The sequence below is a fragment of the Kineosporia sp. NBRC 101677 genome, from assembly GCF_030269265.1.
Classification (GTDB): domain Bacteria; phylum Actinomycetota; class Actinomycetes; order Actinomycetales; family Kineosporiaceae; genus Kineosporia; species Kineosporia rhizophila.
Window position 1 is genome coordinate 115,344 of sequence record NZ_BSTA01000012.1, and the last position, 55,237, is coordinate 170,580.

54 protein-coding genes and 1 pseudogene (2 of these 55 only partly in view) are annotated in these 55,237 nt (G+C 69.7%); 31 read left to right on the plus strand and 24 right to left on the minus strand.

The features are described from left to right. Nucleotides 1-32, plus strand: the 3' end of a protein-coding gene (gene metK / locus QSK18_RS29060; RefSeq protein WP_285625662.1) for a methionine adenosyltransferase. The gene continues 1,159 nt to the left of window position 1, outside the view; the window shows 32 of its 1,191 coding nt (coding positions 1,160-1,191); its start codon lies beyond the left edge, outside the window; it ends in the stop codon at nucleotides 30-32. A 13-nt stretch (nucleotides 33-45) separates the two neighbouring features. On the opposite strand, the gene QSK18_RS29065 is transcribed toward metK, so the two are convergent. From QSK18_RS29065 to QSK18_RS29080, 4 genes are all read right to left on the minus strand, one after another. Then, nucleotides 46-609 (minus strand): hypothetical protein, encoded by a 564-nt coding sequence (locus QSK18_RS29065; protein WP_285625665.1) that lies wholly within the window; start codon nucleotides 607-609, stop codon nucleotides 46-48. Further along, nucleotides 606-1,175 carry an RNA polymerase sigma factor gene (locus QSK18_RS29070; protein WP_232812210.1) on the minus strand — a complete coding sequence of 190 codons (570 nt, stop codon included), beginning with the start codon at nucleotides 1,173-1,175 and terminating at the stop codon, nucleotides 606-608. The genes QSK18_RS29065 and QSK18_RS29070 overlap by 4 nt, the downstream gene beginning before the upstream one ends. Nucleotides 1,176-1,388: 213 nt before the next feature. Further along, nucleotides 1,389-1,592 (minus strand): cold-shock protein, encoded by a 204-nt coding sequence (locus tag QSK18_RS29075; protein WP_232812209.1) that lies wholly within the window; start codon nucleotides 1,590-1,592, stop codon nucleotides 1,389-1,391. A 214-nt stretch (nucleotides 1,593-1,806) separates the two neighbouring features. Further along, a complete protein-coding gene (locus QSK18_RS29080) occupies nucleotides 1,807-1,971 on the minus strand; it encodes a hypothetical protein (protein ID WP_232812208.1) in 165 nt (54 codons plus the stop codon). Nucleotides 1,972-2,258: 287 nt separating this feature from the next. On the opposite strand from QSK18_RS29080, the gene QSK18_RS29085 reads away from it, so the two are divergent. After that, nucleotides 2,259-2,543: a hypothetical protein gene (locus QSK18_RS29085; protein WP_285625670.1), complete on the plus strand. Its 285-nt coding sequence runs from the start codon at nucleotides 2,259-2,261 to the stop codon at nucleotides 2,541-2,543. A gap of 23 nt (nucleotides 2,544-2,566) precedes the next feature. Here the strand turns inward: QSK18_RS29085 and QSK18_RS29090 are convergent, their stop codons facing one another. Next, nucleotides 2,567-2,701 carry a hypothetical protein gene (locus QSK18_RS29090; protein WP_269810442.1) on the minus strand — a complete coding sequence of 45 codons (135 nt, stop codon included), beginning with the start codon at nucleotides 2,699-2,701 and terminating at the stop codon, nucleotides 2,567-2,569. A gap of 379 nt (nucleotides 2,702-3,080) precedes the next feature. Here QSK18_RS29090 and QSK18_RS29095 point away from each other — a divergent pair, with 379 nt between their 5' ends. From QSK18_RS29095 to QSK18_RS29110, 5 genes and pseudogenes are all read left to right on the plus strand, one after another. Further along, on the plus strand, nucleotides 3,081-4,007 hold the full coding sequence (locus QSK18_RS29095) for a helix-turn-helix transcriptional regulator (RefSeq protein WP_285625674.1): 927 nt from the start codon (nucleotides 3,081-3,083) through the stop codon (nucleotides 4,005-4,007). A gap of 94 nt (nucleotides 4,008-4,101) precedes the next feature. Continuing rightward, a pseudogene (locus QSK18_RS36090) lies at nucleotides 4,102-4,273 on the plus strand (carboxymuconolactone decarboxylase family protein); the annotation flags it as partial. Between the two features lie 125 nt (nucleotides 4,274-4,398). After that, a complete protein-coding gene (locus tag QSK18_RS29100; RefSeq protein WP_285625677.1) occupies nucleotides 4,399-5,418 on the plus strand; it encodes an aldo/keto reductase in 1,020 nt (339 codons plus the stop codon). Nucleotides 5,419-5,441: 23 nt separating this feature from the next. Then, nucleotides 5,442-5,771, plus strand: a complete 330-nt coding sequence (locus QSK18_RS29105; RefSeq protein ID WP_285625680.1) for a rhodanese-like domain-containing protein — start codon at nucleotides 5,442-5,444, stop codon at nucleotides 5,769-5,771. A 76-nt stretch (nucleotides 5,772-5,847) separates the two neighbouring features. After that, complete coding sequence (locus QSK18_RS29110; RefSeq protein WP_285625685.1) at nucleotides 5,848-6,561, plus strand: Mut7-C RNAse domain-containing protein; 714 nt, start codon at nucleotides 5,848-5,850, stop codon at nucleotides 6,559-6,561. 1 nt (nucleotide 6,562) lies between these two features. Here the strand turns inward: QSK18_RS29110 and QSK18_RS29115 are convergent, their stop codons facing one another. From QSK18_RS29115 to QSK18_RS29165, 11 genes are all read right to left on the minus strand, one after another. After that, nucleotides 6,563-6,757, minus strand: a complete 195-nt coding sequence (locus QSK18_RS29115; protein ID WP_232812201.1) for a hypothetical protein — start codon at nucleotides 6,755-6,757, stop codon at nucleotides 6,563-6,565. Between the two features lie 53 nt (nucleotides 6,758-6,810). Next, nucleotides 6,811-7,068 carry a DUF7660 family protein gene (locus QSK18_RS29120; protein ID WP_232812200.1) on the minus strand — a complete coding sequence of 86 codons (258 nt, stop codon included), beginning with the start codon at nucleotides 7,066-7,068 and terminating at the stop codon, nucleotides 6,811-6,813. Continuing rightward, nucleotides 7,065-8,036 carry a helix-turn-helix transcriptional regulator gene (locus tag QSK18_RS29125; RefSeq protein WP_285625689.1) on the minus strand — a complete coding sequence of 324 codons (972 nt, stop codon included), beginning with the start codon at nucleotides 8,034-8,036 and terminating at the stop codon, nucleotides 7,065-7,067. The genes QSK18_RS29120 and QSK18_RS29125 overlap by 4 nt, the downstream gene beginning before the upstream one ends. 35 nt (nucleotides 8,037-8,071) lie before the next feature. Continuing rightward, the gene (locus QSK18_RS29130; protein WP_232812198.1) at nucleotides 8,072-8,512 is read right to left on the minus strand and encodes a nitroreductase family deazaflavin-dependent oxidoreductase; all 441 of its coding nucleotides are present in this window, start codon (nucleotides 8,510-8,512) and stop codon (nucleotides 8,072-8,074) included. A 46-nt stretch (nucleotides 8,513-8,558) separates the two neighbouring features. Next, entirely contained in the window at nucleotides 8,559-9,326 is a 768-nt protein-coding gene (locus tag QSK18_RS29135) for an alpha/beta hydrolase family protein (RefSeq protein WP_232812197.1), read from the minus strand. 65 nt (nucleotides 9,327-9,391) lie between these two features. Next, nucleotides 9,392-10,144, minus strand: a complete 753-nt coding sequence (locus QSK18_RS29140) for an SDR family NAD(P)-dependent oxidoreductase (RefSeq protein WP_232812196.1) — start codon at nucleotides 10,142-10,144, stop codon at nucleotides 9,392-9,394. 29 nt (nucleotides 10,145-10,173) lie between these two features. Continuing rightward, complete coding sequence (locus QSK18_RS29145) at nucleotides 10,174-12,882, minus strand: family 78 glycoside hydrolase catalytic domain (RefSeq protein ID WP_232812195.1); 2,709 nt, start codon at nucleotides 12,880-12,882, stop codon at nucleotides 10,174-10,176. A gap of 44 nt (nucleotides 12,883-12,926) precedes the next feature. Further along, nucleotides 12,927-13,841 (minus strand): carbohydrate ABC transporter permease, encoded by a 915-nt coding sequence (locus QSK18_RS29150; RefSeq protein ID WP_285625698.1) that lies wholly within the window; start codon nucleotides 13,839-13,841, stop codon nucleotides 12,927-12,929. 1 nt (nucleotide 13,842) lies between these two features. Further along, nucleotides 13,843-14,727, minus strand: coding sequence for a carbohydrate ABC transporter permease (locus tag QSK18_RS29155; RefSeq protein ID WP_285625701.1), 885 nt, complete (start codon nucleotides 14,725-14,727; stop codon nucleotides 13,843-13,845). 109 nt (nucleotides 14,728-14,836) lie between these two features. Continuing rightward, entirely contained in the window at nucleotides 14,837-16,171 is a 1,335-nt protein-coding gene (locus QSK18_RS29160) for an ABC transporter substrate-binding protein (protein ID WP_285625704.1), read from the minus strand. Between the two features lie 105 nt (nucleotides 16,172-16,276). Beyond that, on the minus strand, nucleotides 16,277-17,320 hold the full coding sequence (locus tag QSK18_RS29165; protein ID WP_232812191.1) for a LacI family DNA-binding transcriptional regulator: 1,044 nt from the start codon (nucleotides 17,318-17,320) through the stop codon (nucleotides 16,277-16,279). 68 nt (nucleotides 17,321-17,388) lie between these two features. Here QSK18_RS29165 and QSK18_RS29170 point away from each other — a divergent pair, with 68 nt between their 5' ends. The 3 genes from QSK18_RS29170 to QSK18_RS29180 are packed head-to-tail and all read left to right on the plus strand — an operon-like array spanning nucleotide 17,389 to nucleotide 20,414. Next, on the plus strand, nucleotides 17,389-18,183 hold the full coding sequence (locus QSK18_RS29170) for an IclR family transcriptional regulator (protein WP_285625708.1): 795 nt from the start codon (nucleotides 17,389-17,391) through the stop codon (nucleotides 18,181-18,183). Between the two features lie 7 nt (nucleotides 18,184-18,190). Next, nucleotides 18,191-19,168, plus strand: a complete 978-nt coding sequence (locus QSK18_RS29175) for a PDR/VanB family oxidoreductase (RefSeq protein ID WP_285625711.1) — start codon at nucleotides 18,191-18,193, stop codon at nucleotides 19,166-19,168. Nucleotides 19,169-19,208: 40 nt separating this feature from the next. Continuing rightward, on the plus strand, nucleotides 19,209-20,414 hold the full coding sequence (locus tag QSK18_RS29180) for a cytochrome P450 (protein WP_285625714.1): 1,206 nt from the start codon (nucleotides 19,209-19,211) through the stop codon (nucleotides 20,412-20,414). Between the two features lie 2 nt (nucleotides 20,415-20,416). Here the strand turns inward: QSK18_RS29180 and QSK18_RS29185 are convergent, their stop codons facing one another. Further along, entirely contained in the window at nucleotides 20,417-21,334 is a 918-nt protein-coding gene (locus QSK18_RS29185; RefSeq protein WP_285625717.1) for a LysR family transcriptional regulator, read from the minus strand. 125 nt (nucleotides 21,335-21,459) lie between these two features. Here QSK18_RS29185 and QSK18_RS29190 point away from each other — a divergent pair, with 125 nt between their 5' ends. From QSK18_RS29190 to QSK18_RS29220, 7 genes are read left to right on the plus strand one after another with little or no spacing between them, the layout of a single operon-like run. Then, a complete protein-coding gene (locus QSK18_RS29190) occupies nucleotides 21,460-22,461 on the plus strand; it encodes a cyclase family protein (protein WP_285625720.1) in 1,002 nt (333 codons plus the stop codon). Nucleotides 22,462-22,510: 49 nt separating this feature from the next. Beyond that, on the plus strand, nucleotides 22,511-23,641 hold the full coding sequence (locus QSK18_RS29195; protein ID WP_232812185.1) for an FAD-dependent oxidoreductase: 1,131 nt from the start codon (nucleotides 22,511-22,513) through the stop codon (nucleotides 23,639-23,641). 28 nt (nucleotides 23,642-23,669) lie between these two features. Continuing rightward, complete coding sequence (locus QSK18_RS29200) at nucleotides 23,670-24,611, plus strand: VOC family protein (RefSeq protein WP_232812184.1); 942 nt, start codon at nucleotides 23,670-23,672, stop codon at nucleotides 24,609-24,611. Nucleotides 24,612-24,623: 12 nt separating this feature from the next. Beyond that, entirely contained in the window at nucleotides 24,624-25,592 is a 969-nt protein-coding gene (locus QSK18_RS29205; protein ID WP_285625724.1) for a fumarylacetoacetate hydrolase family protein, read from the plus strand. A 31-nt stretch (nucleotides 25,593-25,623) separates the two neighbouring features. Beyond that, nucleotides 25,624-26,769: an alpha/beta hydrolase family protein gene (locus tag QSK18_RS29210; protein ID WP_285625727.1), complete on the plus strand. Its 1,146-nt coding sequence runs from the start codon at nucleotides 25,624-25,626 to the stop codon at nucleotides 26,767-26,769. 5 nt (nucleotides 26,770-26,774) lie between these two features. Next, entirely contained in the window at nucleotides 26,775-27,539 is a 765-nt protein-coding gene (locus tag QSK18_RS29215; protein ID WP_285625731.1) for a CoA transferase subunit A, read from the plus strand. After that, the gene (locus tag QSK18_RS29220) at nucleotides 27,539-28,165 is read left to right on the plus strand and encodes a 3-oxoacid CoA-transferase subunit B (RefSeq protein ID WP_285625734.1); all 627 of its coding nucleotides are present in this window, start codon (nucleotides 27,539-27,541) and stop codon (nucleotides 28,163-28,165) included. Before QSK18_RS29215 ends, QSK18_RS29220 begins: the two co-directional genes overlap by 1 nt. Nucleotides 28,166-28,204: 39 nt before the next feature. Here the strand turns inward: QSK18_RS29220 and QSK18_RS29225 are convergent, their stop codons facing one another. Then, nucleotides 28,205-30,106: a pectate lyase-like domain-containing protein gene (locus QSK18_RS29225; protein ID WP_285625737.1), complete on the minus strand. Its 1,902-nt coding sequence runs from the start codon at nucleotides 30,104-30,106 to the stop codon at nucleotides 28,205-28,207. Between the two features lie 547 nt (nucleotides 30,107-30,653). Between QSK18_RS29225 and QSK18_RS29230 the strand changes: the two genes are divergently transcribed. Beyond that, entirely contained in the window at nucleotides 30,654-32,576 is a 1,923-nt protein-coding gene (locus tag QSK18_RS29230; protein ID WP_285625740.1) for a PAS domain-containing sensor histidine kinase, read from the plus strand. After that, on the plus strand, nucleotides 32,569-33,006 hold the full coding sequence (locus QSK18_RS29235; RefSeq protein ID WP_232812177.1) for a response regulator: 438 nt from the start codon (nucleotides 32,569-32,571) through the stop codon (nucleotides 33,004-33,006). Before QSK18_RS29230 ends, QSK18_RS29235 begins: the two co-directional genes overlap by 8 nt. 152 nt (nucleotides 33,007-33,158) lie before the next feature. On the opposite strand, the gene QSK18_RS29240 is transcribed toward QSK18_RS29235, so the two are convergent. Continuing rightward, entirely contained in the window at nucleotides 33,159-34,541 is a 1,383-nt protein-coding gene (locus tag QSK18_RS29240; RefSeq protein ID WP_285625742.1) for a cellulase family glycosylhydrolase, read from the minus strand. A gap of 192 nt (nucleotides 34,542-34,733) precedes the next feature. Continuing rightward, nucleotides 34,734-35,327 carry a TetR family transcriptional regulator gene (locus tag QSK18_RS29245; protein ID WP_285625745.1) on the minus strand — a complete coding sequence of 198 codons (594 nt, stop codon included), beginning with the start codon at nucleotides 35,325-35,327 and terminating at the stop codon, nucleotides 34,734-34,736. A gap of 66 nt (nucleotides 35,328-35,393) precedes the next feature. Between QSK18_RS29245 and QSK18_RS29250 the strand changes: the two genes are divergently transcribed. Then, entirely contained in the window at nucleotides 35,394-36,287 is an 894-nt protein-coding gene (locus QSK18_RS29250) for a zinc-binding dehydrogenase (protein ID WP_285625748.1), read from the plus strand. Nucleotides 36,288-36,339: 52 nt separating this feature from the next. Continuing rightward, the gene (locus tag QSK18_RS29255; RefSeq protein ID WP_232812173.1) at nucleotides 36,340-36,885 is read left to right on the plus strand and encodes a GNAT family N-acetyltransferase; all 546 of its coding nucleotides are present in this window, start codon (nucleotides 36,340-36,342) and stop codon (nucleotides 36,883-36,885) included. On the opposite strand, the gene QSK18_RS29260 is transcribed toward QSK18_RS29255, so the two are convergent. Both QSK18_RS29260 and QSK18_RS29265 read right to left on the minus strand, forming a co-directional pair. Next, nucleotides 36,867-37,496, minus strand: a complete 630-nt coding sequence (locus QSK18_RS29260; protein ID WP_232812172.1) for a dihydrofolate reductase family protein — start codon at nucleotides 37,494-37,496, stop codon at nucleotides 36,867-36,869. The genes QSK18_RS29255 and QSK18_RS29260 overlap by 19 nt on opposite strands. Before the next feature lie 83 nt (nucleotides 37,497-37,579). After that, the gene (locus QSK18_RS29265; RefSeq protein ID WP_232812171.1) at nucleotides 37,580-38,002 is read right to left on the minus strand and encodes an organic hydroperoxide resistance protein; all 423 of its coding nucleotides are present in this window, start codon (nucleotides 38,000-38,002) and stop codon (nucleotides 37,580-37,582) included. Nucleotides 38,003-38,114: 112 nt separating this feature from the next. On the opposite strand from QSK18_RS29265, the gene QSK18_RS29270 reads away from it, so the two are divergent. The 4 genes from QSK18_RS29270 (at nucleotide 38,115) to QSK18_RS29285 (ending at nucleotide 43,772) form a co-directional block, all read left to right on the plus strand. Then, nucleotides 38,115-38,678 carry a TetR/AcrR family transcriptional regulator gene (locus QSK18_RS29270; protein ID WP_285625755.1) on the plus strand — a complete coding sequence of 188 codons (564 nt, stop codon included), beginning with the start codon at nucleotides 38,115-38,117 and terminating at the stop codon, nucleotides 38,676-38,678. Nucleotides 38,679-38,725: 47 nt separating this feature from the next. Next, nucleotides 38,726-39,136: a VOC family protein gene (locus QSK18_RS29275; protein WP_269810462.1), complete on the plus strand. Its 411-nt coding sequence runs from the start codon at nucleotides 38,726-38,728 to the stop codon at nucleotides 39,134-39,136. 128 nt (nucleotides 39,137-39,264) lie between these two features. Continuing rightward, complete coding sequence (locus tag QSK18_RS29280; RefSeq protein ID WP_285625760.1) at nucleotides 39,265-42,798, plus strand: bifunctional diguanylate cyclase/phosphodiesterase; 3,534 nt, start codon at nucleotides 39,265-39,267, stop codon at nucleotides 42,796-42,798. After that, nucleotides 42,795-43,772, plus strand: a complete 978-nt coding sequence (locus QSK18_RS29285; RefSeq protein ID WP_285625762.1) for a LacI family DNA-binding transcriptional regulator — start codon at nucleotides 42,795-42,797, stop codon at nucleotides 43,770-43,772. The genes QSK18_RS29280 and QSK18_RS29285 overlap by 4 nt, the downstream gene beginning before the upstream one ends. Here QSK18_RS29285 and QSK18_RS29290 read toward each other — a convergent pair. Next, a complete protein-coding gene (locus QSK18_RS29290; protein WP_285625764.1) occupies nucleotides 43,769-44,821 on the minus strand; it encodes a family 43 glycosylhydrolase in 1,053 nt (350 codons plus the stop codon). The two genes, QSK18_RS29285 and QSK18_RS29290, sit on opposite strands and share 4 nt — an antisense overlap. A 217-nt stretch (nucleotides 44,822-45,038) precedes the next feature. Between QSK18_RS29290 and QSK18_RS29295 the strand changes: the two genes are divergently transcribed. The 6 genes from QSK18_RS29295 to QSK18_RS29320 all read left to right on the plus strand — a co-directional run bounded on the left by QSK18_RS29295 (nucleotide 45,039) and on the right by QSK18_RS29320 (nucleotide 55,137). After that, the gene (locus tag QSK18_RS29295; protein ID WP_285625767.1) at nucleotides 45,039-46,343 is read left to right on the plus strand and encodes an ABC transporter substrate-binding protein; all 1,305 of its coding nucleotides are present in this window, start codon (nucleotides 45,039-45,041) and stop codon (nucleotides 46,341-46,343) included. A 13-nt stretch (nucleotides 46,344-46,356) separates the two neighbouring features. Continuing rightward, nucleotides 46,357-47,238 (plus strand): carbohydrate ABC transporter permease, encoded by an 882-nt coding sequence (locus QSK18_RS29300; RefSeq protein WP_285625771.1) that lies wholly within the window; start codon nucleotides 46,357-46,359, stop codon nucleotides 47,236-47,238. Between the two features lie 5 nt (nucleotides 47,239-47,243). Then, a complete protein-coding gene (locus QSK18_RS29305; RefSeq protein ID WP_285625774.1) occupies nucleotides 47,244-48,146 on the plus strand; it encodes a carbohydrate ABC transporter permease in 903 nt (300 codons plus the stop codon). After that, a complete protein-coding gene (locus tag QSK18_RS29310; RefSeq protein WP_285625777.1) occupies nucleotides 48,143-50,767 on the plus strand; it encodes a family 78 glycoside hydrolase catalytic domain in 2,625 nt (874 codons plus the stop codon). Before QSK18_RS29305 ends, QSK18_RS29310 begins: the two co-directional genes overlap by 4 nt. Nucleotides 50,768-50,811: 44 nt before the next feature. Next, the gene (locus QSK18_RS29315) at nucleotides 50,812-51,867 is read left to right on the plus strand and encodes a LacI family DNA-binding transcriptional regulator (RefSeq protein WP_285625781.1); all 1,056 of its coding nucleotides are present in this window, start codon (nucleotides 50,812-50,814) and stop codon (nucleotides 51,865-51,867) included. Between the two features lie 246 nt (nucleotides 51,868-52,113). Continuing rightward, nucleotides 52,114-55,137, plus strand: a complete 3,024-nt coding sequence (locus tag QSK18_RS29320; RefSeq protein WP_285625784.1) for a pectate lyase-like domain-containing protein — start codon at nucleotides 52,114-52,116, stop codon at nucleotides 55,135-55,137. Nucleotides 55,138-55,188: 51 nt separating this feature from the next. Here the strand turns inward: QSK18_RS29320 and QSK18_RS29325 are convergent, their stop codons facing one another. Continuing rightward, on the minus strand, nucleotides 55,189-55,237 hold the final stretch of the coding sequence (locus tag QSK18_RS29325) for a hypothetical protein (protein WP_285625787.1). It continues 701 nt past the right edge of the window; only the last 49 of its 750 coding nucleotides appear in the window; the start codon falls outside the window, past its right edge; the stop codon is at nucleotides 55,189-55,191.

Sequence of the window (55,237 nt, forward strand, 5' to 3'; positions counted from 1 at the left end):
GCGTCGACGCCCTGCGCTCAGCTGTCGGCTGAACCCGGTCGTAGGTCACCTGGCCTCGACCACGGTGCACTCAGCAACGGGTCCTTGGGCAACGGCGAAGTCGACGGTGGCTCGCAGGCCGTGCTCCATCGGCGTGACGGCGGCCGAAAGCACGAAGGTGTTTCCCTCGCCCACCGCCCCGGCCGGAATGGTCACCTCGAACAGATCCGCACGCACCTCGAGCGTCAGGCCGGGGGTACGCACTTCGGTGTACCGGCCAGGACGGCAGGCGCGGTCGGTGGGCAGATAGGTGATGTCGGCCGGGATGCCCCGCTCGCGTAGCGCCGCCTCCAGAGCGTCGGCCCCCTCCAGCCGATTCACCTTCACCTTCACCTCGGCACCGTTCCCGCCGGAAACGGCGTAGGCCGGAGTCGGGCGGGCCACGACGACGGCAGAGGCAACGGCCACTGCCGCGGCCGCCGCGGCGGCTGGTAGCAGCCAGCGCCGCGGCTCGCGGCGGCGAGCGGGAAGAGCCGGATCAATGGACGTCGGTCCGCTCGCCACTGTCTTCAGTTCGGCCAGGAGTCGTTCCTCGAAGGCGTCAAGTTCTGTGCTCGGTCGCTCGTTCACGGGGTCACCTCGGGTCGCGGGAAGGGTGCGCTCTCGCGCAGCTGACGGCGGGCGCGGTGGTAGCGCACGCGGGCCGTACCGGCGCTGATCTGCAGCACGGCGGCGGCGTCGGTCACGGTGAGGCCGTCGACGGCCACCAGCTCGACCACCGACCGCAGCGGAACCGGCAGGTCAGCGATGTGGGCGAGCAACGCCCGGGCCTCCGACTCGGCGGCGACGCGCTGCACGATGCGCTCGGTGGAGTCCTCGTCCAGCCAGCGTCGTCCACCGGCCTGACGGGCCGCGGCCGCGTAGCGGGCGCCGGCCTGGCGGTGCTCGGCGACGGCGTTGCGGGCTATCCCGGTCAGCCAGGCTCGGGGTGGACCGAGCTGCGCCTGGTAGGTGGCGGCCGACCTGACCACCCGCAGGAAGATGTCCGCGGTCACGTCCGCGATGTCACCGGCGTCGTCCAGACGGCGGGCGACATAGTTGCGCACGAAGGGCAGATGCTCGCGGTAGAAGGCCTCGAGCTGCTCAGGGTGCGTGGTGGCGGCCCGTACTTCGCGCCCCTGAGTCCTGGTCGTCATGTTCCTGCTTCCCGCAGGCAGGCGACGACGTTACATCGGGTACTTCGGGCCCTCCGGCCACTGGATGCAGAAGTGCCGGACCGGCGCAGCCTTGACTCACGCGTGCGTGAGTGGATCGGTTGCGCCGGCCCGGCGAAAGCAGGCTCGGCCGACACGAGGGCTCATCACCCGTGTCGATGTCGTATCAGCGCCGGACTGCCTCGGTGCTCGGGATCAGACGGGCTGGATGTTCTCCGCCTGCGGGCCCTTCTGGCCCTGCGTGACCTCGAAGCTCACCTTCTGGCCTTCCTGGAGCTCACGGTAGCCCTGGGCCACGATGTTCGAGTAGTGGGCGAAGACGTCGGGGCCCCCACCGTCCTGCTCGATGAAGCCGAAGCCCTTCTCAGAGTTGAACCACTTGACTGTTCCGGTTGCCATAATTCCTCCGGCGAAGCTGTTGACCATCCGCCGCGCGGCGCGGAGGGTGGTGCCGACTGCCCCCGCTCGCAGACTTCCGCAACGCAAGGACAACCGACACGGCTAACGCTACACACCTGAGCGGGCTGTGTGAGACGCACGGGCACCGGGCGGGGTGCCTGAGTTGCGGGAGCGGCCGTCCGGGGGCTCTGGGACGACGCCGGGTCCGGGCGCCTCAGCCGACGCGCGCACCGATGAAGGCGGCCACGACAAGGGTGGGCAGGCTCCCCGCGACCAGGGCCGCGAGCACCACTCCGGCCACGGCCACCTCGTCCACGAGGGCGAGCCAGGACGGGCCGGCGGACGGGGGTGCGGAGGGGGCGGCCGACGTCTGGATCATGGTCGTGAGCCTAGGAGCGCCCGGTGCGGCAGCGCTGTCGTCCAACGGATGACGAGCCGGGATCAGCCTTTGGTCGCATCGCCCGGAACGAGGGGATTCCGGACCCGCTGCAACCGTTTCAGGTGCAATGCATGCAGAAGTGATGGCTGCCTCTGCTTGCCGGTCCTATGCCTGGAGACACGCCAAAAGCTGGGTTTTGCAGGGGTTTTCCCTCTCCGAACCGCGGCCCGGACCTGTTTTCCTGGATGGCACGTGTGGGGCAGGAGACACCAGGTGAGGGGTTGGGCGTGGCGCACTACCGGGTTTGGCAGATCATCAGTCTGGGCTTCCTCTGCATCGGCGTCTCCGAGCTGGTGCTGCGAGGGCTGCTGCAGGGTTCGCGGGCGGGTGTGGTGATCGGCGTGGTCAGCCTGATCGCCTCGGCCAGTGGATTCTGGGAGGGCTACGTACAGTGGCGCCGGGCCGAGCAGCGGCTGGCCGAGATCCGGCGCGCGGGCGCCGCCCAGGACCAGCAGTCGCTGCGGCACCAGCAGTACGAGCAGCAGCAGGAACAGCCGGGGCTGCGCCGCTGACCGCCCGGCCGGTGTCAGGAGCATCACCCCAGGGAGAGCTCGACGCTCCAGGCCTGCTTCACCAGGTCCGCCTGGGAGAAGGTCACCGCGCCACGGTGGCTGACCTCCACCTGGTAGAAGTCCGAGGCCGGCACGTCGGCGACGGTGAAGGGCAGCACGCACTGCACGGTCGAGCCGTAGTCGGTGCCCGAGTAGGCGTCGCCGCCGGTGCCGGTCTGCAGCGAACTGGTGGCAATGATGGTGTCGCTGCTGCAGTCGTCCCGGTGTCCCCGTCGCGCAGGGCGAAGACGGTGCCGCCGATGATGACTCTCCTCAGGTCGGCGGGGACACCAGCCACGGTCGGTCGCCCGGGTGGGGCTTGAACCTCCCGGCCCCCTCGGGGCCCGATCGGCCGTGGGCGGATCACCCTGTGTGCCGACCGCCGCCGAGGCCCCTCTACGCCTGCTCCGAGTGGCCGCCCGCCGTCCGGTCCAAAGGGGGCTTCGGAGTACTGGCAGACCCTCCCAGGCCGCGGGCTGTCGGCCTACCGTGAGCCTCATGGACCGGACCGACCACCGTCAGCAGGTACGCGACTTCCTCAGCACCCGCCGGGCCCGCCTCACCCCCGACCAGGCCGGGCTGCCCGCCTACGGTGGCAACCGCCGGGTGAAGGGTCTGCGGCGCGAAGAGGTCGCCATGCTCGCCGGGGTCTCGGTCGACTACTACGTGCGGATGGAGCGCGGCGACCTGGCCGGCGCCTCCGAGAGCGTCCTGGATTCTCTGGCCAACGCCCTGCAGTTGGACGAGGCCGAACGCGAGCACCTGCTGGCCCTGGCCCGGGCGGCGGGCCCGGCCGGTACCCGGCGGCGGCGCCCCACGCCCACGGCGGTGCGCGCACCGATCCAGCAGGTGCTCGACGCGGTCACCCAGGCTCCGGCCTGGGTGCGCAACGGCCGTCACGACATCGTGGCCATGAACCTGCTGGCCCGCGCTCTGTACTCGCCCGTGCTCACGTCACCCGAGGCGGGCGTGCGGGGCAGGCGGGCCGCGAACACCACTCGCTTCGTGTACCTCGACCCGGGCGCGCGCGACTTCTTCGTCGACTACGACCGCATCGCCCAGGACGCCGCTGCCATGCTGCGCCTGGAGGCCGGGCACAACCCGCACGACGAGGACCTCATCGCGCTGGTGGGGGAGTTGTCCACCCGCAGCGAGCTGTTCCGTCAGCAGTGGGCCGCCCACAACGTGAAATACCACCGCAGTGGCCGCAAACGCCTGAAGCACCCGGTGGTGGGGCAGCTCGACCTGGACTTCGAGGCGATGGAGATGCCCTCGGAACCGGGGCTGCGGCTGAACATCTACACCGCCGCCGCCGGCACCCCGACCGCGGACGGGCTGAAGCTGCTGGCCAGCTGGGCCGCCAGCCAGGAGCAGGAGGCCCAGGAGAGTCAGGCCGCCGGCGACACCGGCCGGGCGGCTCGCTGAGGGGAGCACTGCTGGTACCTGGAACGACGGATACTCCCACCCGGCCCGGACCCGCGCTTTCCTGAGGGCAGGCCCGAGTTGGAGGAGAAGCATGACCGAGCAGCTCGTGGGGCACCTGCGGATCGCCCAGCAGAACGGCCTGACCGAGGCCGAACTCGTAGAAGGCCATCACACACCTGGCCTTCTACGCCGGCTGGCCCCGGGCGATGTCCGCGATCGCCGTGGCCAAGCGCGTTTTCGCCGAGGACCGCAGCGCCCGGCGGTGACCATCTGGGGTGTGCGTGTGGAGCCCTCACCCACACAACCCTGCGCGTCGTGCCCAGAGGCTCACCGACGTCCTTAAATTGACTGGCCCACAAGCGATCTGAAGACACGTACGAGAGGTAACACCATGCAGAACCGAGTACTGGGACGCACCGGAGTCTCCGTAAGCCCGCTGGCTCTCGGAGCAATGATGTTCGGCCCTTGGGGCAACCCCGACGTCGAGGAGTCGGTGCGGATCATCCACCGGGCCCTGGACGCGGGCATCAACTTCGTCGACACCGCAGACGTGTACTCCGGCGGGGTCAGCGAGGAGATCGTGGGTAAGGCCCTGATCGGGCGGCGTGACGACGTGGTGCTGGCCACCAAGTTCTTCATGCCCATGGACGAGAACGACCCCAACGCCCGCGGTGCCTCCCGCCGCTGGATCATCCGGGAGGTCGAGAACTCGCTGCGGCGGCTCAACACCGACTACATCGACCTCTACCAGGTGCACCGGCCCAGCCCCGACACCGACGTGGAGGAGACCCTGGGCGCGCTGACCGACCTGGTGCGGGCGGGCAAGGTCCGCTACATCGGCTCCTCGTCCTACTCCGGCTCGCAGATCGTCGAGGCGCAGTGGGCTGCCCGCGAGCGTCGCCTGGAGCGTTTCGTCACCGAGCAGCCGCCGTACTCCCTGCTGGTGCGCGGCATCGAGGAGGACGTGCTGCCCACTGTCCAGCGCTACGGCATGGGCACGCTGACCTACTCGCCGCTGGCCGGGGGCTGGCTGTCCGGCCGCTGGCGCAAGGACGACGCCGGCCGCCCCACCTCCTCGGCCCGCCCGCAGGCCCGGTTCGACATGTCCAGCCCGGCCAACCAGCGCAAGCTCGACGTCGTCGAGGAACTGGCCCAGCTGGCCGAGTCGGCCGGCCTGTCGCTGATCGACCTGGCCATCGCCTTCGTGATCAACCACCCGGGAGTGACGTCGGCGATCATCGGCCCGCGCACCCTGGAGCAGCTGGAGTCGCAGCTGGGCGGGGCTGAGGTCACGCTCTCGGCGGACGTTCTCGACCGGATCGACCAGATCGTGGCCCCGGGTGTGACGCTCAACCCCGAAGACAACAGCTACGGCGCCGCCGAGCTCTTGCCCTCGGCCCGTCGGCGATAGCGGTTGCAGCTAGACTTAAACTCATGAGCTTCCGGCACTATCTTCATCGCCCACCCTCGGTGACCGCGGCCGAGGCCATCGAGCTGGTCGGGCAGGGGGCGCTCGTGGTCGATGTCCGCCGGGACTTCGAGTGGCGGCGGGTGCACATCCCCGGTTCGGTGCACCTGCCGCTGGAACAGCTGCCCCGGCGGATCTCCGAACTGCCCGAAGAGCGGCTCATCATCGCGTTCTGCACGGGTGGCCTGAGATCTGCGGGGGCGGCGAACCTGCTGGTGGAGAACGGGTTCGAGGCGGTGAACATGAGCCGCGGGCTGGTGGAGTGGCGGGCTGCGGGCGGTGCGCTGACCTCGTGAACGGGCTGTCGAAAAGCGGTCGAACGGATCCCGCCGGATCCCTAGGCTGACGCCCGGGACCAACGAGGAGTGAGTCATGGCGGCGGAGTCCGGCACGGTAGAGATCAGCATCCCCGACGAGCTGCGCTTCATGCTGCCGGTGCGGCAGCGGACGGGGGTAGTGAGAGTTCCGGTCGACGGGGTGAACTCGCTGCTGCACGTCATCGAATCGCTCGGGGTGTCACGCACGGAGTTCGGCCGGCTCGAGGTGAACGGGCGTGAGGTGAGCAGCGACCATCGTCCGACGCCGGGGGAGCAGGTGGTGGTGCACGCCCGCACACGGCCGCAGCCGGTGCCCGCCCATCGCTATCTGCTCGACGTGCACCTGGGCACCCTGGCCCGGCGCATGCGCACGCTCGGGCTGGACACCTCGTACAGCAACGACGCGGACGACCCGGAACTGGTCGAGCAGGCCATTGTGGAGAACCGGGTGCTGCTGACCCGGGACCGGGGACTGTTGCGGCGTAAAGCCCTGCCGGACGGGGCATTCGTGCGGGGCCAGGATCCCGATGCGCAGTTGGCGGACATCCTCGACCGGTTCCGGCCGCCGCTGGCCCCCTGGACCCGGTGCCCCTCGTGCAACGGGCTGCTGCAGGGCGTCCCGGTCGAGAAGGTCGAGCACCTCATCGAGCCGGGCACCCGGCGTTCCTACAGCGAGTTCTTCCAGTGCAACGACTGCGGCCGCCCGTACTGGCACGGCGCCCATGCGGAAGGGCTGGAGCAGATCGTGGCGTCGGTGCAGGCGGACTGATTCAGCGGCCGGGCTCTTCGGAGGCTTCCTGCGCCTTCTGGATGCCGCCGGCCGGGTCGTCGGGGTCGGTACGGACGGTTGCGGTGCCGCGGCCCTCGGCCGGGTCGAGGTCGGGCTGATGGTCGCGGTCGGCCAGCCCCGAGTCCACGGAACCTTCGATACCGGCCGGGTCGGTGCCTTCGGGTTGTTCGCTCATGGCGTCCATCTCACCGCAGGCGCCGGATTCGGCAACACTGGCCGGCCCCCACGCTATTCGTACCCGGTCGCGGCGACCAGGAGTTCGGCGAGGTGGGCCCAGGTCGGGGCGTCCGGTGACACCCGGTCCTCGGCCACCGCGGCCAGGGCCTCGAGGAACCCCTCCAGGGTGGGGTTCTCCCACTCCTGTTCTCCGCTGCCGACCAGGTCGTCGTGCATCTGCCGCACCACGCGCGCCAGGTCGGCCATCGATCGGACGGCGGAGGTCTGTTCGGGCGAAACGGCGGCGGAGCGCCCGGTTTCCGGGATCATTGACGAAGGCTACTTCCCGCGCGGGCGCAGCGGTCGGCGAGCTCAGTGAACGCCTCGGCCAGTTCGGCCGGCCCGACGACCTCGATCTCTGCGTCGTAGCGGGCGATCGCGGCGGCGAGGGCGGGCCAGGACCAGGCGCCGAGGGTGAGCCGGCAGCGGTCGGGGCCGGCTTCCTGCACGATGCCGTCGGCCATGTAGGGGGCGATGTCGGCGGTGGGCCGGTCGAGGATCACGGTGCCCTGGCAGGGCCAGTTGCCCGAGGAGTCGCCGGAGCCGCGGAAGGTGCTGAGCACGTGTCGGGCGACGTCACCGCCGGGCACCTCGCGGGGGGCGAAGCGGGGGCCGTTGGGGGTGCGCAGCGAGATCCGGTCGACGCGGAAGGTGCGCCAGTCCTTACGCTCCAGGTCCCAGGCGACCAGGTACCAGCGTCCCTTCCAGGTGATCACGTGGTGCGGCTCGGCCTGCCGAACCGTTCCAGCGGTGCCGTAGTCGAAGCGCAGCACCTCGTGGGCCCGCACGGCGGCGCTGATGGCCAACAGGGTTCGGCTGTCGAGGTGCGAGTCGGGCTGAGAGGCCGGCGGCTCGACCGCGGAAACCTCCACGGCGGCGATGCGGTTACGCAGCCGCGCGGGCATGACCTGCCGGATGGTGCTCAGCGCCCGCCCCGCAGCCTCGGCCAGGTTGTTGCTCGCGGTGGTGGCGGCGACCTGCAGGGCCAGGGTCAGGGCGACGGCCTGCTCGTCGTCGAACAGCAGGGGCGGTAGTTCGGTGCCGGCGCTGAGCCGGTAGCCGCCGTCGGGGCCCTTGACCGCTTCGATCGGGTAGCCGAGCTCACGCAGTCGGTCGACGTCCCGCCGCACCGTGCGCAGGCTGATGTCGAGACGGTCGGCCAGCAGCATGCCGGGCCAGTCGCGGCGGGCCTGGAGCAGCGACAGAAGGGCCAGCAGGCGGGCGGAGGTCTTCGGCACGCCACCATTCTGCCCCCGGTAGGTGCCACATCCTGTCACCTACCGGGGTGAACCTCGGGTTCCAGCACGAACACCGGGATCGGCCGGGCGGTGTGGGCCTGGTACTCGGCGTAGCGGGGCAGCACGGCCACGGCCCGCTGCCACCACTGGGCCTTCTCTTCGCCCGCCAGCTCCCGGGCCAGGTAGGTGCCGGTCCGGGTGCCGTCCTGCAGGTGCACCACCGGGTTGGCCCTGATGTTGAAGTACCAGGCCGGGTTGCGGTCCAGTCCGTCGTTCGAGGCCACCACCGCGTACCGGCCCTCGTGCTCGACCCGGATCACGATCTGGTAGCGCAGCTTGCCGGTCCGGGCGCCGCGCACGGTGAGCAGCACGGAAGGGGCCGGCCCGCTCAGCCCGGCGGTGGTGCCGGTGGCCAGGACCTGTTCGGTCTGCTCACGCACCCAGGGATCGGGGCTGAATTCGACGGGTTCGCTCATGACCCGGACCAGCGCCCGACCGAACCGGAATAGTCCCCCGAGGAGGTCAGGCCGGTGCCTTGCCCAGGTACGGGTCGGCCCAGGCGCTGATGATGCGGGCGGCGCGGTCGGCCTGACCCTGACCGGTCAGGAAGTGGTTGGAGCCTTCCAGGGAGACGAAACTGCGCGGATGACGGGCGATCCGGAAGATCTCGCTGGCGTTCTCGATCCCCACGGTGTTGTCGGTGGGGGAGTGCATGACCAGCAGCGGCATCCGCAGCTCGCTGATCCGGTCGCGCAGGTCGGCGCCGCGTACGTCCTCCACGAAGGAGCGCTTGAGGGTCAGCGCCTTGCCTCCGATGAACCACTCGGCCGAGCCCTCGGCCAGTACCCGCTCGACCACCGCGTCGTAGTGGCGCTCCACCCGGCTCGGATCCACCGGCGCACCGACCGTGGCCACCGCCTGTACCCCCGGCACCTCGCGCGCCGCCGCGATGACTGTCGCGCCACCCCAGGAATGACCGACCAGGAGTTCGACCGGCGTACCCCGCTCGGCCATGAACTTCGCAGCCTGGACGGTGTCGGCGATCTTGACCGTGAAGGACCCGTCGCCCCAGTCGCCCTCGGAGTCGCCCAGCCCGAGGTTGTCGTAGCGCAGCATGCCGATTCCCTCGCGGGCGAGGCGGCGGCAGATGCGGGCTGCGGCGGGGGAGTCCTTGCCCAGGGTGAACCCGTGGGCGAACACGCCCCACCCCCGCGCCGGTGTCTCGGGGATCTCGAGGACGCCCGCCAGGAGGGGGCCCACCGAACTGGGGAAGGTCACTTTCTCGATCACAGTGGCCTGGTTTACCACCCCCGCACGGCAAAGAACGACTTCCCCGGAACAACCCGCCGAAGCCCCTACCCCTGGGAGAGGGCGTGGGCGATCGACTTGACGCCCCCGTGCGCGCTCATCCCGCCGTCGACCGGGATCTCGGCCCCCGTCACGAATCCAGAATGTGGGCCCAACAGAAAATTGATGACGTCGGCCACGTCGTCGGCGGTCCCCACCCGTCCCAGCGGGGTCTCGTTGAGGTTGGCCGCGCGGAATCCGGGGGAGGCGGACTCGGTCATCGGGGTCTCGATGTAGCCGGGGTGGACGATGTTGACCCGGATCCGTCGTGGCCCCAGTTCCAGCGCCGCGGTCTTGACCAGGCCCCGCAGCGCCCACTTGCTGGTGGTGTAGGCCAGCGGCACGTGAGCCGTGAGGGCGGCGACCGAGCCCACCACCACGATCGACGCCCCGGCCGGCATCAACGGGGCCAGGGACTGTACGGCCAGCAGGGTTCCCCCGACGTTGACCGCATGCACGGCGGTCAGGTCGCCCGGATGGACCGTGCCCAGCCGCGAACGCCGGGTGATCCCGGCGTTCGCGACCAGACCGTGCACGGTGCCGGGCGAGGCCTGCAGCCGGGCGGCGAGGTTCTTCCAGGCCGTCTCGTCGGTGACGTCCAGCCGCTTGTACTGGGCGCCGCCCAGATCTTCCGCGGGGCGGGCGGTCAGGTCCAGCGCGAGCACCCGGGCTCCTTCGGCAGCGAGCTTCCGGGCGACTCCGGCGCCGATGCCGCGGGCGCCCCCGGTGACCACGATCGTCCTTTGTTGGTCCTGACTCATCCCATTCCCTCGCTTTGGCAATGAACGCCCTAGAAACGCGGACGGGGTGGCAGCGGCCCGACGGGGTCGAGTTCCGCCGCCGGGTGCGGCGCGCTGAACGTGTGGCGGCCCGATCCCACACTCACGGATTCCTGTCCCGGCAACTGCACGTTGGCCGAGCAGTTCGGCGGGACCACCACGGTGACGTCGAGCAAGTGGCCCGAACGCTGCCAGGCAACTTCGGCCGTACCGTAAGGCGTCTCGTGCCGGGCGGAAGCATGTGTCAGCCCGCCGCCGGGACGGGGGCGTACGTCCAGGATCCGGTAGCCGGGGGCGGCGGGGGCCAGACCGGCCAGGACGCGGTGCATCCAGTCGGCGACCGCCCCGAGCGCGTAGTGGTTGAACGACGTCATCTCGCCGGGGTTGACCGTGCCGTCGGGGAGCATGCTGTCCCAGCGTTCCCAGATGGTCGTGGCGCCCATGGTGATCGGGTACAGCCAGGAGGGGCAGCCCTGTTCCAGCAGCAGCCGGTAGGCCGTCTCCAGGTCGCCGACGTCGCTGAGGGCGTCGAGAACCTCCGGGGTACCGGCGAATCCGGTACCGATACGGTGCTCCGCCTCACGGGCCAGATGCCGCAACTGACGCCCGGCCCGCTCCCGCTGATGCACGGTCTCCAATAGGTTGAACCGCAGGGCCAGGGTGTGCGCGGTCTGGGAGTCCGAGGCGCACCGGCCGGAGGGGGTCAGGAACTCGCGCCGGAATCCGGCGGCGACCCGGTCGGCCTCGCCGGCGTACCGCTTCGCCTCTTCCGCTTCGCCGAGCAGTTCGGCCTGCCTCGACAGCAGTCGGGCCGAGTGGGCGAGGTAGGCGGTGGCCACCAGGTACGGGTCGGTGCGCGCCTCGTGGGGGCGGTCCGGGGGAGCGGCCGGGTCCAGCCAGTCACCGAGCTGCGGGCCGGCTGAGATCACGTCGTTCTCGTCGAGCAGCCGCAGGCACCCCTCTACCCAGTCCCGCGCCGCCCGGTAGCCGGCCCGCACCGGAGCCAGGTCGCCGCTGCGCTCATGCAGCACCATCGGCACGACGGTGGTCACATCGCCCCAGACGGCATTGTGGAACTGTGGGAAGGACGTGGGGATGTGCGGCACGTACAACGGCACCAGGCCGTCCGAGCCGGTCTCGGCCGAAACGTCCTGCAGCCACTCGGCGATGCTGGGGGTGGAGTCGAACAGGAAGCTCGCGGTGGGGGCGAAGACCTGCAGATCCCCAGTCCAGCCCAGCCTTTCGTCGCGCTGCGGGCAGTCGGTGGGCACCGACACGAAATTGCCCCGCATGCTCCACACCACGTTCTCGTGCAGCCGGTCGAGCATCTCGTGCGACGAGGAGAACCACCCCGTGCGCTCCATGTCGTCGTGGCACACCACCGCGGCCACATCACCCGCGGTGAGTTCCCCGGGCCAGCCGCTGATCTCGGCGTAGCGGAAACCGTGCAGCGTGAAACGCGGCTCCCACGACTGGCGTCCGCCCTCACGCAGCACATACCGGTCGTGCGAGACGGCCGTGCGCAGAGTGCGTGGGTAGAACTGCCCGTTCTGCAGCACCTCCGCGTGGCGCAGGTCGACCACCGTGCCGGCCGGCCCGTCCACGTCGATCCGTAACCGTCCGGCCAGATTCTGCCCGAAGTCGAGCAGATACGTCCCGTCCGGCCGACGTTCGACCGAGACCGGTGCGATGTGCTCGATCCTGCGCACAGCAGGCCGGATCGGGGCCGTGAGTTCACCGGTCCCCGTCTGCTCGAAAGTCAGCGCTTCGGTGGGTTTCCATGCTTCGGAGTCAAGGGCGCCAACAACGGACGGGGTGGTCCAGTCGCGTTGTTCGGTGCGGGCGTCGTGGTGCTCACCGTCGTACAGGGAGGTGCGGGTGATCGGGCTGCTGGCCCACTGCCACGACTCGTCGGTGACGACCACCTCGCGGCGGCCGTCCGCATAGGAGAGTTCCAGTTGCAGCAGCAGGGCACTGCGGTCGCCGTAGCGGTCCGGCAGCCGGTTCCAGGCCAGTTCGCCCCGGTACCAGCCGCTGGCCAGGTGGGCACCCACGACGTTGTCCCCGGCCCGGAGCAGATCGGTGACGTCGTGGGTCTGGTAGAGCAGCCGGTGTTGGTAGCTGGTCCATCCCGGGGCCAGGACGTCCTCGCCCACCCGGGCGCCGTTCAGCTCCAGTTCGTACACACCGCAGGCGGTCACGTACACCCGGGCCGACACCAGGTCGTCCCGGACGGTGAATGGGCGACGGAGCAGAACCGGAGGACGGTCGTCGCCCCGCAGTTCGTCGGTCACCGGGGGAGCCACGAAGGTTGCGCTCCAGTCGGCGGGTTCCAGCAGGCCGGTCTCCAGCACCGTGGCCGGGCTCCAGTCGCTGGGCTCGTCGTCCGTGTTCGACCAGACCCGCACCCGCACCTGTACCCGCTCGCGCGAGGTCAGGGCCGGGCCCGGCCAGGCGACCAGGACGCTCTGGTCCGACTCGACCCGTCCACTGTTCCAGAGCGGTTGCCCGGCCGGGTCCAGGGCCTCGATCTCGTAGGCGGCCTGCCACCAGCCGGTCTGCTCGGTGCGCACCTGCCAGGACAGCCGGGGCCGGGCCTGGCCGATACCCACCGGGGTGCGGTGGTGCTCGATGCGCGGGGGCTGCACGAGGACGGGTGGGGCGTTGCGGCCCAGGGTGAGACCGGTCTCGGCCGGGGCGCTCACGTCGGACGCTGACATGGTTCTCCTCGCTGGTGATGCCTCAGGTGGTACGCGCCAGCTGCTCAGCCCTTGACCGCGCCCGCGGCCAGGCCCTTCATGACCCGCTGGTTCAGGAACAGGTAGAGCACCAGGGTGCCCAGGACGTTGATCGAGATGGCGGCGAAGAGCGGCCCCCACTGCACGGTTCCGTACTGTCCCTGGAAGCTGAGCAGGCCCGCCTGGATCGTGCGCAGGCCGTCGCTGTTGGTGAAGGTCAGCGAGATCAGCAGGTCGTTCCAGAGGAAGAAGAACTGCACCAGGGCCACCGTGAACACGGCGTTGCGGACCATCGGGAAGCCGATCGAGAAGAACGAGCGGATGATCCCGGCGCCGTCCAGGGTGGAGGCCTCGAAGACCTCCCGGGGCACGGCCCGGAAGTAGGTGGCCATCATGAACACGGTCAGGGGCAGGCCGGTGGCGGTGTAGGTGATGATCAGCGGCCACAGGGTGCCGGTCAGCCCGGCCTGGAAGTAGATGGTGAACAGCGGCAGCAGGATCATCTGGCTGGGCACCATGATCCCGGCCAGGAAGGTGAGCAGGAGGGTGTTGCGGCCCCTGAAGACCATCACTTCGAGGGCGAAACCGGCGGCGACACCGAGCAGGATGATCAGGAACAGCGAGGGGACGACCGACAGCAGGCTGTTGCGCACGTAGGTGCCCATGTGCCCGGTGGTCCAGGCCTCCGCGTAGTTGTTCCACTCCAGCCCCTCGGGCAGGGCCCAAGCGGGGTTGTTCTGGAACTCGTCCTGGGTCTTGAACGACCCCAGGAACAGCCACAGCAGGGGGTAGATCTCGAAGACCAGCAGGATGAGGACACCCAGTCGCAGCGGCAGCCGGCGCAGGAAGGTGTTCAGTCGCAGGGGTTCTCGGCGGACCGGGCGGCGGGGGCCGGCGGACGCGTGGCGGACGGCGGGCGAAGGCGGCGTGTGGATGGACATGTCAGGCCTCCGTCTGGTCGCGCCGGGAGGAGCGGAAGATGAACAGCGTCACGATCAGGCACATCACGGTCAGCAGCGAGGCGATGGCGGCGCCGTAGCCGTAGTCGCCGTAGGTGAAGGCCGTCTGGAACATGTAGATGGTCAGCGGCGTGGTCTCGCTGCCGGGCCCGCCGTTCGTCAGGGCCAGGATGGAGTCGAAGACCTTCAGCGTGCCGTTGATGCTGAAGATGATCGAGGAGATCAGCACCGGCAGCGAGAGCGGCAGCACGATGTGGCGCACCAGCCGCCCGGTACCTGCGCCGTCCAGCCGGGCCGACTCGACGATGTCGTCCGGGATGTCGACCAGCCCGGCGTACAGCAGCACCGCGTAGAAGCCCATCGAACGCCAGATGTCCATCGCGATGATCACCCAGAAGGCGGTGCTGCCACTGCCGAACCAGTCGACCGACTCGATGCCCAGGCCGTTCAAGCCGGCGTTCACCAGGCCGTTCTGCGGGGCGATCTCGAACATCTTCTGGAACAGCTGGGCCACCGCCACGGTGGGCAGCACCACCGGGAAGAAGACCAGGGTGCGCACCAGGCCGGAGTAGCGGCGCAGGCCGAAGACGTAGACCAGGGCCAGCAGATACCCGAAGAACACCTGTCCGACGGTCACGGTGACCGCGTACTTGAGGGTGAACCACAGGGCGCTGCGGATGTCCCGGTCCTCGAGCAGGTGCTGGAAGTTGCCCAGGCCGTTGGGCCGGTAGCCCTCCAGCACGTTGCCGGTGAAGAAGGTGTAGCCCAGCGACCAGAAGATCGGCACCAGCATCACGGCGGTGTAGACCAGCAGGGCCGGGCCGAGCAGGATGGCGATCGCCTTGCGGTCGCCCAGTACGCGGTTCATCGATGGCCTTCGAGCGTCGGTGGTTGAAGGTGGCCCGAAAGTGCTTCCGGGGCGTGGGATGCCGGCGGCGGGCGCTGGAGGGTGCGCCCACCGCCGGGCGGGATCCGGCTCAGGAGTCCAGGTCCTCCTGGACCTTGGCCATGAAGTCGGCCGGGCTCAGGTCGCCGGTCACCAGCGGAGCAGCGTTGGTCTGCGACGTGGTGGTGGCCTTGCTGTCGAAGAGCGCCTCGAACCACAGGACGGTGGTGTCGGTGTCGGCGATCCGCTGCTTGATCTCCTTGGTCAGCGGCTTGACGCCGGGTAGGTCGCCGGAGGTCTTGAAACCGGAGATCGTCTGCTGGTTCTTCAGCAGTTCGGTGCCGTAGTTCTCGGCGATGCAGGTCAGCCAGGAGCCGACCTTGCCGTCGGGACCGTCGTACTGCTTGGCGCTGATCGCCATCGGCAGGCCGACGTTGGCGGTGAGCTGCGCGCTGGAGCCCTGGCCGCCGCTCACCTCCGGGAACGGCATGAAACCGACGTTGTCCTCGCCGATCTGGTTGCGCTCGGGGTTGTTGAAGTCGGCCAGGGCCCAGGAGCCCATGTAGAACATGCCGGCCTTGCCGGTGAGGAACTGGTTGAAGGCGGTGTCGTAGTCGATCGAGCCGACGCCCTTGCCGAAGTAGTCCTTGGCGCCCAGGTCGGCGATCGCCTGGGCGGCGCGGACGTAGGCGGGGTCGGTGAGCTTGGCCGCGCCGTCGCTGACCTTCTGCAGGGCGTCGGGACCGAGATCGCGCTGCAGGTAGTTGCTGATCAGGCGGGTGAGCGGCCAGCCCTGCTCGCCGGAGGCGGCGAACGGGGTGATGCCGGCGGCCTTCAGCTTCTCGGCCGCGGCCAGGAGTTCGTCCCAGGTGGCCGGCACCTGGATGCCGTTGGCCTGGAACAGTTCCTTGTTGTACCAGATGCCCTCGATGTTGTACTCGTACGGGAGCACGCTGAACTTGCCGCCGTAGAGGGACTTGATCGTGGAGAGGGCGGCCGGCTCGATCTCGTCGTTGACGCCCAGGTCGGCCAGCGCCCGGTCGAGGTCCAGCACGTTCTTCGACCGCTCGAGCGAGACGGTCAGGGACGGGGCGTTGCCGGCCGCGTACTGCACGGGCAGGGCGTCCTGACCGGCCAGCAGTTGCAGTTTCTGGTCGAGCTGGGTCTGCGGGACGGTCTCCACCTTCAGCGGCAGTGCGGCCTGCGCGTCGGCGCACGCGCCGGTGGCCAGCTTCTCGAGTTCCCCCTTGATGGTGGTGTTCTCGACGTTGGTCAGGTAGCTGAACTCCTTCGGGGCCTCGGCGTCGCCGCCGCTGCCCGTGCTGCTGCCGCTGGAGCAGGCCGTCATGACGAGCGCCATCGCACCGGCGCCGACCAGGGTCGGCCACGCCGACCGATCGTGCCGACGAACCCTGGATGTGAACACGAGTCCTCCTTGAGCCGTGCCTTGAAACGTTTAAAAAGCGGGACGAGCAAGGAGGATGCCAAGGAGCTCAGCGCTTTGTCGAGACCAAAACCGTTGTTGTTACCATCAACTCGGCTGATGCGGGGTATCAACGGAACTGTTGCGCACCACCAGGGACGGCTTCAGGGTGAGGGTGCGGTGCCGATGCTGGGGCCGGCCGGTCAGCTCGGCGAGCAGCAGACCGGCGGCCGCGGCGCCCATGGCCGGGCCGGGCTGGCGTACCGTGCTCAGCGGGATCGGGCCGTCGCTGGCGAAGTGGTTGTCGTCGTAGCCGGTCACGGCCACCTCCCCGGGCACCGTCAGGCCGTGCACCGCGGTGAGGTCCTGCACGCAGGCCATGGCCAGGGTGTCGGCCGCGGTGACCACCCCGTCGAAACGGCGGCGGGCCGGCATCCGGGCGATCTGGGCGGCGATCCGCCGGCCCTCGGAAGCGTTCAAGCTCTGGGTGGGCAGGTGCACCAGTGCCAGCCCGGCCTCGTCGGCGGCCCGCTGCGCGCCGCGCATCCGGGCCTCGACCGCTCCCAGAGTGAGCGGTCCGCCCACGAACGCCAGGCGCGTGCGTCCCTGCTCGATCAGGTGCCGGGCGGCCAGGTGACCGCCGAGCTCGTCGTCGGCCACCACCCCGCAGTAGCCCCGCGCCGCGTAGTTGACCAGCACCACCGGCCGGCCCGCGGTCCGGGCCGAGGAGACGTGCTCGAGCGAGGCGTCCAGCGGGGCGAGCAGGATCCCCGAGACCCGGGCCTCGTTGAACAGGTTCAGGTAGTGGTCCTGACGCTGCAGGTCCACGTCGGCGTTGGCGATCATCAGCGACAGGCCGTGCTCCTGGGTGGTTCCCTCGGCGCCCCGGGCGATGTCCACGAAGAACGAGTTGCCCAGGTCGACCAGCACCAGGCCGACGGTGTTGACCACGCCCAGCTTCAGCGACCGGGCGGTGGAGTTGCGCACGAACCCCAGCTCCCCGATCGCCTCCTGCACCCGGAGGCGGGTGGACTCGGTGACCAGCTGGGGCCGGTTCAGGGTGTTGGACACGGTGGCCACGCTCACCCCGGCCCGGCGGGCCACGTCGTTCATCGTCGGCGGCCGGTCGTCCGTGCTGCGTGCCCGCGTCATTCGTCGGAGCGTAGGCCACCCGGTCTGGTGTCATTGAACGGCAGCGACTCGAACGAAGGAGCAGGACCATGGCTCGGTCGGCGTCCGGGGACTCGATCGTCGACCGGGTGGTGCGCCTGCTCGAGGCCTTCGGCCCGGAGCGTCCGGTGCTCACCGTCTCCGAGCTGGCCGCTCGGGCCGGCCTGCCCCTGTCCACCGCCTCCCGCTTGGTCGAGCAGCTCACCGAGCACGGCCTGCTCTCGCGCGACCCGGACCGCCGGGTGCGCGTGGGCCTGCGGATGTGGGAGCTGGCGGCCCGCGCCTCACCGGCCCTGGACCTGCGCGAGGCGGCCATGCCGTTTCTCGAGGACCTGCACGCCGTGGTGCGCCAGCACGCCCAGCTCGGGGTCCTCGACGGGCCGGACGTGCTCTTCGTGGAGCGGCTGTCCGCCCCCGGCGCGGTGATCAACGTGACCAAGATCGCCGGCCGGCTGCCTCTGCACGCCTCGTCGGCCGGGCTCGTCCTGCTCGCCCACGCCGGCCCCGACGTCCAAGAAGAGATTCTCCACCGGCCGCTGCGCGCCTTCACGGCCCGGACCATCACCGAGCCGCAGCGCCTGCGCCGCGTGCTGGCGCAGATCCGGCAGGAAGACTTCGTGCACTGCCGCGGGCACATCCACCCCGACGCAGCCGCACTCGCGGTGCCGGTCCGGTCTGCGAGTGGACAGGTGGTGGCAGCCCTGTCGGTGGTGGTGCCGGACGATGAGCGGGCGCTGAGCCGCGTCCCGGTGCTGCGGGCCATGGCCAGGGGCATCCGGCAGGCCCTGAGCGCCGGCCCATTGAATGGGAGCGGCGTTGTGGACCCGGGCCCGCCGTCCGCATGATCCCGGCATGCTCACCGTCGCGCATGAACTCATCGGCGTCTCCGCGTCCACCACGGCCCTACGGGTGGTCGGCAAACGCACTGTCGCGCAGGACGTCTGCGAACTGGCTCTGGCTGCCCCGGACGGTGGCCGCCTGCCGGAGTGGACGCCCGGAGCCCACCTGGACCTGCAGTTGCCCGGCGGCTTCACCCGCCAGTACTCGCTGTGCGGAGACCGCTGGGACCCGGCCACCTACCGGGTCGCCGTCCTGAACGAACCGGGCGGGCGAGGCGGTTCGGCCGTCGTGCACCAGCGCCTGCAGGTCGGCGATCTGGTGGGCGTGGGCGGGCCCCGTAACAACTTCCCGCTGGTCCCGGCCAGGCACTACCTGTTCGTGGCCGGTGGCATCGGCATCACGCCGATCCTGGCGATGATCCGGCACGCCGAACTGCTTGGCACCCCGTGGACGCTGCTCTACGGCGGCCGCACCCGCACCAGCATGGCCTTCCTGGATGAACTGCAGGTCTACGGCGAGCGGGTGCTGATCAGGCCGCAGGACGAGTACGGCCTGCTGAACCTCACCGACGCGCTGGCCGCCCAGCCTTCCGGTGGCAAGGTGTACTGCTGCGGGCCGGCGCCCCTGCTGCAGGCCGTCGAGCAGGCCGCCGCACACTTGCCGCGGGGCTGCCTGCGCACCGAAAGGTTCACCCCCAAGGCCTACGACGCACCGGTGCGCCACACCCCCTTCCAGATCGAACTGGCCCGCAGCGCGGTCACCGTCACCGTCGATCCGGCCACCAGTGTGCTGGAGGCCATGTCCCGGGCCGGGGTGCCGGTGCTCTCCTCGTGCCGGCAGGGCACCTGCGGGACCTGCGAGACCCCGGTGTTGGAGGGCGTGCCCGATCACCGCGACTCCCTGCTCGGCGAGGCCGAGCGCGCCGCCAACCGCAGCATGTTCGTCTGCGTCTCCCGCTCCTGCGGGGATCGCCTGGTCCTGGACGCCTGACCGGTAGACCTTTTCAACTTCAAGACGATCGGAGCCACCGATGACGCTCGCTCCCGCAGACCGTTCCTGCCCGACTCTGGACACGGACCCGTTCTCCTCGGAGGTGCTGGAGAACCCGCTGCCGTTCCAGCAGGCCCTGCGTGAGGCCGGGCCGGTGACCTGGCTGAGCCGCTACGGCGTCTACGCCCTGGGCCGCCACGCCGAGGTCCACGCCGTGTTGACCGACTGGCAGCACTTCCAGTCCGGCGCGGGCGTGGGGCTCTCCAACTTCCGTGTCGAAAAGCCCTGGCGCCCGCCCAGTCTGTTGCTCGAGGCCGATCCGCCGCACCACGACGCGCCCCGTCACGTCCTGGAACCCATCCTGAGCCCGCGCGCCCTGCGGCAGTTGCGCCCGGCCTGGGCCGAGAACGCCGAGCACCTGCTGGAGGAGGTGCTCGCATCCGGTGCGGAGGTCGATCTGGTCGCATCGATCGCCCAGGCCTACCCGCTGCGGGTGTTCCCTGACGCGGTCGGCCTCGGCCGGGAAGGACGCGAGAACCTTCTGCCGTACGGCGATCATGCCTTCAACGCCTTCGGCCCCGCCAACGAACTGGTGGCCAAGGGGCTGCCCGGCATCGGGGCAGTGGCGGGCTGGGTGAACGACCAGTGTGCCCGGGACCGTCTGTCTCCCGGCGGATTCGGCGCCCAGATCTGGGCCGCCGCCGACCGCGGGGACATCACCCACGAGCAGGCCCCTCTGATCGTGCGCTCGCTGCTGACCGCCGGGGTGGACACCACGGTGCACGGGCTGGCGGCCGTCCTGTACGCCTTCGCCACCCACCCGCAGCAGTGGCAGCGGCTTCGGGCCGAGCCGGGCCTGGCCCGCATCGCCTTTGACGAGGCGGTGCGCCTGGAATCGCCGGTGCAGACGTTCTTCCGCACCACCACCGCCGACGTGCGCATCGGCGAGACGGTGGTCCCGGCCGGGCAGAAGGTGCTCATGTTCCTGGGCTCGGCCAACCGCGACCCGCGCCGCTGGGCCGCCCCGGACGTCTTCGACCTGGCCCGCGACCCTTCTGGTCACGTCGGTTTCGGTATGGGCATCCACCAGTGCGTGGGCCAGCACGTGGCCCGCCTCGAGGTGGAGGCGGTGCTGACGGCTCTGGCCCACCGGGTACGGCGGATCGAGTTGACCGCTGCGCCGGTGCGCCATCACAACAACACCCTGCGCGCGTTCGCCTCGGTCCCTGCCCGCCTGGTGGCCTGACTTCAGTCAGGCGTGACGGCCAGATCCACGGCCCGGCGCACCACGTCGCGCAGGTACTGGTGTTCCGGGTCCTCGTCGTGGACCGGGTGCCACCACATCGCCTCGATCAACGGCGACACCTCGAAAGGACACGGCACGGCCCGCACTCCGGCGTTCAGCGGCAGCAGATCGACCAGGCGGCGCTGCAGCAGCGCCACCCGGTCGGTGCCGGCCACCAGCGCCGGGACGGTCAGGAACGACTCGGTGATCACCTGCACCCGCGGCTCGATCCCCAGCATCCGCATCTGCCGGGCCGCCGGGGTGGAGGCGGTGGGCCCGTGGTACGACATCACCCAGGGCAGTTCCCGCAGGTCGTCGGCGCTCAGCCCGTTCTGCGCGGCGGCCGCGCCGGAGGCGATCAGGCAGACCCACTCGTCCCGGTACAGGTCGGTGTGCGGCATCCCGGTGAGGAAGCCGTGCGGCATGATCAGCAGATCGGTCATCAGCAGCGACCGGTCGGCGTGGTCGACCGCGCTGGGCACGTTGCCGGCCAGCCGCAGCCGGGCCTCGGGCGCCTCCGCGGCCAGGATCCCGGCGATCGTGTCGCCCAGCACGGTGACCGCGTAATCGCTGATCAGCAGCGAGAACTCGCGGCTGGAGGTGGCCGGGTCGAAACCGCTGCGGGCCTCGAAGACCTGCTCGGCACCGGCCAGGGCGACCCGCACCAGCGGCTCCAGCTGCAGGGCCAGCGGGGTCAGCCGGTACTCGTTGCCGACCCGGGTGAGCAGGTCGTCGTCGAAGTGCCGGCGCAGGCGCCCCAGCGAGGCGGACAGGGCGGGCTGGCTCAGGCCCATCTCGGCGGCCGCCCGGGTCACGCTGCGCCGGCGCAGCAGCGCGTCCAGGGCGACGAGCAGGTTCAGGTCCAGTCGGGCCAACGTCATGGCCCTGATCTATCACGGGTGACCCGGGCCATAAGAGCGATGGATAGCGCGCATCACCATTCTCGTCTTCCCGGCCGGTGGGGGCCCGCAGCAGAGTGACGGTGTCGTCTCAAGGAGGATCCGACATGCCCGAACCGCTCGACCGCCCCGACCGCCTCGACCGGCTTGACCCTGAGGGCGCCGTGCAGGCGGCCGCCAAGCGCTGTTCCAACTGGGGCCGCTGGGGTCAGGACGACCGGATCGGCACCCTCAACTTCCTCGACGAGGCCAAACGGCGCGAGGGAGCCGGGCTGGTCCGCCGGGGAGCGAGCTTCTCGCTGGCCCTGCCGTTCGACACGAAGGGCCCCCAGAACGGCTGGCGGCGACGCACCAACCCGGTGCACACCATGCTGGACACCGGCACCGACGCCGAGCGCGGCCTGCAGGGCTTCCCGCACGGCCTCGGCGGCGCCGACGACGTGGTGTTCATGCCCCTGCAGTGCTCCACCCAGTGGGACGGGCTGGGCCACATCTTCGACCACGGCAAGGCCTGGAACGGCCGGCCCGCCGGGGACGTGGTCACCAGCGAGGGCGACCTGGTCACCGGGATCGAGACGGTGGCCGCGCTGATCGCCGGCCGGGGCGTGCTGCTGGACGTCGGGCGGACCCTGGGCGAGCACGGCGAACTGCCCGACGGGTTCGCCGTCACCACCGAGCACCTCACCCGGACCGCGAGCGAGCAGGGAGTCGCCGTCGGCCGCGGTGACCTGGTCCTGGTGCGCACCGGGCGGCTCACCCGGGCCCGCCGGGACCTGGCCGCCGGCCGCGGCTGGAACGGCTACGCCCAGGGCCCGGCCCCGGGCCTGTCGTTCACCACCGCCGACTGGCTGCACGACTCCGAGATCGCCGGGATCGCCACCGACACCTGGGGCTTCGAGGTGCGCCCGAACGAGTTCGAGGTCGCCTTCCAGCCCCTGCACCAGGTCGCCATCCCCAACATCGGCCTGTTCATCGGCGAGATGTGGGACCTGGACGCGCTCGCCGCCGACTGTGCGGGCGACGGGGTCTGGGAGTTCTTCCTGACCGCGGCCCCGATCCCGGTCACCGGGGCGGTCGGGGCGCCGGTCAACCCCGTCGCGATCAAGTAGACAGCCACCTGCCCGGAGGCAGGGATTCAAGGACGAAGGAGTCTGGGGCATGCCCGCAGTGCAGAACGTGCTCGTCGTCGGGGGCGGCGCCGCCGGTACGGCGGTGGCCATCCGGCTGGCCGACGCCGGTGTGGCGGTCGACCTGGCCGAGCTCAAACCCGAACCGATGGGCGTTGGTTCCGGGATCACGCTGCAGGGCAATGCCTTGCGGGTCCTGCGGCAGCTGGGCGTCTGGGAGCAGGTGCAGGCGGCTGGTTACGCGTTCGACAGCCTGGGCCTTCGAGCCCCCGACCCGGCCGGCACGCTGCTGGTGGAGATGCCCGACGACCGCACCGGTGGCCCGGACCTGCCCGCCACGGTCGGTATGCCCCGCCCCGAACTGGCCCGCATCCTGCTGGAACGGGCCGCCGACGCCGGCGTGAAGGTGCGCTTCGGCCGGACGGTCACCGGGCTGGAGCAGGACGGCGACGGGGTGGACGTGACCTTCGCCGACGGCTCGCGCGGCCGCTACGACCTGGTGGTCGGCGCCGACGGCATCCGTTCCAGCGTGCGCCGGCTGCTCGGGGTGGAGCTGGACACCAAGGCGGTGGGGATGGGGATCTGGCGCACGTTCGGGCCGCGTCCGGCCGGCGTCACCCGCACCGACCTGTTCTACGGTGGCCCCTCGTACATCGCCGGCTACTGCCCGACCGGCGAGAACTCGCTCTACGCCTACATCGTCGAGCCCGCCCAGGACCGTTCCACGCTGAGTGACGAGCAGCGGCTGTCCACCATGAAGCAGCTCGCCGAGGCCTACCACGGCCCCTGGGACGAGATCCGCGAGAACCTCACCGACCCGTCCCGGGTGAACTACACCTGGTTCGAGACGCACGTGCTGCCCGCGCCCTGGAACCGCGGCCGGGTCGTGCTGATCGGCGACGCGGCCCACTCCTGCCCGCCCACGGTCGCGCAGGGCGCGGCGATGGCCCTGGAGGACGGCGCGGTGCTGGCTGATCTGCTGCTGGGCGGTGAGCGGGTCGACGACGAACTCTGGGACGCCTTCACCGCCCGCCGCTTCGAGCGCGCCAGCACGGTGGTGGAGGCCTCCAACCAGCTGTGCACCTGGCTGCTGAACAACGAACGGGGCGACGTGCCGGGCCTGATGCACCGGGTCGCGCAGACCGTCAGCAGCCCTGCCTGAAGAATTCGGCTAGAGAAGGAATCGACCGATGACGACCGATCGCCTGATCACCCACCTGCGGCACGTCGACCTGGCGGTGCCCGACCACGCCCGGCAGCTGGCGTTCTACCGGGACAACTGGGGGCTGCGGCCCGAGCACAGCGACGGGAAGCTGACCTTCCTGGCCGCCGAGGGCTCGCCGGAGCAGTACGTGGTGCGCCTGCGTGAGGCCACCGACAAGCGCATCGACCTGATCGCCTTCGGTGTGGCCACCCGCGCCGACGTGGACACCCTGGCCGGCCGGCTGGCCGTCGACGGGGTGAAGCTGGTGCACGAGCCGCGTGAACTGGACACGCCCGGAGGCGGTTACGGCGTGCGGTTCTTCGACAACGAAGGACGCACGGTGGAAGTCAGCGCGGACGTGGCGGTTCGCGAGCACCGCAAGATCGAGAGCGGCGAGGACGTCCCGGTGCGCCTGTCGCACGTGGTGATCAACTCGGCCGACCCGGACGGCACCCGCCGTTTCTACGAGAAGCACCTGGGTTTCGCCCTCTCCGACACCCTGATGCACCCGCGGATGGGCGAGATGATGTGGTTCATGCGGATCAACGCCTGGCACCACAGCCTGGCGATCGCCCGGGGCCCGCACCCCTCCCTGCACCACGCCTCGTTCGAGCTGCGCGGCCTGGACGAGTACATGCGGGGCACCGGGCGGCTGCTGCGGGCCGGGGTGGAGAAGATCTGGGGGCCGGGGCGGCACCTGGCCGGCAACAACACCTTCAGCTACTTCCTCGACCCGCACGGCAACACCATGGAATACACCACCGAGCTGGAAGAGGTGGACGAGGACACCTGGCACCCGCACGTCTACGACTTCTCCAACCCGGAGGTCTCCGACCAGTGGGGCACCGCCAACGCGATGAACGAGTTCGTCGCCTCCCGCTCGTTCAACGACCCCGACCGCGGCCTCTTCGTCGCCCCGCCGGTGTGAGGGGCGGCTTTCATGCGTTTCGCCTCCTGGATCTCCGCAGGCGTGACCAAGGCCGGAGTGGTCGGCGACCACGGGCTGCACGCCTTCGACCCTGGCGTCAGTGTGCTGGACGTGGTGCGCTCCGGGCTGCCGACCGCACTGCGCCTGGGGGAGCAGACCCTGCACCGTCCGGCCGAGCCCCTGGAACGGGCCCGGCTGCTGCCACCTCTGCAGCCGCCCTCGGTACGCGACTTCGTCGCCTTCGAGGAACACGTCGAGGGTGTGGTGCGCAGCGTCGGCGGCTCTGACGGCACGGCTGTCGTGCCCGAGGAGTGGTACCAGGCCCCGACGTTCTACTTCACCAACCCCTACGCCCTGATCGGCGCCGAGGACGACGTCGCCGTGCCGCCCGGCTGCTCACTGCTCGACTTCGAGCTGGAAGTGGCCGCGGTGCTCGGGGTCTCGGGCTCGTCGCTGAGCGTGCCGCAGGCCCGGGAGGCGATCTTCGGCTACACCGTGATGAACGACTGGTCGGCCCGTGACCTGCAGCGCCGCGAGATGCGGGTGAACCTGGGCCCGGCCAAGGGCAAGGACTTCGCCACCACCCTCGGGCCCTGGCTGGTCACCGCCGACGAGTTCGAGGACCGCACCGACTCCGAAGGATTCCTGAACCTGAAGATGCAGGTGTGGGTCAACGACGAACTGGTGGGCGAGGACCTGCTGGCGAACATGGGCTGGCCGTTCGCCGAGCTCGTGGCCTACGCCTCGCGTGGCTCGCAGGTGCGCGCCGGTGATGTGCTCGGCTCCGGCACCAGCGGTAACGGTGGCTGCCTGGCCGAGTTGTGGGGGCGGCGGGGCGCCCAGGAGCCGGCCCCGCTGAAACCCGGTGATCTGGTGCGGATGTCGGTCGAGGGCATCGGCACCATCGCCAACCGGGTCGTACCCGGAATCTCCCTCCCACCCATCGCCCCGGCCCGCCCCCGACCGCGCAACCGGCGCTGACCGACGTCCTCAAACCGAAAGGCTGTGCAACGTGTTCGAGTACTTCCCCCGCAACTACCCCTGGAACCTCGGCGTGGTCGCCACCCTGAACTCCGGCGGCCTGATCGACGAGGTCGATCGGGCCTGCCGGCCGATCAAAGAGGCTGCGCTGCAGGGGGAGGACGGTGCTACCGCGGACTTCCTCGGCGCCTGGACCCGGCTCACCGACCAGCTCGTGGCCCAGGCCGAGGAGGCCGAGAAGGCCGGGCACACCCGCACCGCCGGGCAGCTCTACGCCCGGGCCACCAACTACCTGGCGCAGGCCGAACGGCTGCAGAGCACCGCCAACCCCGATCGGCTGGACTGCTACCGCCGCGTGCTCGAACTGCAGCAGAAGGCCTTCGACCTCAGGGACCCGAACATCTCCCGGGTCGAGGTGCCCTACGAGGGAACCACTCTGCCGGCCTACTTCTCGGCCGCGCCGGGGGAGGGGCCGCGTCCGGTCATGATCATGTTCAACGGCCTGGACTCGACCAAGGAACACATGTACGCGGCCGGCCACGCCCAGGAACTGGCCGCCCGCGGCATCTCCTGCCTGATGGTCGACTGCCCCGGCTCCGGCGAGGCGCTGCGTCTGCAGGGGCTCACGGCCCGGGTCGACTCCGAGGTCTGGGCCACGGCGTGCGTCGACTACCTGGTCGGCCGCGACGACGTCGACCCGGCCCGGATCGGCCTGGTCGGCTGGTCGCTGGGCGGCTACTACGCCCCCCGCGCGGCGGCGTTCGAGAAGCGGCTGGCGCTGGTGGTGGCCTGGGGGGCCAACCACAACTGGGGGGCCGTGCAACGGCGACGGCTCGAGCGCGAAGGCGAGCGACCCGTCCCTCATTACTGGGAGCACGTGCTGTGGGTCTGGGGGCACGAGGACCTGGACGAGTTCATCGAGTTCGCCGACCAGATCCACCTGGACGGGGTGGTCGAGCAGATCACCGTGCCGTTCCTGGTCGCGCACGGCGAGAACGACCGGCAGATCCCGCTGGAATACGCGCACCGCTCCTACGAGCAGGCGGTCAACAGCCCTCGGCGGGAACTGCGCGTGTTCACCCGGGAAGAGGGCGGCGCCGAGCACATCGGTCTCGACCACCTCTCCCATGTCAGCACTTTCGTCGCCGACTGGGTCAGCGACGTGCTCGGGAAGTGAGCCGGATGGACAAGGTGGTGAGCTCGGCCTCGGCCGCAGTGTCCGACATCCCCGACGGTGCCACGCTGGCCGTCGGGGGCTTCGGCCTGTGCGGGATCCCGGCCGTCCTGATCCAGGCGCTCCTGCAGGCGGGGGCGGGCGACCTGGAGGTGGTGTCGAACAACGCCGGGGTCGACGACTGGGGTCTGGGGCTGTTGCTGCCCGAGCACCGGATCCGGCGCATCGTGGCCTCGTACGTGGGTGAGAACAAGGAGTTCGCCCGCCAGTACCTCAGCGGTGAGCTGGAGGTCGAGCTGACTCCGCAGGGCACGCTGGCCGAGCGTCTGCGGGCCGGTGGCTCCGGTATCCCGGCCTTCTTCACCGCGACCGGCGCCGGCACGCAGGTGGCCGAGGGCGGTCTGCCCTGGCGCTACGCAGCCGACGGAAGCGTGGCCGTGGCCTCGCCGCCGAAGGAGACCCGCCGGTTCGGGGGCCGCGACCACGTACTGGAAGAGGCCGTCGTGGCCGACTTCGCGCTGGTGCGGGCCTGGAAGGGCGACCGGCACGGGAATCTGGTCTACCGCCGCAGCGCCCGGAACTTCAATCCGCTGGTGGCCCAGTGCGGCCGCATCACTCTGGCGGAGGTCGAGGAACTTGTGGAACCGGGCGAACTCGACCCGGACGCCGTGCACACCCCGGGCATCTACGTCGATCGGGTGGTGGTGCTGAGCGCCGAACAGGCCCAGGACAAGCGGATCGAGAAGCGCACTGTGCGGCCGGGAGGATCGTGATGGGCTGGACCCGTGAGCAGATGGCGGCCCGGGCCGCCCAGGAGCTGACCGACGGATCCTACGTGAACCTCGGGATCGGCCTGCCCACACTCGTCCCCAATTTCGTTCCTGACAGCGTGGAAGTGGTTCTGCACAGCGAGAACGGGATTCTCGGGGTGGGGGCCTACCCTTCCGAGGGTGACGTCGACGCGGATCTGATCAACGCGGGCAAGGAGACGGTCACGATCCGGCGTGGGGGAGCGATCTTCGACTCGGCCACCTCGTTCGGCATGATCCGCAGCGGCCGTATCGACGTCGCCGTGCTCGGCGCCATGCAGGTCTCGGCCGCCGGCGACCTGGCCAACTGGGCCGTGCCGGGCCGGACCATCAAGGGCATGGGCGGCGCGATGGACCTGGTGAACGGGGCCCGACTGGTGATCGTGCTGATGGAGCACGTGGCCCGGGACGGCTCGTACAAGGTGGTGCAGGAGTGCTCGCTGCCCTACACCGGCCGCGCCGTGGTGCACCGGGTGATCACCGACCTGGCCGTCCTGGATGTCACCCCTGCGGGTCTACGCCTGGTGGAACTGGCCCCGGGAGTCACGGCCGATGAGGTGCGGAAGAAGTCCGAACCGGTTCTTCTCTGAACGGGCGGGGTGGTCCACCTGGACCACCCCGCCTTCGTCTCAGAGGGTCGAGATACGCTGCACCGCAGTCATCCCGAACACGGTCTGGTTCGGTGCGGTGGCATCCACCGCCGGGCCGTCGTCGTTGAGCATGTGCCGGATCCCGCCGCCGCCGGCGATCACTCCGGTGGCCAGAGAACGGAAGCTTACGCCGGGCAGACGGGGTGCCTCGGCTGCGCTGGAGGCGTGCACCTGGATGCCCTGGAAGCCGGCGGTGAAGAGCGAGTACACCACCAGGCCGGTCACCTTGTGGGTGCGCACCCCGCTGCCGACCACGTAGGAGGCGTAGCCCTCCTTGGCTCCGTTCATCCAGGCTGCCTGGTTCGGCGGGTCGTAGGGCATCTCGCTCTGGTAGAAAACGGTCTGCCCGCGCTCACCGTTCCAGATCACCTGGTGCTTCTGGTAGTGCTCGACGAACAGGCCCAGAGCGGTCACGTCGTCACCGTTCACCACCAGGCCGGTGTCGGCGCGGTTGACGTCCCAGCCGATCCCGGTGCCGTGGTCGCCTCGCCAGAGCCAGGTGTGGTCGAGGATCACGTGGTTGCTGTTGACCTGCACGCTGGTGTTGGCCTGACCGGCGCGGGGGCCGCCGACCCGGACGAACAGGTCCAGCAGGGCAGTGGGGTTGGCCGCCAGCCCCGCTGCCGCGTTGGAGGGTCCGACCTGCACCAGCACGTCGGCGTCGGGACCCGAGTCGACGGTGAGGCTGGAGACCACCACGCCGGGCACGTCACCGATCTCCAGGGCTCGGGTCCGGGCGGCCGGGGCGAGGGTGGCGTAGCCGAGGCCCATCACGACGGTGTCGGCCCTGGTCACCCGCAGCGGCGCATTCAGGGCGTAGACGCCGGGGGTGAGCAGCAGGTGCTTTCCCGAGGCCAGGGCCGCGTTGATCGTGGCGGCGGACTGGCTGGGCCGGGCGATGTGGAACTGCTCGATCGGGATGTACCGTCCGGCCGAGGCGTTCGTCGACCAGGCGGGCCCGGAGGTGTTGCGCTTGGCCGCCGGTACGAACACCTTGTAGGCGCCACGGTCGAAGACCAGGAACGGGGCCTCCCGCGAGAGCGGGGTCTGGGCCAACGTGGTCTTGTCCCCGGGGGCGAAGTTGGTGGCCGGAGCGCCCTGCACCCCCGAGAACACGTAGCTGACGCCCTTGCCGTCCCAGCGCCCGATCCGGCTGTTGCGGGTGAGCCACTGGGCCTGGGCGTATTCGCGGGTCGCGTCGCCGCTGATCACCGATCCGTCCACCACACTGTCGGCGGTGTACGTGCCGAAGGCGGTGGCGCCGTAGCGCCCGGTCAGATCCAGGTTGCCCTTGATGTGCACCCGGCGCAGCGGAGCCGCCTGCGAGACCGCCCAGCGCATGGTGTGCGGTTCTGCGATGCCCTCCGGCCGCGGGCGTTGCGCGTCGGCACCGACCGGGCGCTGGATCGGGTTGATTGCCAGATTGCTCAGCGAGCGCCAGAACTGGGTGAGAGAGGTGGAGGTGCCGTCGGCGTTCTGCACCGGCTCCACGTGCAGGGCCCCGTGGACCAGGACGTCATCGGGGGAGGCACCCAGGCCTGCGATCGAGGTGTAGTAAACCACTTTCGAGTTGACGATCCCGGTTGCCGTGGACGGGTTGTCCTGCCCGGCGGCGCTTCCGTAGACACCGGGCTTGAACAGCACGGCGTGCCGGTTGCTGCTGAACTCGGCCTCGCCCGAGATGCCCTGCAGATAGGCGTTGATCGTGGCGACCGGTGTGGACGGGTCGAAGATCTTCACGTTGGGCCCGAAGTCGGGCTCGGCTGCGGCAGCTTGGGCTCGAGGTGCAGCGATGCCGACGGCCAGGGCGCCCACCGCAGTGGATTTCAGGAACAGGCGTCGTGGGTGGGAAGACGGGCTCCCCGAAGTGGACTGGGACACGGGCAACTCCCGGATTGATCCGCCGATCTCCGATGACTGGCGGTCTGTATCCGGAATCATGCTCAACCGGTTAATTTTTCGGAAATTACTCATCCGGATGCATCGCATCCGCCTGACGGATGTCACTGAACGAGGCGCCGTCGCTGAGGAACCCACCGCCACGAGCACCAGGCCCGCCGCGTCCTCCGGCTGAGTCGGCCTCAAGGTGATCAGGTACGGATCGACCTTGGCGCGGGCTGGATCCGCAGGCCGAACCCGAACAGCCTGAGCAGGTCCGGATCCCGGGATCTCCAAGGATGGGCGTACAGGCCTCGATGGTCCAGGCCGTGCAGACAATGATCACGCCGCTACCTGGGGGGGTCGTCAGAACCCAGATGCCCCGAGCGGAACCGGAGCATTGTTCGCGTCCTGGCCAGGTCCGCCAGGACACGCCCACCTTGGCCGGCGTACGTGCCGATCTAGGACGAGCTCAAGAATCTGGCCGGCGGGCCGATGACAACGCCGGGTCCGCGTCGTTCTACTGCCTCCATCGATCGGAACTCAGGGCATGGAAGAATCGCCACGCAGCAGTCAGGGTGAAGAACCCGTCGTCGGTGCTTTTGCAGTTCCTGAACCTAGGGGCGACGACGGGATCGAGATCGGGTTGGCCGGTCTGCTCGAAGTGGCTCCCGACGCCATGGTCGTGATCGATGGTGACGGGCGGATCGTTGCTTTCAACGCCAAACTCACGAAGCTGTTCGGGTACGACAGCAACGCATTACGTGGTCAGGCAATCGAGGCCCTGATACCAGAGCGGCTGCATGCTGGGCACGTGCTGTTGCGCCAGCAGTACATGGCGGCGCCAGTAGCTCGGCCGATGGGCCGGGAGCAGGAACTGCCGGCTCGCCGGTGCGACGGGTCCGAGTTCCCGGTCGAGATCAGCCTGGCGCCTTTGCCTGGTCTGGCGGGGACACCGACTCCGGGCGGCAACGTGATCGCCGCCGTCCGGGACGCTTCCGAGCGTGTACGGACGGGACGGCGGATCAGCCGGTTCTTGGACGCTGCCCCGGACGCGATGATCGTGACAGACCGGGACGGCCTGATCCAGTTGGCCAATGCACAGACACTGGCCCTTTTCGGATACTCCGCAGATGAACTGCGCGGGCAACCGGTCGAGATCCTGGTGCCGCCGGAGTCCCGGGCCGATCATCCGCGCCGACGGGCCTCGTTCACGGATTCCCCGACGACCCGGCCGATGGGGTCGGGCCTGGAGCTGGAGGGTATCCGCAAGGACGGCTCCCGGGTTCCGGTCGAGATCAGCCTTGCCAGCGTCGAGGACGAGGGTGATCTCCTCGTGATCTGCACCGTCCGGGACATCAGCGAACGTCGCCTCGCGGACGCTGACCGGGCGCATCTCGTCGCCCTGGTCTCTTCCGCCCGGCAGGGACTGCTCACCCTGGACCTGACCGGAGAGATCACCAGTTGGAACGCCGGCGCGCAGGAGATCTTCGGGTTCAGCGCCGCCGACATGGTCGGCCGGTCCTGGACGGTGCTGGACTCGCCGGAGCAGAGCGAGGACTCCTCTGGGACGGTGGCCCGGATCCTGGCGGGCGAGCAACTGCACCCGTTGGACACCGCCCGCCGGGACCGACACGGCCAGGACGTGGAGGTGTCCATCTCCCTGGCGCTGATCCAGGATCGACACGGCCGGCCGGCAGGTGTCTCGGTGGTGATCGAGGACATCGCCGAGCGCAAGCGGGACGAGCGGGAACTGATTGCCGCGAAGGCCGCAGCTGAGGCGACCAATCAGGAACTGGAGGCCTTCAGCTACGCCGTCGCGCACGATCTGCGGGCCCCCTTGCGAGGGATCGACGGTTTCGCCCAGGCCCTGGTCGAGGACTACGGCGATGTCCTGGACGATGTAGGCCAGGAATACCTGGGGCAGGTCCGTACATCATCGCAGTACATGGCGAGCCTCATTGACAGTCTGCTCCTGTTGTCCAAGCTCAGTCGGCAGGAACTCTGCCCGGTGGCCGTGGACCTCAGCGCGTTGGCGGCCCAGAGCATCCAGCGGTTGCGGGCCGCGGATCCGCAACGTCAGGTCCAGGTCGAGATTCAGCACGGTCTGCTCGCTCTGGCCGACAGTGGACTGATGAGCGTGGTTCTGGACAACCTGCTCGGAAATGCCTGGAAGTACGCCGCCGGAGGCCAGGACGCCCGTATCGAGTTCAAGGCGACCGAAGAGCGGGGCGTTCCCTGCTACGTCGTGCGCGACAACGGTGTGGGTTTCGACATGGCTTACGCCGGAAAACTCTTCGGAGTATTTCAACGGCTGCACCCGATCAGCGCGTTCGAAGGACTGGGCATCGGCCTGGCCACCACCCAGCGGATCATCAGCCGGCACGGCGGCCGGATCTGGGCTCAGGGTGAAGTCGGCAAGGGCGCGAGCTTCTACTTCAGCCTACCGATGAAGGAGAGCCATCATGTCTGAGCCGTACATCCTTCTCGTCGAGGACAACCGGAGTGATGAGGCCCTCACCCTGCGGGCGCTGAGGAAGGGGGGTCTGACCAACCCGGTGGTCGTCGTCCGCGACGGTGCGGAGGCGCTGGACCAGGTCTACGCGCGGGGGGCCTTCGCCGATCGAGAGCCTGGCCTGCCTCTGGTGGTGTTGCTCGACATCAATCTGCCGAAGATCAGCGGCCTTGACGTGCTGCGAGACCTGCGTTCTCACCAGCACACGCGCCTCCTGCCCGTCGTGGTGCTCACCTCCTCACATGAGGACATCGACCTGAAAGAGGCTTACGTCGAGGGTGCGAACAGCTACGTGGCCAAACCGGTCAACTTCACCGACTTCGCCGCGAAAGTCATGCAGGTCGGGCTGTACTGGACACTCGTGAACAACGGCCCACCATCGTCCTGACCCTTCTCTTCCAGAATTCAGCCATCGATCGATGCCGCGTGGAGGTAGGGCCGAAGGTAGCTGGCCGCTGTTGCCCGGATCCCGGTGCGATCCGACCCGGGACCGATCCGGGTCGGATCGCACGGGCGTTCATCCTCGCCGTGCCTTCACACTCACGAAGCCGAGCACGAAGCCACCGAGACACCACTGGCCGGGCCGGCTCCCTGGAACCCGAACTCGGTGCTGGCTCCCGCCGCCAGGTTTCCGTTCCAGGAAGCGTTGGCCACCTTGTTGCCGCCGCTGAGAGTTCCGTTCCATGCGGTGGCGATGGAGGTCCCGGAGGGCAGGGCCAGGGTGACCGACCAGGTCCTGACCGCGGACGAACCGGCCGTCACCTTGACCGAACCGGTGAAGCCGCCACCCCAGGAGCTGCTGGTGGAGTACACCGCCGTGCAGGCGCCGGTGGGAGGAGTCGCCGTCGGTTCGGTGGTGCTGGTCGGGGTCACGGTGGGAGTGGGGGACGGGCCACCGAAGATGCTGGCCGTCTTGGCCGTGGACTTGATGCCGTTGGCGCCGTTGAAGATCCGGGTGCCCCACGGGGTGAACGCGGTCGGGCCGAAATTGCTCACCATGTCGAGGTACTCGACCCCGCCGCCGTTGCCGGACCACGACCAGCCGTAGTAGCCGAGCCCCAGGCGGGTGGTCTCCGCCATGATCGTGTCCTCGTCCGGGTCGCCGTCCGAGTGCAGGTTCCCGAACTCGCCCACGATGATGGGCAGGTTCTTGCTGGTGAAGGCGGCCAGGTAGTCCTTGACCTCGCTCGCGGTGTCGAACACGCCGTACATGTGCACCGAGAAGACGGTGTTGGCGTCCGGGTCGGCGGCGAACACGGTGGCGGCGTTGTTCCGCATCGTGAACGACCAGTCCTGCCCCCAGTTGGGCGCGTCGACGATGATCTGGTTACGCAGCCCGTTCGAACGCAGTTTCTGGATCGCCGCAGAGGTTTCCGAGGTCCAGTTGCTCACGTTGCTGCCGTTGCCGAACGGCTCGTTGCCGATGTTCAGTTGGACGTAGTCCTCCTGGCCGACCAGGGCCGACTTCACGCTGACCCAGTAGTCGGCGGCCGCGTCCAGGGAGGAGGCCGCGGCCTCCTCACCGTAACCGGTGGTGTCGTGCACCTCGAGCATGCAGATCAGCTGGTTCTCCTTGCACTGGCTGATGATCGAGGTGATCTCGCCGGCGCTGGTCCTGGTCCACCGGGCTCCGGAACTGAGCACCACCCGCAGGGCGTTCGCCCCGGCCGCCCTGACCGCGGGGATCGTCGCCGCGGTCTGGGAGGGGTACCAGGCGTGAGGGTGACTGACTCCGCGGGCCACGAACGGGGTGCCGTTCTTCTCCACGATCTTGCTGCCGGAAACGTGCAGGCCGGGTGGGGTGGCCGCCTGGGCCGTCGGCATCGATTCGACGAGGAAGGCCAGAACGGCGGCCAGGGCGACAGCGGTGAGAACGATCCAGGAGCGGGTGGTCTTGCTCGTCCTTGCGATCTGTGTCAGCAACTCCGACATCTCCTTTGGTGGCGAAGGGCTCAAATCTCAGGTCGGGAGAGGCCTCTCGGACATGCGACTGCGATTGCACTGTAGGACGGGTCAAGCGCTCGGACAAGGAAATGGTGCGGCGCTGTGAATAGCCGCACGCCAGGCTGCCGAAGAGGGCGGCAATCCCTGAAAATCTTTCAGCGAAGGGGATGCTCAGCGCAGGTCCGGGCTGACCACTGCGACGTGGACGAGGGCGATCAGGCGATCAAGGTCGGCCGCGGCCGGTTCGGCGGCCCACTGCTCGCGGGCCCAGTCGAAGGCTGCCACCAGCAGGTTCAGGCACAGCCGGGGGCGCGGGTCGGTGGGCTGGTCGAACCCGTAGCGGGCGGCCAGCAGGGCCAGGCTCTGCCGGGTGGTGTTGTCGCAGAACTCCAGACCGTGGGCCCGGATCGAGGGGGTTGCTTCGATCAGTTGCTGGCTGGCCAGCGCCTGGGCCTGCCACTCAGGCTGCGGCATCGTGCGCAGAGCCTGCTCGAGGGTGTCGCGCAACAGTTCCAGCAGGGGCACGTCGCGGGGTTCCGCGGCCTGGAGGTCGATCAGGAACCGGCGCCACAGGAAGTGCAGCGGTTCCAGGGCAAGGTCTTCCTTGCTGGCGAAGTAGCGGAAGAAGGTGCGCTTGGAGGTGTCAGTGGCAGCGCACAGTTCATCGAGGGTGACGGCACCGAACCCGCGCCTGGTGAACAGGCCGAGCCCGGTGCCGACCAGTACCTCGCGGGTGTGCGCCTTCTTCCGCTCGCGCAGTGACATGCAGCCGACCCTACCCCTTGAAGTGCCCCTTGTCGGCAAGTGCCACTCAGGGGCACTATTGCTCGCATGCTTGCTCTGGTGAAGGACAGCACCGCGGCGCAGGGACTGCGTCTGGGCGAGGTGGCCGACCCGCGGCCGGGCCCGGACCAGGCCCTGATCAGGGTGCGGGCGATCTCGCTGAACCACGGCGAGGTGCGCCACGGGTTGCCGGACCTGGCCGAGGGGGTGGTTCCGGGCTGGGAGTGCGCCGGTGTGGTGGAGCGGGCTGCCGAAGACGGCAGTGGCCCCCAAGTAGGGACGTCGGTGGCGGTGTTGGGCGTGTCGGGGGCATGGGCCCAGTTGCGGGCCGCGCGAGCAGATGACCTGGTCGTCGTCCCTCCGGACAGCGATCCCGGGGCGATGAGCACGGTGCCGGTCGCTGCCACCAGCGCGCTGCGCGGACTGCACCGGCTGGGGCCGGTTCTCGGCCGCAAGGTGATGATCTCCGGCGCCTCGGGGGCCGTGGGGCGGTATGCCGTGCAGCTGGCCCGGATGGCGGGAGCGCAGGTGGTGGCCACGGCCCGCAGTGGATCCGTGCAAAGGGCCGACGAGGTGGTGCGCACGCCCGCCGAGCTCTCCGGGTACGTGCACGGTGTGCTCGACATGGTGGGCGGGGCGAACCTGGTAGAGGCCTACGCCAAGCTGGCACCCGGCGGGACTCTGGTGTCGATCGGGCGCTCCGTCGTCGCGGACACCGTCTTCCCGTTCGGCGCCTTCGGCGGTGACGGTGGGCGCAACCAGCGCTCCATCCAGTCGTTCTACCTCACCGACGAGCCGGACCTCGTCCCCGACATGACCTGGCTGGCCTCGCTGGTGGCCGACGGGACGTTGAGCGCACCCATCGACCACCGGGCCGACTGGCGCGACTTCGCCGACGCCCTGACCGGAGGCCGGGGAAGATGGGTGCTCGACGTGTCGTGATCTTCGCTCCGACCTGGGTGTTCTCGCACCGCCGACACGTAGGATGAACGCCATGAACTCTCAGCAACCGGGGCGGGTCGAGCTGGTCGTGCCCACGGTCCGGCTGGCCGAGAGCTGGCGGGAGGCGCGGGACGAGTGGCCGGCCGAGGTGGTCCGGGAGGGAACGCCCCTGCGCCCGGTCACCGACCTGTCCACCGACGAGGGGTTCGCAGCCTGGGTGCATGCCCTCTGCGCCCAGGCCGACGAGCTGCGCCGGCCTGCGGAGGGAATGGTGCACGCCACCCACTGGTGGATCACCGACGGCGAGCGCTACCTGGGAGCCATCGACCTACGTCACTACCTGAACGGGTTCCTCCTGCACGCCGGCGGCCAGATCGGTTACAGCATCCGGCCTTCCGCCCGAGGCCAGGGCCTGGCCACCTGGGCCCTGGGTCAGGTGCTCGGACGGGCCCGGGAACGCGGGCTGGAAAAGGTGCTGCTGACTTGCGACGAGGGGAACCTCGCATCCAGGAAAGTGATCGAGCGCAACGGCGGCGTGCTGGAAGACGTGCGCCAGACCAGCATCGGTCTCAAGCGCCGCTACTGGATCGCCTGCTGACGCGAGCCGTCCGCGCGGCGGTAGCGGATGTGCGTGGTCAGCGGTGAGTGCAGCACTTCCACCGGCTCGAAGCCGAAAGACTCCACCCCGTCGAACATTCGCTCGCCCGAGCCGAGCAGGGTGGGGGCGATGTCGAGGGTGAGTTCGTCGATCACGCCGGCGTTCAGGGCCTGCCGCACGGTGGAGGCGCCGCCGGCGATGTCCACGCCCTGGCCCTGGGCGGCCTCGACGGCCCGGGCGTAGGCGGCCTCGAAACCCTCGGTGACGAAGTGGAAGGTGGTGCCGCCCGCCATCTCGATCGGCTCGTGCGCGTGGTGGGTGAGCACGAAGACCGGCGCGTGGTAGGGCGGTTCGGTGCCCCACCAGCCGCGCCAGTCCTCGTCCCACTCACCGCGCACGGGGCCGAACATGTTGCGGCCCATCACGTAGGCACCGCGCGGACGCATCAGCCAGCTGTTCGCGATCTTGTCTGCCTCGGTGGCTCTGGGATCGCCGATGTGCCAGCCGTGCAGCTCCACGCCCCGTTCGCCGAGCGGGGTCTCGCGGCTCTGGCGCGGCCCGGCGACGAAGCCGTCGAGCGAGATCGACATGTGGCAGGTGGTGTCCGGCATCGGCACTCCCGGGATCGCACGGTCGTCGGGCTGAAGTCCGTCGACACGTTAGCGGCTGTGTCCCGGTGGTGAGCACTCCTCGCTCAGGCGACGGTGGTCTCGAGGGTGACCGGGATGTTGCCGCGGGTGGCGTTGGAGTAGGGGCACACCTGGTGGGCGGCCTCGACCAGCTGCTCGGCGGCGGCCTGGTCCAGCCCGCCGATCTCGACCGCCAGGGTGACCTCGAGACCGAAGCCGCCCTTGCCGTTGTCGCCGATGCCGACCTCGGCGGTCACCGCGGTGTCGCGGATCTCCACCTTGCCCTGGCGGGCCACGCCCTTGAGGGCGCTGTGGAAGCAGGCCGCGTAACCGGCCGCGAACAGCTGCTCGGGGTTGGTCGCGCCGCCGGCGCCGCCCATCTCCTTCGGGGTGGCCAGCTCGACGTCGAGAACGCCGTCGGAGGAACGGGCGTGGCCGTTGCGGCCGTCGCCGCTGGCCGTCGCGACGGCGGTGTAGATGCTCGGCATGAGGATGCCTCCCGTGGCGTCGTTAGGTAATAGAACGGTCTGTCTCATTCATCAGATCAGAGAACGGACGGAACCGTCAACGCCGGTCAGGACAGGACTTAAGGTGAACGTCATGAGTGTCACGGGCCGCAGGCTTCCTGCCCGGGAACGACTGCTACGGGCCGCCGGTGAGGTCTTCTACCAGGAGGGCCTGCGTGCCACCGGCGTGGACCGCGTGGTCGAGCACGCGGGGGTCACCCGGGCCACGTTCTACCGTCAGTTCCCCTCGAAAGAGCTTCTGCTGGTCGCCTACGTGCAGGCCCTGAACACGGCGGTGCGGGAGTACGCCGGCCCGGTCCCAGAGGGCGCCGACGACGCGGCGGCCTGGCTGCTGCGGTTGACCGAACGGATCGCGGCCGAGGTGTCGGCGCCCGGCTTCCGGGGCTGCCCGTTCATCAACGCGGCGGCGGAGTTCCCCTCGGCGGACCATCCGGTGCGGGTCGCGGTGGCGGCCCACCGCACCTGGCTCGAGGACGAGGTGGCCCTTGCCCTCGAGCGTTCCGGGCAGGAGAACACCCGCGAAGGGGCCCGACGGTGGCTGGCCCAGCGCGACGGCGCGATGGTGGGGGCCTACCTGGGCAGCGCCGAGGCCGCCGCGGCCACGCTGGTGGCCGCGGTCAGTGATCTCGTGCGGTGACCTCGGCCGAGAACTTCATGATGGACGAGTGTCTCAGGGGAGCGACGATGGCTGACGATGTTTCGGTGCGGGTTGATGGGGGCGACGACGCAACCGATTACGGCTATCGCCTGCATCATGTCCAATTGGCCATCCCTCCCGGGTCCGAGGACGCCGCCCGTGAGTTCTACGTGAAGGTTCTGGGCATGCTGGAGGTCCAGAAACCACCGGTGCTGGCGGCACGGGGTGGGTTGTGGGTGCGGGCTGATGCACTGGAGATCCATCTGGGGGTCGAGCCGGACTTCGTGGCCGCCCGGAAGGCCCATCCGGGCATCCTGGTGCAGAACATCGACAAGCTGGCCGAGGTCCTACAGAGGGCCGGGGTGCCGGTCAGCTGGGACGAGCATTTTCCCGGTCACCGCCGCTTCTACGCACCGGATCCGTTCGGCAACCGGCTGGAATTCCTGCAACCAGAGTAGGTGCCCGGCCGGGCTGGCACTGGTCCATCGGGGGACGCTCGCCCGGTCGGGCTCGGGTGGAGTTGGTGCCCTGCCGATGTCACGACGTGCTGGAAGACGTCCCAGCCGCCGGATCCGCAGGGGAACACATGGGCAACCGCGAACGGGGCCGCGCTGACGCGGCTGCGTTGCCGCCGCCTGGTGTGCTGCCGAACCGCGACCGGGAGAGCGCCCCGCGGCGTTCGTCAGTGGTGGCCGTCAGCGTGGGCTTCATGCTCCTGTACGCCCTCGCGGTGGTGTTGGGCCGGGCCTCTCACCTGCCCGGCTCGACGCTCGCGGTGGTCTGGCCGGCCGCAGGGGTGGGCTTCGTCTGGCTGGCCCGGTGGTGGGACCAGCCGCGGCTGCGCTGGACCAGCGCCGCACTGCTGCTGACCACCTCCGTGACCGCACAGCTGATCAGTGGGCAGCGGCCCCTGGTCGGGTTGCTGTTCTCGGTCGCGGGTCTCGTGCAGGCCGTGGTGGCCGGGGCGATCCACCGGCGTCTGCAGCCGGCCGGGTTCCGGCTCCGTCAGCCCCGCGACCTGTGGGCACTACTGATCGCTGCGGGGGTGGGGGCGGGGACCGGCGCGCTCATCGGCGGTACCACCTCCATGCTGCTGGTCGAGGGGGCGTTCGGGTCGGCGCTGCTGGGCTGGTTCGTGCGTCACTTCACCGGCACCGTGGTGCTGGCCGCGCTTTGGTTGCGCATCGGGGACCGGCGCGTCGTGCCCGCGCCGGTGTCCGGGCGGGTCGAGTTCGTGCTCGTCATGGCGGCCTCGCTGGGCTTCTTCGCCTGGCTCGACCACCTCCAGCACGTGCCCCTCACCTTCCTCATGGTGCCCTGGGCGGTCTGGCTGGGACTGCGTGCCCCCGGCCCGCTGGTCATGCCCACGGTGGCCCTCAACGACCTCGCCCTGATCCTGCTCACCCGTCAGGGCGCCGGCCCGTTCACCGGCCTGGCACCGGCCTGGCGCATCCTCGACGTGCAACTGCTGGTGCTGGTCCTGACCTCGCTGACGGTGATGCTGTTGCTGCACCGCGAGGAGAACCACCGCCTGAACTCGGCCGTGCGGCAGGCGTTCCAGGAGGCCCAGGCCGGCTCCCGTCTGCTGCGCACGGTGTTCGACACGACCAGCGAGGGCCTGGCGGTCTACGACGATCACGGTGCGGTGATCACCCGCAACCGGGCCGCCCAGGAACTGCTCTTCCACCAGCCCGGCCCGAACCGCGAGGGCGACCCCGCCGGGGCGGGGTTCCTTCTCTCGGCCCCGGACGGCAGCCCGTGGCCGGCGCACGAACGGCCTCTGGCGCGGGCCCTGCGGGGCGAGCACGTCCAGAACGAGGACGTCCTCGTCCGCACCGCTGACCAGTTGCAGGGCCGTCTGCTCAACATCACCGCCAATCCGATGCCCGGAGCCGGCGGCGCGGTGCTGGCGATGCGGGACGTCACCGCCGAGAGGGCCGCGGCCGCCGAGGTCGCAAGCACCCGTGACCTGTTCGCCGGGGTGCTGGACGCGGCCACCGAGCAGTGCATTGTCGGCTGCGACCACGACGGTGGGATCATGGTGTTCAACCGGGGCGCCGAGCGCATGCTGGGCTACAGCGCCGAAGAGATGCTCGGCGAGACCCCCGAGCGTTTCCACGACCAGGACGAGGTGGTGGCCCGAGCCGGGGAGCTGGGGATCGAACCCGGCTACGAGGTGTTCGTGCTGGCCGCCCGCAGGGGCCGGGCCGAGACCCGGCGCTGGACGTACATCACCAAGGACGGCCGGCGCCTGCAGGTGCTGCTCACGGTGAGCCCGCTGCACGACAGCAACGGCGAGTGCATCGGCACGATCGGTGTCGGCACCGACATCAGCGAGCAGCTAGCGGCGCGAGCGCGCCTGGAGTCCTCGGAGAAACGCTTCCGGGCCGCCTTCGACACCGCCCCGGTCGGCATGCTCATCGTGGGTCTCGACGGGGCCGAGGCCCGCAGGATCCTGCAGGTCAACTCCACCCTGTGCACCTTCACCGGACTCAGCAAGCAGGAACTGCTCACCCGCGACTTCCACGACCTGACCCACCCCGACGACCGGCCGCAGTGCCGTCTGTCCCTGAACCCGCTGGTGACCGGCGAGGTGACCGAGGTGCAGCTGGAGAAGCGCTACCAGCACGCCGACGGCTCCACCCGCTGGGGGATGCTCTCGGCCACCGTCATGACCGCCGACCTGGGCGAGCGGCAGCTGCTGTGCCTGATCGAGGACGTGACCGCCCGCAAGGTGGCCGAGGAGGCCCTGCGCTACCAGGCCCTGCACGACGCGCTGACCGGGCTGCCCAACCGCACCCTGCTGCACGACCGTCTGGAACACGCACTAGCCGGCGCCGGGCGCAGCGGGGCCCGGGTCGGGGTGCTGTTCTGCGACCTGGACGGATTCAAGGCGGTCAACGACAGCGCCGGGCACAGCGCCGGCGACGAGCTGCTGCGGCAGGTCGCCGAGCGGTTCACCGCCTGCCTGCGCCCGGGCGACACCCTGGCCCGGCTCGGCGGCGACGAGTTCGCCGTGGTCTGCCCCGACATCGACGGCAGCGACGGGCTGCAGGCTGTGGCCGAGCGGCTGCTGCACTGCCTGCGCCGGCCGGTCGTCCTCACCGCGGGCACCTTCGACGTGGCCGTCAGCATCGGCACCCATCTGGCCGACGCGGTCCCGGCCGGACCCGGCACAGACCTGGTGGAGGCGGCCGAACAGGCCCTGGCCTATGCCGACACGGCGATGTACGAGGCCAAACGGGCCGGCAAGAACCGCGCGTACGCCCACCACGACGACGCCGAGGTCCGCGGCAGCCGGGTCGCCCGCCTGTTGCCGCAGCTGCGCGACGCCCTGAACCGGGACGAGTTCGTCCTGCACGGCCAGCCCGTGCTCGACCTGATCAGCGGGCACCCGGTGGCGGTGGAGACGCTGGTGCGCTGGCAGCACCCCACCCGCGGCACCCTGTCCCCGGCCGAGTTCCTCGACGTGGTCGAGGACAGCCCTCTGATGATCGGCCTGGGCCGCCGGGTGCTCACCGAGTCGTGCCGGATGGCCGCCGCCTGGAGCGAGGCGCTCGGCCCGGGTGCCCCGGCGGTGCACGTGAACGTCTCGGGCCGCCAGCTCGAGGCCGGCAACCTGCACCACGACGTGGTCGCGGCCCTGCAGCGGCACGGCCTTCCGGCCGGGCGGCTGGTACTGGAACTCACCGAGACTCACATGCCCCGGCTGACCCACTCGCTGCTGCAGGACCTGCAGGACCTGCGCGACCAGGGGGTGCGGATCGCGATCGACGACCTGGGGACCGGCTACTCAAGCCTCACCCGACTGACCGAGCTGCCCGTGGACGTCCTCAAGATCGATCTTGCCTTCGTGGCCGGCCTGGGCCGCGACCGCACCTGCGAGGCCGTCGTGCGGGCGGTGATCGGCCTCGGGCAGGCCCTGGGCGTGACCGTGGTGGCCGAAGGGGTGGAGACCCCGCAGCAGGCCGACCTTCTGCAGCGCTACGGCTGCGACACCGTGCAGGGATACCTCTACAGCCCGCCCCGGCCGGAACCCGAACTGCTGCAGTACCTGCAACAGGCCCGGCCGACTACGTGGCATGCTTCTCCTTCCCAAGGAGGAGCGCAGGATTCATGACCGACCCGGCCGGCCGCCGCGTCACCACGGCCGACGTCGCCCGCGAGGCCGGCGTGTCCCGAGCGACGGTGAGCTACGCGCTCAACGGCGACCCGCAGGGGCGCCTCACGGTCGAGACCCGCAGGCTGGTGCGGCGCACCGCCGACCGGCTGGGCTACCAGCCCTCGGCCGCGGCCCGGCTGCTGCGCGGAGGCCGTTCCCGCACGGTGCTGGCTCTCTCGGCCCCTGAAGACGGGTACGGCGGGCTGATGGGGGAAGTGTTCGAGCGGTTCTCGGCCGGGCTCGCCGGGCACGGGTACAGCCTGGTCTGGCAGTTGGCCGTGCCCGGCGCGCCCCGCCCGGTGGGGGAGCTCACCCCCGCCGTGGTGATCACCGCCGCCACCGCCGACGACCCGGTGTTCGCCTCGTTCGCAAGCGGTTTCGACGTGCCGGTGATACCTGCCTTCGAAGGTCGCGACGCCTTCCTGGGGGCGGCCGCCCGGCGCCAGGTCGACCACCTCGCCGATCAGGGCCACCGGCAGATCGCCTTCGTGGGCCCGGCCGACCCCCAGCTACGTTCCATGGCCTCGTTACGGCGCTCGGCGGCCCGCCGGGCCGCCCGGCGCCGCGACCTGACCTGGGTGCCGGACCTCCGCCTGCCTTCTGATCGGTCCCAGGCAGCCGCGCTTCTCAGCCAAAGTACAGAAAAGCAAGACACTTTGGCTATCTGCGCCTACAACGACGACGTGGCTCTGTTCGTACTGGCCGCCGCCCGGGACGCCGGTGTCCCGGTGCCCGGGTCGCTGGCGGTGATCGGGGTGGACGACGTGCCGGCCGCCGCCACGAGTTCGCCGGCGCTGACCAGCGTGCGCGCCGACCTCGACGACTTCGTCAGCGAATCCGTCGAGGCCTTCGTGGCGGCCGCTGAAGGGCGGACCTTCCAGGCCCCGCAACTGCCACGCACTTTCACGGTTGTCGCCCGGGGCAGCGCCTAGGCATACGAGTCCGGGCTCCACTCGTCGCTCCAGTCCAGGTAGGGCCGGTCCCGGTCGAAACGGAACGGCAGCCAGACGTAGTCGGCGATCGAGGTGTTGATCTCGGTCAGCTCCGGCATCGGCGCCGCATGGTCCGGCGTCTCGGGGGAGAAGTGCCGGGTGAAGGCCTCGACCGCGGCCGAACTGTCGGCCGTGTACTGCGGCAGCCAGCGATCGCCCAGGGCGATGTACAGGTCCTTCTTGAACGGGTGACGGAACACCGAACTGATCTGTGAGTGGTACGAGGTGCGGGAGGCGTCGTCCGGGTGCGGATCTCCCAGCACCTGCCAGGGGCCGTGGTACGAGCGGGCGCAGGCCACCTCGGAGGGATTGGGGTAGTAGCCGGTGGTGCCCGAGGTGACCAGGTAGTGCAGGCCACGGCGGTAGAAGTACGAGGGCGCCTCGCGCACGAAAGGCGGCTGCCCGTTCGGGAAATGGGTGGAGTAATAGCCGGTGACGTCGGTGTAGTCGTCGGTGAGGTCGGCGCAGATCAGTTCGCTGTGCACGCGCTCGAAGTAGTAGTACGCCTTCCCGTCGTGCGGGTCCACCACCAGATCGAAGTCGCCGGCGTCCATGCCCAGCGGCCGCAGCCAGGTGCGCTCCACCCGGTAGGGCCCGAGGATCGAGGGGGCGCTCAGCACGGTGGAGCGCTGCATCATCGAACCCTTGGTCATCACCTTGATCCAGCACACGAAACGCCGGGTGCGCTCGTTGTAGACGATGTGCGGACGGTCGGCGTACTGCTGCGGGTGCAGCGGTGAGTCCGGGTCGTCCCGGTCGGGTTCGATGATGCAGCCGAGGTCCTGCCAGGTGCACAGGTCGGTCGAGGAGTAGCAGCGCACCCCCAGGTGCCAGGTGTCGCTGTCCGGGGTGGTGGCCTCCTTGTTCTCGCCGTACCAGTAGAAGACCCCGTCGACCGTGATGATCGAGCCGCCGTGGGCCTGGATGCGCTTGCCGTCGGTGTCGAGCCAGGGTTGCCCCGGGCGGATCGTCCGCTGCTGCTCGGTCATGTTCTTCGTGCCTCCTGGTCGGGACCGTTCGTCGCTTCGCAGCGGCAGTGTGTAAGTCGAAGGTGACACGTGTCAACGATCGCGCGACCGGCGGAGGACAGGAACGGCAGGGCTGTGAACTGCCGCAAGAGCGACCTTGACGGCCCGGAGTGGCGTGCCTAACATCTCCGTCGTTGAAACGCTTCAATTCGTCGCACTTCAAGGGAGAACTGTGGCCATGTCTGTTTCACCCCGTCGCACCACCACCCGCCTCCTCTGCGGCCTCGGCGCCGCCGGCCTGCTGCTGAGCGCCTGCGGCTCGGGCGGTGGAGGTGGCAGCGGCTCCGGCTCGGACGGCTCCTTCGACTACCTGGGCCAGACCGAGAACACCACCATCGCAGCCACGTTCAAGAGCTTGAGCACCGGTGCGTGCAAGACCCAGAACGACGCGCTGCCGCTGAAGACCTCCTCCAGCCCGGGCGGCCAGTTCGACCAGAAGCTGCAGCTGCTCTCCGGGCAGGGCGCCCTCTCGGACGTCTCGATGGGCGCCGGTACCCCGGCCCTGATGCAGCAGTTCATCGAGGCCAAGCAGGTGCAGGACCTGGAGCCGGCGCTGCAGGAGGCCGGGGCTGCCGAGGCCGTGCTGCCCGCAGCCAAGGCCACCCTCAAGGCGCTCTACGGCGACCAGGGGCTTTACGCCCTGCCCACCGAGTTCAACATCGAGGGCTTCTGGTACAACGAGGAGATCTTCACCGAGAACGACGTCGAGATCCCCGCCACCTGGGACGAGTTCGTCGCCGCGGCCGAGAAGCTGCAGGCGGCCGGGGTGCAGCCGATCGCCGCCGACGGCAAGACCGGCTGGCAGATCACCCGGCTGATCGGCAACTACATCGCCCGCGACCTCGGCCCCGACGCCCTGCAGAAGGTCGCCGACGGCCAGGCGAAGCTCAGTGACCCCGAGTACGTGAAGGCCGCCGAGGCCGTGGCCGCCCTGGGCAAGCTCGACGCCTTCGGCAAGTCGCCCGGCTCGATCGACTACAACGTCGCGATGAACGCCTTCCTGACCGGCAAGGCCGCGATGATGTACAACGGCAGCTGGGCCCTGGGCAACTACAACGACGAGACCCAGAACAAGATCGGCGTGGACAACATCGGCTACCTGCCCTTCCCCGCCGTCACCGGTGGCGCCGGCAGCATTGAGGACGTGCCGGCCAACGTCGGTGTGCCGATCATGTTCTCCTCCAGCGACTTCGAGGGCGGCGTGAAGGACTGGGCCACCTGCATCGCGCAGAACTACGGCGACCAGGCCCTGGCCGCCGAGGGCGTGGTCAGCGGCTTCACCATCAAGCAGACCCCCGCCGACCTGCCGCCGCTGACCAAGGTCGTGCAGGAGACCAGCGCCGAGGCCAGCAACACCATCCTCTGGTTCGAGGCGCTCTTCAGCTCCAAGGCCACCACGGTCAGCCAGCAGAACGCGGCGCCGCTGGCCACCGGGCAGCTGAGCCCTGCGGACTTCATGACCAAGGTCCAGAACGCCGGCTGAGAAGGGCTTCGCAGTGAACGACGTCCTCGGCGACAAGCGGGCCATCGCCCTGCTCGTCGGCCCGGCCCTCCTGGTCTACTCGCTCGTCATGGTCGTGCCCATCCTCTGGTCCACCGGGTACACCCTCTTCGAGGGAAGCGTCATCCGGGGTTTCACCTTCCACGGACTGGGCAACTTCCGCACCCTCGCCGACGACGGCGTCCTCTGGGACGCTCTGGTCTTCACCGTGAAGTACGCGGTGGTGACCACGCTCCTGCAGGTGGCGCTGGGTTACCTGCTGGCGGTGGCCTACGTGTTCTGGTTCCGCCGCTCCTCCGGCATCGTGCGCACCCTGCTGTTCTTCCCGGTGATCCTGCCCACGGTGGCGGTGGGCCTGCTGTTCCAGCGAGTGTTCGAGTCGGCGCCCTCCACCGGCCCGGTCAACGCCGTGCTCGACGCGGTGGGCGTGGGGGCGGTGGACTGGTTCGGCTCCCCGACGCAGGCGTTCGTGGTGATCGTGGCGATGGACCTGTGGCGTTCCATGGGTTTCTATGCCGTGCTGCTGTACGCCGGGCTACTCGACATCCCCCAGGACGTGCTGGAGTCGGCCAGTCTCGACGGCGCCCGGGGCCTGGGCATGCTGCGCCACATCATCCTGCCGCTGTCTCTGCCGGTGCTGCTCTCCTCGGTCATCTTCAGCATCAACGGCACCCTGAAGGTGTTCGACTCGGTGCTGGCCCTGACCAACGGCGGCCCGGGCCAGGCCACCACGCCGCTCACTCTGTACATGTACCAGACATCCTTCACCTACGGCGATTACGGCTACGGCAGCACCATCGCCCTGACCCTGTCGGCGCTCTGTCTGCTGGTGACGGTGTTCGTCTTCCGCTCCAGCCGTCGCGACCTCAAGGAGTGACCGTCGTGGCCATCACCGCACCCCACCCGGCGCCCGGCCGGCAACAGCTTCCGGCCCCACCGAGCCGACGGCCCCGGGCCCGGCGGATGCTCTCCGGAGTTCCCCGCGTCCTGGTCACCGGCCTGATCCTGCTGTTCATCGTGTACCCGATGATCTGGATGCTGCTGGGCTCGTTCAAGACCCAGGACGAGTTCCTCGGCGAGCCGTTCTGGAGCCTGCCCGACAGCTTCGACCCGGTGAACTACGTGGAGGCCTTCACCACCGGCGGGATGGGCCACTACATCGCCAACTCGGCGCTGGCCGTGCTGCCCTCCCTGGCCCTGACCCTTCTGCTCGGCGTGGCAGCGGGTTTCGCGCTGGAAGTGATGGTCTGGAAGGGCCGGTCCCCGATCCTGCTGGCCTTCCTGGCCGGGATCATGGTGCCCGGTCAGATGATCCTGCTGCCGCTGTTCACGATCTACTTCAAGCTGCACCTGACCGGCACGCTGTGGCCGCTGATCATCACCTACACCGCCACCGGCCTGCCGCTCACGGTGTTCATGATGGCCACCTACTTCCGGGCCATCCCCCGCGAGATCTTCGAGGCCTCCACCCTCGACGGCGCCTCCATCCTCCGCTCCTTCTGGTCGGTCGGCGTGCCCATGGTGCGCAACGCACTGTTCACCGTCGGCCTGGTCCAGTTCTTCTTCACCTGGAACGACCTCTTGATCGCACTGACCTTCACCAACAGCAACGAGCTGCAGACCGTGCAGGTCGGCCTGCTCAACTTCACCGGGCAGTACGGGGCCGTGCAGTACGGCCCCACGTTCGCCGCCATCTGCGTCAACGTGTTCGGCACACTGGCCATCTACCTGGTGATGAACCAGCGCATCATGCAGGGCCTGACCGCCGGGGCGGTGAAGGGATGAGAACCACTGCTGAGGGCGAACTCTGGCTCGAGGACCGCCGGGGCACGGCCACGCTCGGTATCGGTGAGGCAACCCCGCGCCTCTCCTGGATCGTTCCCGCCCAGGCGGCCCCGATCGTCCATCTGTGTGCCCTTTACGACGACGGCCGCCGGGTGTGGGCGACCGGATCCGGCCCGGCCGGCTCGGTGGCCTGGCCGTTCGCGCCGCTGACGTCGCGCGAGCGGGTCCGGGTGAGTGTGCACGCTGCGGTAGAAGACCCGGCTCTGGTGCAGGCGGAAGTCGAGGCCGGGCTTCTGATTGAAGACGATTGGACTGCCGATTTCGTCAGTCCGTCGCCTTCGGCGTCGTCCGAGAAGCTGCGGCCGGCCTATCTGATGCGTGCGCGCTGGCACGCTCCGGTCGATTTGGGCGCGATCAGCCGGGCCCGCTTGTACGTAACCTCGCACGGCGTGCACGAACTCGAGCTCAACGGCGAACGCGTCGGCAACTCGGTGCTCGACCCGGGGTGGACGAGCTACCGGCATCGTCTGCGTTATCGCACCCACGACGTCACCGCGGCAGTTCGGGCGGGGGAGAACGTCATCGGGGCCTGGCTGGCCGACGGCTGGTACCGCGGGCGGATCGGGTTCGACGGCGGACTCTGGGACCTGTACGGGGAAGACGTCTCGCTGCTGGCTCAGCTGGAGATCCACACCGACGACGGGCGTCGCCATGTCGCCGAACTCTCCGGCTGGAAATGGGCGTTCTCGCCGATCACCGCCGTGGGGCTGTACGAAGGCGAGACCTACGACGCGCGTTTGGAGCAGTCGGACTGGTCGCGGCCGGGTTTCGACGACAGCGGCTGGGAAGACGTTTCGACCGTTGTCGATGTGGGCGTGGTTCCGTTGGAGGCGCCGACGGCCGGACCAGTGACGACCATTGAGACGCTGAAGCCGGTTTCGGTGCAGCGGCGCCCGAACGGTCGGGTGAGGCTCGATTTCGGGCAGAACATCTCGGGCCGATTGCGACTACGAATGGACGGGGGTGGTCACCGAGCCGGCCAGGTGGTGCGTCTGCATCACGCGGAGGTTCTCGAAGGTGAGGAACTGGCCGTTCGCCCACTGCGCACCGCGGTCTCGATCGACGAGTACGTGTGTTCCGGGGAATCCGAGCGCTGGTGGTCGCCGCGTTTCACGCTGCACGGATTCCGCTACGCGGAGATCGAAGGGTGGACGGGTGAACTCGCCACCGAGGACGTGCTGGCTGAGGTGGTGCACACCGAGATGCAGCGCACCGGCTGGTTCTCCAGCTCGAACCCGGCGCTGAACCGGTTGCACGAGAACGTGGTCTGGAGCATGCGCGACAACTTCGTCGACCTGCCCACCGACTGCCCCCAGCGCGACGAGCGGGTGGGCTGGACCGGTGACATCCAGGTGTTCGCGCCCACCGCCCTGTTCCTGCACGCCTGCCACGGCACCCTCGACGGCTGGCTGCGCGACCTGTGGGCCGAGCAGCGCCTGGCCGGGCACGTTCCGCTGTTCGTGCCCTGGGTGCCGTGCGGCTTCCCGGACTTCCCGACCGCGGTCTGGGGCGACGCCGCAGTGCTGGTGCCGTGGGCGATCCATCAGCACAGCGGCGACACCTCGGTGCTGGCGCGGCAGTACGACAGTATGTGCGCCTGGGTCGATCTCGTGGAAAAGGCCACCGGAGGAACCGGTCTGTGGGACAGGGGGCACCAGCTGGGCGACTGGCTCGACCCGGCCGCCCCGCCCGACGAGCCGGGCAACGGACGCACCGACAAGCATCTCGTCGCTACTGCCTACCACGTGCGCAGTTCCCGGGTGCTCAGCGAGGTCGCGGCCGTTCTCGGGCGCGACGAGGACGCCCGGCGCTACCGGGAGGTGGCGGCGCGGGCCGCGAACTCGTTCCAACGCCACTACGTCACCCCCGACGGCAGGCTGGTCAGTGACACTCCGACGGCGCTCTCCCTGGCTCTGGTGTTCGACCTGCTCGACGGTCCCGCGCAGCGCCTGGTGGCTGGGCGGCGGCTGAGCGAACTGGTGCGGGCCGGGGGATACCGGATCTCGACCGGGTTCGTCGGCACCCCGATCGTGTGCGACGCGCTGGTCCAGGCCGGGGACGTGGACGGCGCCTACCACCTGCTGCTGAACGACGAGTGCCCGTCGTGGCTGTACGCGGTCTCGATGGGGGCCACCACGATCTGGGAACGCTGGGACAGCCTGCTGCCCGACGGTTCGGTCAACCCGGGTGGGATGACATCGTTCAACCACTACGCCCTGGGCGCGGTCGCGGACTTCATGCACCGGGTCGTAGCCGGCCTCGACAAGACCGGTCCGGGCTACCAGCGTCTGCGTTTCGCGCCCCGGCCAGGGGGCGGTCTCACCCACGCCGGTGCCCGGCACGACGCCCCTACCGGCACTGTGGCCAGCAGTTGGGTGCGGGAAGGGGCGACCCTGACGGTGACGGTGGAGGTCCCGCCCGGGGCTTCGGGCCTCGTCGTCCTGCCGGGGGAGACGGGGGCCGAGCACGAGGTGGGCGCGGGCACGCACACGTTCCAGGTGTCCTACCGTCCGGCCGAGGAGGATCCCGCGCGGCCGGAAAGGACAACGCGGATGGCATAGTGGGCCTGCCTCGGATCAGACCGGGAACAAGGCAGGGGGAACGCATGCGCAAGGGGATGAAAGACGTGGCCCGGCTGGCCGGGGTCTCGGTCGGCACCGTCAGCCACGTCCTCAACCACCCCGAGCTGGTCACCCCCGAGACCACCGAGCGGGTCCGCCAGGCCATGCAGGAACTGGGCTACGTGCGCAACGAGCCGGCCCGGCAGCTGGCCCGGCGCGGCCACAGCGACCTGATCGCGGTGGTGCTGCCCACCAGCGACGACCCGTTCCTGTCGGGGGTGGTGCGCGGGGCCCAGCAGGCCGCCGCCCGGCACGGGCTCGAGGTCATGGTGACCAGCAGCGAGCACGACGTGGAGCGCGAACAGCGTCAGCTGGACAGCCTGGAGCAACGCCGGGTGCGGGGGGTGCTGCTGAGCCCCGCGGTGGACGCCTCCCTGCAGGGTGTGCGGGCGCTGCAGCAGCGCGGCACTCCGCTGGTGCTCGTCGGACCGGTTTTCGGCCGGCACCGCTTCTGCTCGGTGTCCATCGACGAACGGTCCGGTGGGCGCCAGATCGGCGTCCACCTGGCCGAGAGCGGCCACTCCCGGGTGCTCTACGCAGGTGCGCCGCTGAGCGCGCACCACGTGAGCGAGCGCTACGAGGGCCTGATCGAGACGCTGGCCGGCGCTGACGTGCGGGCGGCGGACGTGTCGGGCTGGGAGCCGGGCGGTGGCTTGCCAGCAGTGGCGTCGCTGCTGGCCGCTCCCGCCCGGCGCCGGCCCACGGCGGTGGTGTGTGCCACTGATCTGATCGCCCTCGAGGTGCTCTCGGAGTGCGCGCGGCTGGGGCTGGAGGTGCCGCGGCAGATAGCGGTGGTCGGTTACGACGACCTGCCGTTCACCCGCTCGGGGGTGGTCTCGCTGAGCACGGTGTCGCAGCCGCAACTGGAGATGGGACGGCGGGCCACCGAACTGCTGCTGCTGGAGGAGACCGAGGGGCATCGGCACGAGAAGCTCGTGCTGCAGCCCCAACTGGTGATCCGGGCGACCAGCCGCAGGCCGGCGCGGGCCGTGCGCCCGGCTCGGGACGGGGATGCCAAGGTGGAGGCCGGCCGGAGCTGAGGCAACCGGGGCCAATAGGGGCCTTGGTCTCGGTCTGCCTTCCCCGAACCGCTCCCTGGCGCCCACCGGCGTCCATAGTTCGGTGTTTGCCGTTCGTCGCTCCGCAGGTTCGCCGTGCCAGGGCAGCCCCTTGCGAGCACCCGGGCATCTGGGCTTCAATCGGACAAGCGGGACTTGAAACGCTTCAATAGCGACCGGGGTTCTTCCGGATCCGATCCCGCAGCCGCAGTTCGAGGAGGAACTGTTGTGACGACAAGACTTTTCGCACGGCTCAGGGCCGCCGCAACACATTCCCGAAGCGCCCGCCCGCCGATCCGCCGGATCCACACCGCCGCGCTGATCGGGGTCGGTACGGTCGCTGCCCTGGGGGCGGGTCTGCTCGCGCCCACCTCGGCCCAGGCTGCCGCTCCCGACTTCGGGCCCAACGTGGTGGTCTTCGACCCGAGCATGAACGACGCCGACATCCAGTCCCGGCTCGACACCGTCCAGGCCGCGCAGAAGGACAACGAGTTCGGGACCGAGCGCTACGCCTTCCTTTTCAGGCCCGGGAGCTACGACGTCGACGCGAAACTGGGCTACTACACCTCGGTCGCCGGTCTCGGGGCGGACCCGGGCGACGTGGTGATCAAGGGTGGGGTCCGGGTCGAGGGCCGCAACGACGCCCTGACCAACTTCTGGCGCTCGGCCGAGAATCTCAGCATCGAGCCCACCGGCGGCAACAACCGCTGGGCGGTCTCGCAGGCGTCTCCGCTGCGCCGGGTGCACGTCCGCGGCAACCTGCAGCTGCACACGGCCGACTATGCCTACGCCAGCGGTGGTTACATCGGCGACACCAAGGTCGACGGCAAGGTGGACGCCACCACCCAGCAGCAGTACTACACCCGCGACAGCACCATCGGCAGCTGGAGCGGATCGGTCTGGAACATGGTCTTCTCCGGAACCAACGGGGCGCCGCCGCAGAGCTTTCCCAAGCCGCAGATGACCACCCTGGGCTCGACCCCGGTCAGCCGGGAGAAGCCCTTCCTCACCGTTGATTCGGCGGGAGAGTACTCGGTGTTCGTCCCTGCACTGCGGCGCGACGCCAAGGGTGCCTCGTGGGACGGCGGCAAGACGCCGGGCTCCTCGCTGCCGATCAAGGACTTCTACATCGCCAAACCCGGTGACAGCGCGGCCAAGATCAACGCGCAGCTGTCGGCCGGCAAGCACCTCATCATCACGCCGGGTATCTACCGGCTGAGTCAGCCACTGGCCGTGAAACGGGCCAACACGGTGGTTCTCGGCCTCGGCATGGCCACTCTGGTGCCGACCGGCGGCACCGCCGCGGTCACCGTGGCCGATGTCGACGGTGTGCGCCTGGCCGGCCTGATCGTGGACGCGGGCACGACCAACTCCAGCTCGCTGGTCACCGTCGGCTCGGGCAAGACCTCGGTGAAACACACCGCCAACCCCACGTCCCTGCACGACGTGTTCTTCCGCGTGGGCGGCGCAACCGCCGGCCAGGCCGCCACCAGCCTGCAGGTGAACAGCAACGACGTGCTGCTGGACCACATCTGGGCCTGGCGGGCCGACCACGGCGCGGGTGCGGGCTGGACCACCAACCCCGGCGCCACCGGCGTGCGCGTCAACGGTGACCGGGTCACCGCCCTGGGCCTCTTCGTCGAGCACTACCAGAAGTTCCAGACCATCTGGAACGGCCAGGACGGGCGCACCATCTTCTACCAGAGCGAACTGCCCTACGACCCGCCGAACCAGGCCGCCTGGAAGAGCACCGGCACCACCAACGGCTACGCCTCCTACAAGGTCGACACCGACGTGAAGACGCACGAGGCCTGGGGACTGGGCGTCTACTCGTTCTTCAACAAGAACCAGCCGGTGTTCACCGACCGGGCGATCGAGGTGCCCGACCGGGCCGGGGTGAAGCTGCGCGACATGGTCACGGTGTTCCTGTCCGGCAGCGGGGGCATCAACCACGTGGTGAACCGGACCGGCGCCCCGGTCACCGCGATCGGTGACACCACCTACGTCGTCGAGTACGCCGGGGCCGCCCCCACCGCAGAGGTGAACAGCAGCCCGAAGAAGGGCATCGCCGCGATCAAGTACAGCGGCGACCAGGCCCGGCTGACCGGCGCGGGCGCCAAGTGGTTCTACAACTGGTCACCCAACGGCGAGTCCGGCAACGGCGCCGAGTTCGTGCCGCAGGCCTGGAACGCCCCCTCCGCCGAGACCGTCGCCGCCCTGACCGAAGGGCGCAAGCAGGAAAAGTACGAGAACCTGCTGGGTTTCAACGAGCCTGACCTGGGTGAGCAGGCGAACATGAGTGTGAAGCAGGCCCTGGACGCCTGGCCCGACCTGGAGTCCACCGGGCTGGTCCTGGGCAGCCCGGCCCCGGCCAACTACTGGGGCGGCTGGCTGGACGAGTTCATGACCGGGGCGGCCGAGCGCAAGTACCGGGTCGACTTCATCGCCCTGCACATCTACCCGGACTGGACCAACCCGGGGGCGATCGAGGAGGTGCGCGGCACCCTGGCCGACGCCTGGAACAAGTGGCACAAGCCGATCTGGCTCACCGAGATCGGCACCGTGGACACCTCCGCCTGGAAACCCATGTACGGCACTCCGAGCCAGGCCAAGGCCGACAGCTTCATGCAGAAACTGGTGCCCCTGCTGGAGAGCCTGCCCTACGTAGAGCGGTACTCCTGGTTCGCCGACAACTGCGCCACGACCGAGAGCTGCAAGTACTCGACCCTGTACTCGTCCACCAACGAACTGACCAGCCTGGGCCAGGCTTTCGCAGCGGGGAAGGCGAGCGGCCCGGCCGGCCGCTTCCGCCTGGTCAACGAGGCCCAGCCCACCCTCGCCCTGCACGCCGCCGGTGAGACCTACCCCAGCGGAGGCAACCGGGTAGCGGTCACCCCGGCCAACTGGGGATGGGACCAGCAGCGCTGGGACCTGGCTGACGCCGGAGGCGGCTTCTACACCGTCACCAACGTCGCCACCCCCAGCACCCGCCTCACCATGACTGCCGAGGCCTACCCCGGCGGCACCGGCAACCATGAGGTCGCGGCCGCGCCCACCACCGGTGGGGACGAGCAGCTCTGGCAGGTCACCCGAACCTCGGACGGCTACTACCGCCTGATCAACAAGGCCCGCGGCACCGCCCTGCAGTCGACCTTCGACGCCTACAACGGCCGGACCGACTCCTTCAACGTCGCCGGCACCAGCGCCTCGTTCGTCAACGACCAGCAGTCCTGGGCCCTGGTCCCGGAGTAGGAACACCCGAGCGCCCGGTCCGCGGTGAGAGCCGCGGGCCGGGCGCCGTGCTCAGCCTTCGCGGCGCAGGCCGAAGCTGCCCACTCCGGACGCCAGATCC

What these genes read in the sequence shown, in the direction of transcription:
- QSK18_RS29070 (WP_232812210.1), bottom strand. Translation starts at nt 1,175, where the DNA reads ATGACGACCAGGACTCAGGGGCGCGAAGTACGGGCCGCCACCACGCAC.
- QSK18_RS29075 (WP_232812209.1), bottom strand. Translation starts at nt 1,592, where the DNA reads ATGGCAACCGGAACAGTCAAGTGGTTCAACTCTGAGAAGGGCTTCGGC.
- QSK18_RS29080 (WP_232812208.1), bottom strand. Translation starts at nt 1,971, where the DNA reads ATGATCCAGACGTCGGCCGCCCCCTCCGCACCCCCGTCCGCCGGCCCG.
- QSK18_RS29095 (WP_285625674.1), top strand. Translation starts at nt 3,081, where the DNA reads ATGGACCGGACCGACCACCGTCAGCAGGTACGCGACTTCCTCAGCACC.
- QSK18_RS29100 (WP_285625677.1), top strand. Translation starts at nt 4,399, where the DNA reads ATGCAGAACCGAGTACTGGGACGCACCGGAGTCTCCGTAAGCCCGCTG.
- QSK18_RS29105 (WP_285625680.1), top strand. Translation starts at nt 5,442, where the DNA reads ATGAGCTTCCGGCACTATCTTCATCGCCCACCCTCGGTGACCGCGGCC.
- QSK18_RS29110 (WP_285625685.1), top strand. Translation starts at nt 5,848, where the DNA reads ATGGCGGCGGAGTCCGGCACGGTAGAGATCAGCATCCCCGACGAGCTG.
- QSK18_RS29115 (WP_232812201.1), bottom strand. Translation starts at nt 6,757, where the DNA reads ATGAGCGAACAACCCGAAGGCACCGACCCGGCCGGTATCGAAGGTTCC.
- QSK18_RS29120 (WP_232812200.1), bottom strand. Translation starts at nt 7,068, where the DNA reads ATGATCCCGGAAACCGGGCGCTCCGCCGCCGTTTCGCCCGAACAGACC.
- QSK18_RS29130 (WP_232812198.1), bottom strand. Translation starts at nt 8,512, where the DNA reads ATGAGCGAACCCGTCGAATTCAGCCCCGATCCCTGGGTGCGTGAGCAG.
- QSK18_RS29140 (WP_232812196.1), bottom strand. Translation starts at nt 10,144, where the DNA reads ATGAGTCAGGACCAACAAAGGACGATCGTGGTCACCGGGGGCGCCCGC.
- QSK18_RS29145 (WP_232812195.1), bottom strand. Translation starts at nt 12,882, where the DNA reads ATGTCAGCGTCCGACGTGAGCGCCCCGGCCGAGACCGGTCTCACCCTG.
- QSK18_RS29150 (WP_285625698.1), bottom strand. Translation starts at nt 13,841, where the DNA reads ATGTCCATCCACACGCCGCCTTCGCCCGCCGTCCGCCACGCGTCCGCC.
- QSK18_RS29155 (WP_285625701.1), bottom strand. Translation starts at nt 14,727, where the DNA reads ATGAACCGCGTACTGGGCGACCGCAAGGCGATCGCCATCCTGCTCGGC.
- QSK18_RS29165 (WP_232812191.1), bottom strand. Translation starts at nt 17,320, where the DNA reads ATGACGCGGGCACGCAGCACGGACGACCGGCCGCCGACGATGAACGAC.
- QSK18_RS29170 (WP_285625708.1), top strand. Translation starts at nt 17,389, where the DNA reads ATGGCTCGGTCGGCGTCCGGGGACTCGATCGTCGACCGGGTGGTGCGC.
- QSK18_RS29175 (WP_285625711.1), top strand. Translation starts at nt 18,191, where the DNA reads ATGCTCACCGTCGCGCATGAACTCATCGGCGTCTCCGCGTCCACCACG.
- QSK18_RS29180 (WP_285625714.1), top strand. Translation starts at nt 19,209, where the DNA reads ATGACGCTCGCTCCCGCAGACCGTTCCTGCCCGACTCTGGACACGGAC.
- QSK18_RS29185 (WP_285625717.1), bottom strand. Translation starts at nt 21,334, where the DNA reads ATGACGTTGGCCCGACTGGACCTGAACCTGCTCGTCGCCCTGGACGCG.
- QSK18_RS29190 (WP_285625720.1), top strand. Translation starts at nt 21,460, where the DNA reads ATGCCCGAACCGCTCGACCGCCCCGACCGCCTCGACCGGCTTGACCCT.
- QSK18_RS29195 (WP_232812185.1), top strand. Translation starts at nt 22,511, where the DNA reads ATGCCCGCAGTGCAGAACGTGCTCGTCGTCGGGGGCGGCGCCGCCGGT.
- QSK18_RS29200 (WP_232812184.1), top strand. Translation starts at nt 23,670, where the DNA reads ATGACGACCGATCGCCTGATCACCCACCTGCGGCACGTCGACCTGGCG.
- QSK18_RS29205 (WP_285625724.1), top strand. Translation starts at nt 24,624, where the DNA reads ATGCGTTTCGCCTCCTGGATCTCCGCAGGCGTGACCAAGGCCGGAGTG.
- QSK18_RS29215 (WP_285625731.1), top strand. Translation starts at nt 26,775, where the DNA reads ATGGACAAGGTGGTGAGCTCGGCCTCGGCCGCAGTGTCCGACATCCCC.
- QSK18_RS29220 (WP_285625734.1), top strand. Translation starts at nt 27,539, where the DNA reads ATGGGCTGGACCCGTGAGCAGATGGCGGCCCGGGCCGCCCAGGAGCTG.
- QSK18_RS29230 (WP_285625740.1), top strand. Translation starts at nt 30,654, where the DNA reads ATGGAAGAATCGCCACGCAGCAGTCAGGGTGAAGAACCCGTCGTCGGT.
- QSK18_RS29235 (WP_232812177.1), top strand. Translation starts at nt 32,569, where the DNA reads ATGTCTGAGCCGTACATCCTTCTCGTCGAGGACAACCGGAGTGATGAG.
- QSK18_RS29245 (WP_285625745.1), bottom strand. Translation starts at nt 35,327, where the DNA reads ATGTCACTGCGCGAGCGGAAGAAGGCGCACACCCGCGAGGTACTGGTC.
- QSK18_RS29250 (WP_285625748.1), top strand. Translation starts at nt 35,394, where the DNA reads ATGCTTGCTCTGGTGAAGGACAGCACCGCGGCGCAGGGACTGCGTCTG.
- QSK18_RS29255 (WP_232812173.1), top strand. Translation starts at nt 36,340, where the DNA reads ATGAACTCTCAGCAACCGGGGCGGGTCGAGCTGGTCGTGCCCACGGTC.
- QSK18_RS29260 (WP_232812172.1), bottom strand. Translation starts at nt 37,496, where the DNA reads ATGCCGGACACCACCTGCCACATGTCGATCTCGCTCGACGGCTTCGTC.
- QSK18_RS29265 (WP_232812171.1), bottom strand. Translation starts at nt 38,002, where the DNA reads ATGCCGAGCATCTACACCGCCGTCGCGACGGCCAGCGGCGACGGCCGC.
- QSK18_RS29270 (WP_285625755.1), top strand. Translation starts at nt 38,115, where the DNA reads ATGAGTGTCACGGGCCGCAGGCTTCCTGCCCGGGAACGACTGCTACGG.
- QSK18_RS29275 (WP_269810462.1), top strand. Translation starts at nt 38,726, where the DNA reads ATGGCTGACGATGTTTCGGTGCGGGTTGATGGGGGCGACGACGCAACC.
- QSK18_RS29280 (WP_285625760.1), top strand. Translation starts at nt 39,265, where the DNA reads ATGGGCAACCGCGAACGGGGCCGCGCTGACGCGGCTGCGTTGCCGCCG.
- QSK18_RS29285 (WP_285625762.1), top strand. Translation starts at nt 42,795, where the DNA reads ATGACCGACCCGGCCGGCCGCCGCGTCACCACGGCCGACGTCGCCCGC.
- QSK18_RS29290 (WP_285625764.1), bottom strand. Translation starts at nt 44,821, where the DNA reads ATGACCGAGCAGCAGCGGACGATCCGCCCGGGGCAACCCTGGCTCGAC.
- QSK18_RS29295 (WP_285625767.1), top strand. Translation starts at nt 45,039, where the DNA reads ATGTCTGTTTCACCCCGTCGCACCACCACCCGCCTCCTCTGCGGCCTC.
- QSK18_RS29310 (WP_285625777.1), top strand. Translation starts at nt 48,143, where the DNA reads ATGAGAACCACTGCTGAGGGCGAACTCTGGCTCGAGGACCGCCGGGGC.
- QSK18_RS29315 (WP_285625781.1), top strand. Translation starts at nt 50,812, where the DNA reads ATGCGCAAGGGGATGAAAGACGTGGCCCGGCTGGCCGGGGTCTCGGTC.